The following is a 53,449-nucleotide window of genomic DNA, read 5'->3' as shown; positions in this document are numbered from 1 at the left end:
GAAACCAAAGATTTCTCTCTACTTAAGACCTGACCGATGATAGCCAGTTTAAATTCCAGACTATACTTAATTTTTCTGCTCATAAAATGCTCCTATTAAAGTGTCCAACTTTTTGGGGGCAGTCCAAAGTTGTGGGTTTTTTGCATTTAGAGCCGGGCGAGAAGTTCATCCTGAACCTGTCGAAGGAAACTTTGACCATAAAAACTGGCCTATTCGTGTAATTTTTTTTGCTTACTTTTCTTAAAATAGTAACTTAGCCGCTGCTAAAGGGTAATTTCTTAAAATCTAAATAAACAATTAAACATGTACAGTTATGCTCTCATCAATTTCTCAACTCGTCCGGGCTATTCCAGTTTACCCCTTGTCAGAACTTCTGAACAGCAATGTATTTAGCGGATCTTTTGGGCAACCTCATCCAAATCAAGCGGTAAAAGTACTAAGACTTCGTTCGCCTAAATAATGGCGGATCTGCCCCGCTTTTTTATCATTTTACCAATTGATCAGTCCACTCCTGCTTTTTCCAAAATAAAACTAACATGATGCTTAATGTGCATCTATAAAAGATTAAAAAAATATAAACAATTCAAATTAATCAAATGAAAAAAATTATTATCATTCTATTTTTCTTGTGTCCGTTTTTATTAAAGGCTCAATATGGTAAAGAAGTTATAGCTAATGCCTCGCAACAGCTTTATGTGTATTTAGGAAGTTTTGCTCCTAACGATGCCTCTAATTATCAAAAAATGAAGGTAGAAATCCTGGGCGGAGCCTGGGAATCCTATCAGACCGGTGAAACTGTTTTTTACATCTCAAATCGCAATGAGTTAAGAATAACCAAATTTACGAATGGAGGCCTGTCAGACCGGTATTCGCTTCATGCCTATAACAACCCGAACGGGAACCTCGATTTTTACCTGATTACCAATAGCTGGACAGCCATGGCAGTAAAATCATGTATGCTTGGCGGTAATGCAATTCAATTGATTACGAACACCGTTAGCGAAACACTCCCGTCTGGCCTGGTTGAAATTACCCCTTTAAATATTCGACCAATACAAACAAGTGACCATGATGGGAATATGGCCATTAACATGGCAAGTACCGATGCCAATTATAAATTATCGGTAAATGGGAAAATCCGTACCAAAGAGGTAAAGGTAGAAGCGGCCAACTGGCCGGATTATGTTTTTGAGGAAGGTTATGATCTTGGAACACTGAAAGGCTTGGAAAGTTACATTAAAGTCAATAAGCATTTGCCCGGGATTCCATCTGCAAAAGAAATAGAGGCAAATGGGATTGCAGTAAGTGAAATGTTGAAATTGCAGCAGCAGAAAATAGAAGAGCTGACTTTGCATTTGATTGAGAAAGATAAACTACTCTCAATAGAAAAGGAAACGAACAAAAAGCAACAGGCGCAGATTGATAGCGTGATAAAAGAGCTGACAAACATGAAGAAAAATAGAAGAAGTCGCAGTTAATCTTCCTTGGTGATCCAAAGTTAATTATCCCTGAACTTGAAACAAGATACTGAGCCTCCAGCACATGCTATCCAGCGCTTTGCTTAAGATAAATTATTGCAAGGCCCAGCCGTTTATTAGGCTTTGTTGCGATCATCAGAGTATGGAGACAATTTTAATAATATCAGAGAAAAAGCATGGTTCGTCACTTCAAAAGCATCGTTCGTCAAAAAGATTTGGTAATCTTTTGAATGTGAATTATTTTGCTAGCCAAATACAAACCGGTACCAACTATTTACTTTTTTATGCTAAAAATTACACAACAGCGTGCAATTTCGATTTTACTTGCGATAACTGTCTTCCTATCCTTATTATTGATTGGTAGCTATTTTATAAACAATAAAAAAATAGCTTATGTAGACTCGATGAAAATATATAACGGGTATGTAGGGATTAAACAGGCAAAGGCCGAATTTGAAAAAGAAGTAGAATTTTACAAAAGCAGAACCGATACTTTAACTGCCAGGGCTAAAATTGCAATCTTAAAAATGGAGAAGTCGGGGAATAATCATGCTGAATACAGCAAGTTGTCAGATTCTGTACAGTTTTATAAAAGGCAGCTCCACGATTATCAATCTGCAATGAACGAATCCTTAAAACAAAAAGAGTCGCAGCTTACCCAAAAAGCCATGCTGAAACTAAATTCTTTTTTAAAAGAATACGGCAATTCTAATGGGTATGATATGATACTGATTGCCAATCCCTCGGGTACAATTGCTTATGCAAAAGATTCATTTGATATTACTGACGATGTTTTAAAGGCTGCAAATGAAAAGTTTTAACCTGTTATTGGTAATTATTTCTTTGTTGCTCTTTTTTTCCTGTAAAAGGGAGATGAACCGCGAACAGCTTAGGGCATATATTTACGATGATAGTAATGGTTTGAAAAAAGTTTACCAGGACAAGAATGGGTTGCTTTTTGAAACTTACTTGATCCGTAAAGAGTTGATTGAATCGGGAAAATTCAAAGGTGGCGAAGCAGCGAATGATTCCCTGGTTTATTTTATGCTATCCTTTAGCAAGAATGGCCGCGAATTACTTGGACAGGGCAACGATTTTAATACTTATGCAACATTGATCAACAATTTGAGTTTTAACGCCGCTGCTTATTGCCAATTATTGGTGAATGAAAAAGACACCTTGAAATTAAACAACAGCAGTTTCGTAAATACTTTTGGAACTGCTTCTGCAAATAACCTTCTTTTGGTTTTTAAAACTAAAAAGCTGGTAGGTGATTATACCTTACTGTTCGAAGATATTGGTTTCGGAACAGGCAACCAAAAATTTTTATTCCGTAAAAAAGATATTCAACATTTAAATCGTATAGTTCTCAAAAATTAACATGCTCTTCTATGTTCAAAAAAACTCCAATTAGGAAGATTATAGCGCTTACGCTTACTTTCTGTGTATTGAACAACATTTTAACGCCAAGTTTGGTGTTTGCACTCACAGCAGGTCCCGAAAATCCTGACGTAACCAGTTTTGAACCTGTTGATACTACCGATATGGTGAATTTATTAACCGGAGATCTGGCCTATAATATTCCATTATTGGAAGTGCCTGGTCCTGAAGGGGGGTATCCATTATCGCTTTCTTACCATGCGGGCATTATGCCAGATGAAGAAGCAACCTGGACAGGTTTGGGATGGAGCTTAAGCCCTGGTTCAGTTAATCGGACAGTTAGCGGTTTTCCGGATGATTTTAACGGCCAACAGAATGTAGTGCGAGATTATTGGGCTGGTGGCAATACTTCTACTACATCAGTTGGTGTAAACATTGGTCTTACTGGAGCGCTCTCAGCCGAATTTGGATTAAGCATCTCGCACGATACTATGCAGGGCACCGGAATTGGTGGTTATATTGGTTTGAGCGCAGCGCCTGATTTTGCAAAATTCGGGGGAGGATTTGGAGCCTCCGCTTCCATTGGTTTATCTTTTGACCCTTTTGGCGGAACATCAATATATGGAGGAATAGGAATTGGTTATAGTGGAGCTATAGGTAAATCGGGAGCTTCCTTGGGGGGAGGACTAAATATTGGTTTTTCGGCAAACTCTAAGGGATTTAATATGGGAGCCGGCGTTGGCTTAAGCGCAGGACTAAGTAGACCAGGGCATGCAAATTCAGCATTTGGAAACATGTCACAATCCTTATTGGGCGCATCTATCAGTTCCAGGGGTGGGGGGATCAGTTTAACCACTGGTGGGGGTTATAGCAGTGTAGAAAATGTAAATGCAGGTAGGATACAGACCCAATCGCGAGGTTGGGGAATCAGCATTCCGGTATGGTTTGGGATATCCATTTCCCTAAAGCGTAATTTTACCCGTTACTGGTCTGATGAAACTTCTTATGTACGTACTTTTGGAACACTAAATTATCCCAAAATCGCTGAAGACATTGGTTACTACAATACTGAATATGACAGTTACTATTTAGCAGATATTAACGATCCTAATTACACCCTGTTAGGCAAGAATGACCCAGTTAAATCAACAGGTGGTACTTTTCCTGATTATGATACTTACTCGGTTTTGGGGCAGGGTATTTCTGGTTACATGAGGCCTTATGGCTATCAGATGCAACTGGTTGGAAAAGGTAAATACTATTCTGGTTATACCACCAACAGAACTCAGGTAGATACAAGGGAAGAATATATCTGCGATTTTGACTGGACAACAGGGAATGATTACAACTGTAGGACAGAAACCTATTACACCACGCATATTAATAATCCAGATAAGCTAAATTTTAGGTTTATTAACGATTTTTCTAATAACTACATTCAGCAAAGTCCTCTAGTTAACAGCCTTTCTAACATCAATTTCGATGCTAACCCTACGCATGGAAATAATGATGGCAATTATGGCTATGACCCCACTACTGAACGGTTGGCTTCATCTAAAAATATCGAATATTTTACCAATGATGAGATCAAGAATGGTTCTGCAAAACTTAAAGGTTTTATCAATACACAGGCATCAGGCTTTGATCGGACCAAAAATCCGGACGGCTCAAACATTACTGCGGAGGACCGTAGGATTGGTGGTTTCATGATTACCAATGAAAGTGGTGTTACTTATCACTATGCTTTACCGGTTTATGCTTATGATGAATTAACCCGTACAGAAAATACTTATGGCATTCAGAACTATAATCAACAAACCAGGCCAAACCCTTATGCCACTACCTGGCTTTTGACTGCTGTTACGGGTCCGGATTATGTAGATACCAATAACAATGGATTAACAGATCAGGGCGATTGGGGTTACTGGGTGTCTTTTGAGCATGGCAAATGGACTGGTAATTATAAATGGCGTAATCCAGGTATGGGTAAAAAGAAGGATATGGATGCCCGTTTCCAATATTTTTCTACAGGGAAAAAAGAGATTTATTATCTCGACGCTATAGTTACTCCATCTCATATCGCACTTTTTGAGAAAGAGATAAGGGCCGATGGAAAAGGTACTGCTAGTAACAATTCAAATGATCCATATAATGGAATGCCTCCTAGCTTGCTTAAATTAAATAATATTATTCTTATTAATAATAGTGCTTTACCAAATGGATTAAATGGCTTAAGAACATTGTCAGGTGCATATAACAATTATGGCATACACTTAGGCAATAATATTATTGATAAATTCGATATCGCTCAACTGGCCTTATCACAAGAAGATCTTTTACGAAAGATTCACCTCGGATATGATTATTCCTTATGCCCTCAAACACCAAATAGTTTTGATGAGGCTGGCTCACTTTATGATGTAGCAAATACCAATACTTCAATTATGCCACGTTTGGGCAAATTAACGCTTAATCAGGTTCAATTTTTAGGTAAAGGGGGCGAAGCCAATATACCTGCCATGACGTTTGAATACGAAATCCCTGACGATCGTGTTACCACATCCCAATCTGTAGAATATGTTTCAAAAAAGGCAAATTCCGATAATTATATCTTTACGATCCCTGCATTTAACGATATAGGGCAATATGATGGCTTTAAAGAAGGCGAAATGATTAAATTCAACTTCAATGGAACAACTTTTTATGCACTTATTAAACAGGTGGTTAATTCTTTTAATGCGGGAGGTCTAACCACACGTAATTTTGAGATTAAATTTTTGGCAAGTCCGCCTTATTTTCCTCCTGGTCACGACAAATACCAATGGACCACTACTAAGAATCCACCATACCTTGCAGATAATTATGATATGTGGGGCATGTTTAAAGGAGATTTTCAGGCCTTTAGTGGTAACGAAAATTTAACCCGGTTGCCTTCCAAAGCTTCAGCACAATCTGTAGATGCATGGTCGCTAAGAAGAATACATCATGCCCTGGGTATGACTACTGATATTGTTTACGAATCAGATACCTATAATAAAGTTGCCTTATACCGCAATGCCGCAATTCAGGTTAGTGGTGTAGTTAATCTTGGTAATTCCAGTATCCAGATCAATTCGACTGGCGATTTTGGTATTGATTTAAGAGACTTTATTAAACCTGGCGATAGAGTAAAAGTAAATTTGACCGGAACCTATGAAGTTGCAGGTTATGATGACCAGTATGGTAACCCTACCAATGTTCAGCAGCCTATCAATCCGAGTTCGGGCGATACACCTTCATTATTGGTTACCAGCGTTTCGGAGAATTATGTCGTTATAAATGATCCCGGCTTTTATAATCAGGTATTTGTAGATCAACCCAATGCCAGCTATAGCCATGGAAATATGACAGCTGGCGGAATAGGAAATAATTATGGCGGTGGCCTCAGGGTTAAACAGGTGATCAACCGAGAGCCGATAACCAATGTTAAAATGGCTGTAAACTATAATTACAATCGTCCCGAAAATCCGGGTTTAAGTTCTGGAACCACTTCTTATGAACCACTCGGACTTGATGCGGTTGAATTACGCGGGGGAGCTGATCAGGTAGATATGCTGAAGTCTTTTTCCAAATTGCTGGGTATTTCAAGAGAAGTGCCAGCACCTGGCATTATGTATGAGTATGTAACCGTAACAACTGAAAGGACTACAGGTAATATAACAGTGCAACAGCTTGGAAAAACAGAATATCAGTTTGAAGTATTTAAAGAAGGCATGGTGGGGGTATGGAATTTGAATCCGGTAAAAACACAGTACCAGGAAATGTCGACTATTCTTTTACAAAATTATGCAAGTAGAATAGGTAATCTCCGCCGGATGATCCAATATGATGTGGATGGGAATAAACTTAGCGAAGTGGTAAACCATTATCTGCATGATGAACAACAGGGGCAATCTGCCGATGCGAACAGGGTGGAATATGAACCGCTATTGGCCCGCTATAATAAGCAAGGGTTAATTATAGAGCAAACAGTTGAAGGCAGGTACAATGATGGTAAATCCAGAGCGGTATTATCAACGAGGGCCAACTATCCATCTGTAATGACGGGAACCACCAGTATAGATTATAAAACAGGTATTAAAACAAATAGTAAGACACTTGCATTTGATTTTTACTCCGGACAACCTGTTAAAACGTTAACAACCGACAGTTATGGAAACCGTTTTGTAAGCGAAAGTAAACCTGCTTATCGCTTTTATCCAGATATGGGTCTGAAATTCATCAATACCAAAAATGCCAACATGTTAAGCCAAACGGCCGAAGAGCTGGTATATAGGGTAGATCAGAACAATAACCCAATTGGGCTGTTATCAGCCAATGCGACTACCTGGACCAATCAATCTGTTTTACTGAATGATAGCGAGCAAGAAGTAAATTCTAAAAACGCACACAGCTCGGAACCGAACATCTGGCGTAAAAGCCAGACTTACCAATGGATGCCACAGGAAAGGACCGGGGGGATAACCAATTGGACAGAATTTGCTTCCTTTTTTAACAGTGGGCAGAGTTTACCGAGCTGGAGTTTGACGGGCCAGATTACCTTGTATAACAAATATTCTAGTGCATTGGAAGCGAAGGATATGAATAATAATTACGCTTCTAATAGAATGGGGTACCGCCAATCGAAAATTGTGGCGAGTGCAAGCCCAGCTAACTATTATGAAATGAACTACACCGGTTTAGAGGACGAAGCGATTGGCTCAGGTATATTGGCAAGAGGATTTTATTTAGGAAATGCCACGTTGGTACAGAATGTAAAACATACCGGTGAAAAATCGGCCATGATTAATCCTGGTCAGTCTGGGATTAGTTATGCCATAAATAGCAACAAATTAAAATCTGGCCGTAATTATAGTGCTTCAGTTTGGATGAAACAGCAGGGAGATGGTTCATCTGCAGGTTTATATTACAGAATAAATGGAGGTACTATGGTAACAGCAGTAGCCAATGTAAGTAAAAAAGCTGGCGACTGGTATTTAATAAATTTACAAGTACCTGGAAGCAATATACCATCAAATGCCAATGTTGAAATAGGATGTTTTAATAACGGGCCAGCCGAAGCTTATTTTGATGATTTAAGATTTAAACCGATCAATGCCAGTATGAATACTTATGTATATAACCTCAAATCTGGCGAATTGGAATATACATTGGATAACAGCAATATATTTACCCATTTTCAGTATGATAGCCAGAGCCGTTTGGTTAAAACCTACAGAGAAACCTTCGGTTATGGTGTTAAACCTGTGGGCGAATTTGTATATAACTATGCAAAATCACTCAAGGGTACCTGGCAAAATACGGGGATAGAAAGATGCCAAACCATTAATGGCGCTACTACAGGTTTACGGGAGATACAACAGGTAGATGTAAATATTTTGAGTACGACCTACCTGCAAAACAGGTGGGTTGTTGATGGCAGTTCGTCGGCCTGCGGTGCTAATCCCGAATCATGCGCTGGTCCAGACCGTAAATACATCAATGGAACCTGTATGACGGGTTATAAAGAATACACAAGGTCTGTAAAGCATACTTTCGATAACAATTACACCTGTTACTTCTGGTACACTTTCCCGGATGGAACACATAGCCCGGAATATTCAGAAGAAAATCCTTATGAATGTAATCTAAGCTGGTAAATCTAAAATTAACGTTATGAAAAAGATAAAACTCTCTATTCTTTTCACTTTTATGCTTGGGCACTTAATGGCTCAAGAAATTATTACCAGCCCTGGTACGGTAACCTTGCCAGCTCAGCCAGCAAGTACCAAAATTATCGCCAGTGGTCAGTCGCTTAGGGTAACCAGCACGCAAGCCATTATACTTAAAGATGGGTTTCATGCCCAGGCAGGCTCTGATGTTTTATTGAAGATTGCCTCTGGCACAATTTACCCTGTTCCGCCTTTGGTCAACAATGCTAACCCAGAATTGAACTGGGTAATAAGCAGAACTTTTAATGCAAACGGAGATACGATCTCAGAAAGCAAGAATTTCTTCGATCTGGGCGGACAGGCGCTGCAAAGCCAGGTTAAAAGTTTTGCGACCAAACATGTGCTGGCGTCGCAGCCGGTTTATGATCTATATGGCAGGCAGGCCATTCAATCTTTATCTGCACCGATAAACAGTAGTGGGTTTTACTACAAAGCTGATTTTTTAAGGAATAGTAACGGTGTTGGGTATCATGTGGGCAATTTTGATTTAGCTGGTAAGATTAACAATCCAGATCCATTGGACGCTTCGCAACCTGGTACATTAGGTTGGTATTACAGTAATAATAATAGTTTGGACAGCTATGTGCCTGCTACAGGTTATCCATATGGCCGTACCGAATTTATGACAGATGGTAGCGGTGCACCGGCACGTTCTGGGGGTATTGGGGAGGTTTTACGCTTGGGCAGTGGCCACGAAAGTTATGGGGGAAACTTTGCTGTTGAGTCTCAATTGAATCATTACCTTTCTTTGCGAAACACTTTTTTTAATGATGCTGCAATGGGCAATACCGGACAAACCAATCTTATTGGTGAAGCTACGCAAAGTGTGATTAGGGATGAACAAGGAAACTGGGGAATTGCAATTGCAGATAAACAGGGGAATACATTAATGTCTGCCAGGCCAGGTAATTGGCTCAGTGTAAGCAATACTGTTCAGTTGAGCGAATATAAGGAAGAATTTATATTGGACGGAAATCAGGGTGATTATATCAATAGCATTAGTGTAGCAGGAGCTGGTAAATTAAAAGTATTCGATAATGGGGCGCTAATTTATAATGGGGCAGCATCGGCATATACACCTCCTGTGAGCTTAAATTCTTCACATATTTATACCTTGAGGTCTAATAAACCATTAAAAGTATCTTATAGTGTCATTTATAGTAATGGTAAGGTAGACCGTTATTGTGAGGATTGTTTTTCCAAAATCGCGACTGGTAATGCAATAGGGCAGGATTTCCATTATTTCAGTTTGGCTCAGGGTAGTAATTTAAACGTTACAGGGGGGAGTATTAATTTAATAAACCTGATTACCAACAATACCGAAACCAATTACAGTAATTTACCGGCAGGCCTTTATAAAGCAACCGCACAAAGTGGCGAACCACAGCTTAGTTATACTGCTGGTTATGGCGATATCAGTTACAATTTTTATAATCAGAAATCGGAGTTGATTGCTGCTATAGCTCCCAATGGCGTACAACAGATTTTAACAAATGGTATAGGCGCATATAGTAATAAGACCCTGTTGCCCTTTACAGACTTTAATGAATTTGATAAGCAGGGCCGTTTAACTAAAAATATTTCAACTGATGCGGGAACAAGCGAGTTTATTTACCGCAAAGATGGAAACATCCGTTTTAGCCAAAATGCAGAACAAAGAAAAACAGGAAGGTTTTCTTATTCAAACTATGATGAGATAGGAAGAATAACAGAATCAGGTGAATATTTAGGCACTGATATCTCTTTTGAAACTGCAAAGACGAATTTAAACCTTATTCATAACATAAATATAGATGGGGGCTTAAATAACGCTTATAAAAGAGAATGGAGCCGAATCCATTACGATTTAACTGATAATAGCCATGGGTTAAGTAATTACCAACAAGATTTTATAGAAAATGAGGTTTCATGGACAGAAAATGAACATGCAAAAACCTGGTACAGTTATGATGAACAAGGAAGAGTGGTATGGACAATTAGACAATTAGATGGACTAGGTATTAAAACCATTGATTATGAGTATGATTTTTTGGGCAATGTATTAACTGTTGCTTATCAAAAAGGAAATACCGCTGAGAGTTTTTACCATCATTATCAATTCGATGCCGATCAAAGATTGCTAAATGTACAAACCAGTACTGATGGAGCAAATAAGCTACAGCAAGCCGCGTACCAGTATTACCTGCATGGAGGATTAAAGCGTGTTGAACTGGCTGATAACTTACAGGGTATCGATTATACCTATACCCCAGACGGTAAACTTAAAGCCATTAATCATCCCGATGGTAACACCGATCCTGGAAAAGATGGTTTACAAAATAGCTTTGCTGCTGATGCTTTTGGTATGACCTTAGAGTATTTTAATGGTGATTACACCAGAAATGGTACAGGTATAGCCAGTTTAAATACCAATACTAATAAAGCCTATTATAATGGCAATATTACCGCACAAAGTTGGAAAAGCATCAAGCCAAGTTCGTTAGGAACAGCTTACAATGCCCCGGTAATGTCTACATATGAATACGATGATAAATATCAGTTTAATAACAATAAATATGGAAGTCCAAATTTTTCCAATAATACATTCATCGAAAGTTTAAATATCAATAAAGAACATGGTTTAAGCTATGATGCCAATGGGAATATTCAGAGTTTAAGCCGTAACAACAATGTAGGTAGCCAATTAAGTCTCAATTACCATTACCAGGCCAATAGCAATAAATTAAACAGTGTAGATAATTATGCCAGTTATACTTACGATGACCTCGGGCAAATGGTTGGACAGCAACGGGCAAACGGCCAGAATTTTTATATTAACTATACGGCAAGCGGTAAAGTGGCAGCGATTTATGCTGATGCAGCTAAAACACAGCTCAGGGTAAGTTTTGTATATGATGAATCGGGTATGCGTATCCAGAAAACAGATCATTTGCAAAATATTAATACCTATTATGTTTATGATGCAATGGGTAACGTATTGGCTCTTTATGATAATAACGGAACCGGGCTACAACAAAAAGAGTTGCCTGTTTATGCTGCAGGTCGTATAGGTATCTTCAACCGTTTAACCAATAATTACCAGTATGAATTAAGTGATCATTTAGGCAATGTAAGGGCCGTAATCAACCGTAATAAAAATGGCAATGGCCAGGCTGATGTTGTCTATTACTCTGATTACTATTCTTTCGGCTCACCGTTAACTTTGGCCAATAACGATTACAGGTATGGCTATCAGGGTCAGTATGCAGAATTAGATAAAGAAACGGGCTGGAATAATTTTGATTTCAGGATGTACGATGCCCAGATAGGGCGATGGATGAGTACTGATCCTATGGGACAGTATGCTTCTCCATATTTGGGAATGGGGAATAATCCAATGATCAGTATAGATAAAGATGGTAAATGGGTACATATTTTAGCAGGAGCCATTATTGGGGGAGCGATAGAAGGGTGGAAATTATATAAGGCCGGTAAATTAGGTTGGAATACGGAAACCTTTGCCAAGGTAGGTTATGGAGCCCTTGAAGGAGGAGCGATAGCCGCGGCCCCAGGTTTAACAGGAGCGATTCTTTCTTCAGGAATTGGTAATATAGGATCTCAAATGATTGATAATCACTTTGCAGGGAAAAAAATAACAAATATCAATTATGGTGAAGTAGCTGCTTCGGCTACATTAGGTGCTGCAGGATATTATTTAGGAAAACCTATCGAAGATTTTGTTGTAGGCCGATTAGGAAAGATTGCTATGAAATCTCAAGCACGAAATTTTTCCACTGCAGCAAATTCGACATTTAATTTTATAGAAAGAGTTAATTTGCCGTGGTATAATAGGTACAAGGGCTCAATAGGTGCTGTGGTTGCCTCGCAACTATCGGACCAATTTAATTCAATGTTTTTAGAGGATCGGGTTAAAAATTTCTTTAATAATATTTCGAGATTTAGAGGGATGTTTATCTATCCGGGTCAACTTATTTATGTGGGATATGAATATGAAAAGTAATAAAAGTATTAAAGTTAATATATTTAAAGATAAGCAGGATATGAATACTGCAAAATTGATTAATTCTCTTCCGGGGCTCTGTTTCTTTATCTTAATATTTGCGAATAAACTTATTAATTCAGACATTTTATTATTCACCAGCTTATTTTTTACTATTGTTGGTTTAATTTTGATTGCATTTCCTTTCTATTTAAACTCATTAGTGGTTGTTGAAAAAGATAGAATTAGGTTAGAAGGTAAGTTGAATATAAATATTGAATTAAAAGATATTGACATAATCGAATTCGAATTAAGACAAGATGATTTTGAGTATAATTATATTAAATGTAAAATTATTTCTAAAGATGAAACTTTTAAAACTTTTCTATTAACAAGGCATTTATTTGCTGGTAAAAAAAAACAAATGGAAAAATTTTTAGGATATCTTTCATATGTTAAATTTGAATCTGATAAAATTAAATTTATTGATTAAGTGATCTTAATATTTTTCGACTTTTAATGTGTATTTACTTTTCTAAACTCAATGTTATTTTTGCTCATTAAAAGATTGATAAATTATTATTTGAGAGAAATATGATGAGCATAAATACTATTAGTAACATCTCAATTTTTTAAAAGATGAAGTTTAAATTATTAATTCTAGCTTTTTGCATTACCCAAACCATCAAGGCACAATCCGAATATATCGTAACCCTTCAAAACGACACTATTAAAGGCAAGGTTAAAAATTATCTGGAAGATGTGGTTAAATTTATACCTGAGGGCAGTACCGAGCGGGTAAGATATAAACCTACCGAAATAAAAGCTTTTCATGTAAAGCTGAAAAAAGAAGAAATAGATTTAGAAGCGATAAAATTACCTGGAAAAAGAAAGCCATTATTTGTTAACCGCCTTTTATCAGGTAAAATTATTTTATACGAATTAGTAGAAACTTTTGTAAGGTACAACGGGGGAATTTCGCATGGGGTAACCTGGTATGTTAAAAAATTGGACCAGGATATTGTAGAAATTAAAACTTCTGAACTATCTTTTAACCGAAAAGGGAGAGAAGATGCATTTCTTGTACTGTTAAAGGATAACCCTAAAGTAGCTGAACAATACCAAAATGGAGGTAAGTTTAGTTTCGATTTTATTAAATCAATCATCAATGCTTATAATCAATCTTAATATTTAATCAGAATTTAAATCTAAATTATCACAATGATCAAGACATTTTATCTATTTGGCATTATGGTGTTATTGTCGTTAAGCAGTCAAGCTCAAAATACCTCTTCAAAGCGCTTAGACACGCCCGAAAAAAAAGCAACTTTTTTAGTTCGCGATCTACAGAACAAAATTATGCTGAACGATCAGCAAAAAGATTCGCTGTTTGCCATTTTCCGGTTGCAGTTTAAACTCGCCGATTCATTAAAAAAAAGCCAGAATGATGGAACAGCTAAAAGACAATATCTGCAGTCGATACTTGCTTCTACAAAAGGTAGGATAGATAGTGTACTGACCAAAGATCAACGCGTGCTTTTTTACCAGTGGAAAAGTAACCGAAAATCATTAAAATCGAAATTATAATTTATCCAGTCTCTTTTTTAGAATTACGTGTAAAAAGCAAAGAATTACCGGTAACAATTATCATTCAGATAGGAAGCTACCTGCTACCAATCACTAATGAGGAGACATGTACGGCACATTTTAAGCAGTGAGTGCTGATTTATTAGATTATGTTTGTGGTTTAGCACTTACTTTTTAAAGTGTTTATGTTAATTTAATTTTTCAAGACAACTAAAATTTTAATTGTATTTACTTAAATAAGTATAATTAACGCATCATTTGTTTTTTTGTTTACTGTTTTTTTGCAATTTATATTTTTTTGAGGATATTAGAGGTGGTTAAATAGCAAAAAAATGTACTCGTCTATTGTTAATGCTTCTCTCAAAATATCCTGCTTTACAGGGTTATCCCATCCCAAGATTCATAAACAAACCAGTCGGTTTCTGCTGTAATCAATAAAATTTCAGTGCCTGGTAAGGCATAGCAATATCACATTTTAGACTTAATGCATTATGATCAGCTGTTACGTAATCGGTGAACTGCATACCGTAGAATCTTTATGTATGTACTTGAACGACTATCCGCTTACTCAATTAAAAGGATATGCCGTACAACGTCCTGAAAGCTTTGATGCCGTATATTCCATCAGACCGGATATTGTTTTTGTTGATGTTGCATTTTTAAACGGCAGCAATGGCTGGCTGGAGCGCATCAAACAGTTTTCCTCAATTGTTTTGGTATCAGAAAATACCGATATGGCTTTCGAAGCTTTTGAGCATTCGGCATTTGATTACCTGCTCAGGCCGGTTACATTTAACCGCTTTGTAAAATGCATCCATAAATTTGATCACCTCACACAACTGGCCCATTCGGCACATAGCACCAGAAAGCAGCATGTGGTAGATTCTTTTTTTATCAAAGCAGATTCAAAAGGGCTAAAAGAATTCCTGATCAAATGCGATCAACTGATCTACATACAGGCCATGCAGAACTATGTTGTCCTCCACATGGAAAATAACCAACGCTTTTCATGCCATAACTCGATGAAAGAAATGGAAGACAGCTTACCCACCAGTTGCTTTAGCCGGATCCATAAATCTTACATCATCAATGATGAGAAAATTACTGCTATAGAGGGGAATACGGTAATGCTTAGCGGCGATGAAAGCAATAAACTCCTGATCGGGAGTACATACCGGAAAGCTTTTTTTGAAAAAAAAGCACAAAAAATGATCAAAAAAAAGGTTGGCATCCAAATCCTTTCTTATTCCAGATTAGCTGTGGCTTTAATTACCTTTGGAGAAATTCTGATAAAAGTGCAGGCGATGGGCGAATTTAACATACCGTTTTACATATGAAAAAAAATATAAATCTTTTAATGGGAAGCATTTTGCTATTGCTGGCAGGCTGTAGTGAATTTATTGAACCTTCTATAGAAAACAGGAAGATAGACATACTTGCTCCTGCAAATAAATTGGAAACGAATAGCTATCAACAAACTTTTTGGTGGAACCCAATGGCAGATGCACTGTTTTACAGGTTGCAGATTGTTTCGCCAAAATTCGACAGTGTAAGTAAACTGGTTTTGGATACCCTGATCAGGACTGAAAAATTTGTGTACACCATGGATCCTGGCAAATACGAATGGCGTGTGCGGGGCGAAAACGGTAGCAGTGCAAGTAGTTACAGTACCCATTCGCTCCAAATATTTCCTTCCAGCCTTAAAGATCAGAGTATACAGCTTACTGGTCCGGCAAATGGGCTTTATTCGTCTAAACCTGACGTCAGGTATGAATGGCTTAAGCTCTTTGGTGCTACAGTATATAGGTTACAGGTAGATAACAATAATTTTCTCGATGAAAATAACATGACACTCAATGTTACTACCGATAACCTGGGCTTTTTACAAACACTTACCCGGGAAGGAACCTACCAATTCCGTGTAAGGGCAGAAAACAGCACAGAGAATTCGAAATGGAGTTCCGTAAGAAGCTTTACCTATGATGCTACAGGACCTGAACGGGTGGTGTTAAATACCCCGTTGAATAAGCAAACTGTATCGCGGCCAGTAAGACTAACCTGGAACAGACTTGCTGATGCAGAACGGTATGAGATTTCGGTATATCAAAGCGATGAACAAACGCCCTATAGTAAGAGCTATCCACAGGTGGTGACTTCAACCGAACACGTATTTGATGCAGGTAATACCGGGGAAACCATTGCCTGGAGGATAAGGGCTTTTGATAAAGCCGGAAACGCCGGTGCCTATAGTGAGATCAGAACTTTTACCATACAATAGGGATGAAAAGTAAAAGAACCACCTACATACTAATTTGCTGTGTTGCTGGGGTATGGGGCATTATTTTTTATAAGGTTTTTGCCGGATTAGCTGCAGAAGACAGTATACCTGTCAATTCAAGGACAATCAAGGAGCCATATTTTAATATGATTGACCATGCAAAAGACCAGGTCACGTTAGAAATGGGCTATGCAGATCCTTTTGCTTTGATCACCTCAGCACCTGAGCCTATTGTTAAATCTGCTGCCCCCGTAAGGCCTTCAATGCCTGTACCAGTAAAACCACAGGTAAACTGGGCAGGAATTATTTACAGCGGACAGATTTATAATCGTACCGAAAAAACACATGTAGCCATTATCAGTGTGAATGGAAAAGAGGTCATGCTTAGTGAAGGTGAACGTGCAAATGGCTTAAAATTTATAAAAAGGGTAGGCGACTCAATAAAAGTAGAATACCAGAATGCGACAAAATTTTTATCAATAAAACAATGAAATTAGTTTACATCACCATGCTCCTGCTGTGTCTGCAGTTTTTTAAGGCCGATGCACAAAGCATAAAATCTTATTTTAATGTAGATAATTACACCCATACGGTTAACTACGACCATTACAAAGCCGTTTTTTATGTGCAAAGGCCAGAAATAGGAGCAAGTAATCTCAAATCAGACCGGAAATATGCCTGGTTTAGCGGCAACCAGATCCGTTATACCCAGGGTGGATATAGTGGTAAACTGCTTGATGGGATTTACAATGAATTTTACGATACCAAGGGACTTAAAACCCAGGGATTGTACCAAATGGGGTTAAAAACAGGCAATTGGAAAAGCTGGGGAGAAGATGGAAAGCTTGACTCTATTATCCATTATTCTTCAGGTAAAGCCAATGGCAGGTTTGAAAAGTACGATCAGGAAGGCATTTTGCTGGAAAGAGGAAAGTACCGGAATGGACAATTAAACGGAAAACTCGAAAAACGTATTAGTACCGATAGCATTCAGGTAATTAATTACAAAAAGGGAAAGGTGGTGGTTAATAAGCCCGGCAAAGCCGTTAAAATTACCCGTTGGTTAAAATCCATTTTTAAAAAAGATAAAAAAGCAAAATAATGAAAAAAGTCATCTTAATTAGCCTCTCTTTGTTTACAGGTAAATTGCTGTTTGCCCAAAATACTTTCCCAACTTCCGGAAATGTTGGTATTGGAACATTAAACCCAACCTCCTGGTTCGGTGGAACGGTGCAACAGATCGAAGGCCGCAGGGCGGTGTTGAGGTTAGCACCGAGTTTGAGTGGCGATTTGGGTACGATCTTATTTAAAGGCGCTTTTTCGGAAGGTGTTACCAGCTCAGAAGATGAGTTTCACTTAAATTATGTAAGTAATCCTGCAGATCCATATCTGGCATTAGGTGCTTATAAAAATGGCCATAAAACGATTTTATCACTAAAAGGAGTTGGTCATGTAGGTATAGGTACAGAAACTCCAAATTCTACACTTACCGTCCGATCTGCAAGTACCGGCGTAAGTATTCATCCCGGTGCCAGTCCGTATTTCGGTACTTTGGCTTTTAACAGAGAATCAGGCACTGGAGCCATATTCGATCCTTCGGGTAAGGCCTTCCAGATCAATAATGGCGGTGGCGATCAAAATTTGCATATCCAGGTGTATAATGGAGATGGTACTTTGGTGACTAATAACTCACTGGTTATTTCTGGTGCGAACGGAAATGTGGGTATCGGTACAGCCAATTTAACTGATGCCCTTACTGTTGCTGGTAAAATTGGTGCCCGTGAAATTAAAGTTAGTACCAATGCAGGAGCCGATTTTGTATTTGATCCTGACTACAATCTTCCTGATTTAACTGAATTAGAGCAATTTGTAAAAACCAACAAACACCTACCCGAAATCCCTACGGCCCAACAAATGGTTGAGAACGGCGTAAACCTTGGGGAGCTGAATATTAAACTGTTGCAAAAGGTTGAAGAGCTCACCTTACACCTCATCGAAAAAGAAAAACAGCTTCGAAATCAAGAAAATAAAGTGATTCAGCTGGAAAGCAAACTCACTCAGCAGGAAAAAACCATTCAGGAAATTTTAAAGAAAATAAAATAATGAAAAATATCATCAAATTATCAGCCCTCGTTTTATTCAGCATGAGCTCATTAATCGCGAATGCACAAACCGCTACAAGAGATAATGCCGGTTTACAAGGTGATGCCGGGGCTGTATCTGGCTTTTTTGAAACCGTTAATCCTGTTAACTATCCAGCCGGAGCAAATAGCTGGTGGCATTTGTTAGATGTTCGGCACGGTAACAATAATAATAATTATGCCATGCAATTTGCAGGGAGTTTTTTTGACCAAAACCTCTATTTCAGAAAAACTGATAATTGGGCGGAAAGACCCTGGCAAAAAATTGTAATGGAGAAAGATGGGGAAGTTGTTCTTGATCGTTTAACCACAGTTAGTAATGGCACTATGCTTAACCAAGGCAATGCGAATAACTTTATTAGTAATTTCATAGTTAGAGCAAATACAGGAGGTCGATTTGAGGATAAAGGGGCGCAAATTGAATTTGTAATCCCTGCCGGCACTGCAGGTGATAACCCTTGGGGACAGGGAAGGATTATCACAGTTGCTGGGAACGGTAGTAATACTAATGCTACCGGTAAAATGATTCTTGGAACACGCAGAATGTTTGATAAGTACGGGAACGGCCAACAATGGTTTTACGGCGACGATATCGTGATTGATGGGGTTGGGAATGTTGGAATGGGGACACTAATCCCTAGAGAAAAACTATCCGTTAACGGCAATATCCGCGCCCGCGAAATCAAAGTAGAAGCCACCAACTGGCCTGATTATGTTTTTGAGGAAAGTTATAATGTCGGAACGTTAAAAGGGTTAGAAAGTTACATCAAGGCCAATAAACACTTACCTGATATGCCATCGGCCAAAGATGTAGAAGTAAACGGGATTGCGGTGAGTGAAATGTTGAAACTCCAGCAGCAGAAAATAGAAGAGCTTACCCTTCATTTAATTGAAAAGGATAAAGCTATAGAGAAAGGAGCATCTTTAGCCAAAGATCAACAAGTTCAGATTGAGTTCCTACAAAAAAACTTTCTTGAATTAAAGCAGCAACTGCAACTCTTAATGAAAGAGAAAAAATAAAGGTTGGAAAACTTATTGTTCCTGAAAGAAAATTAGGCAAAATGAAAAAAATATACTTTTTATTGATTGTTTTTAGTGTAGCCTTTGGTGTGCAGGCACAACAGATCAATCTTGGCAATACCGGTAATAATTTTGGTTGGTTCCGTTTAGGAACATTAACATTACCTCAGCAGGGAGCAGATGCATTTATTCAAATTACTTCCGGAGGTGGCTACAATGCCTCATTAAATCAAAATGGTGAATGCCATATCCATTTTAGAACCAGTAATGCTGTTTCGGAAGCAAATGGTTTTTTTGCTGCTGGTAGTTTTTATAATACAGGCAGAACCAAAATTCTTGCTGCAATCCGTGTGATTCAGATAGATGAATCTACCTGGGAATTTTACGCAATAATGCCAAGCTTTACAGGGCAGGCAGCGGTATTATCGCTGAGTACAATTGTCGGTACCTGGCAGCCATCGCTGGCTAAATTAGATCCACCATCTAATGTGACAGTCTTGGATCTAACAGAAGAACTTTTAGTTTCGAGTGATTCTTTTTATATGGGCAATGTAGGTATTGGAACCATCACTCCCCGAGAAAAACTATCGGTAAACGGCAATATCCGCGCCCGCGAAATCAAAGTAGAAGCCACCAACTGGCCCGATTATGTTTTTGAGGAGGGTTATAAGGTTGGAACGTTGCAAGAGTTGGAAAGTTATATCAAAACCAATAAACATCTGCCTGATATGCCATTGGCTAAAGAGATTGATACCCAGGGTTTACAGTTGGGCGAAATGGTGAAAATGCAGCAGAAAAAGATAGAAGAGCTCACCTTACACCTCATCGAAAAAGAAAAACAACTACGAAATCAGGAAAATAAAGTGATTCAGTTGGAAAGCAAACTCACCCAACAGGAAAAAACCATTCAGGAAATTTTAAAGAAAATAAAATAATGAAAAATACCATCAAATTAACTGCCCTCGTTTTATTCAGTATTAGCTCATTAATCGTAAATGCACAAACCGCTACAAGAGATAATGCCGGTTTGCAAGGTGATGCCGGAGCCGTATCCGGCTTTTTTGAAACTGTTAATCCTGTTAACTATCCGGCTGGATCAAATGGCTGGTGGCATTTATTAGATGTTCGGCACGGTAACAATAATAATAATTACGCCATGCAATTTGCGGGGAGTTTCTTTAATCAGGAATTATATTTCCGGAAAACGAATAATAATGCAGGGCAGCCCTGGTCGAAAGTTCTTTTAGAAACAAATGGTAATGTTGGGATAGGGACATCATCACCATCCACAAGGTTGGAAGTAATGCCACCAGCAATTAATGAAAGTTCTGCAGGCGTTTTTCATCTACGTGGCGATCAAGCCTGGGGGAATGTATTAACATTAGCAACAGATGCCGCAAATGGCAATGATGATGCAAAGTTATTGTTCAGCTATAGGAATAAATCAAAGCAGTGGTCTATTGGAGGCAACAATGGAACAACAAGCTTTGGAATATGGGAAGATGGAGGCGATGGTGTTTACGGTAGCGGTTTTGGTAACCAGAGATTTATCGTAGCGGCAGGAGGAAATGTTGGTATAGGAATTTCGACTCCACAGGAAAAACTTTCTGTAAACGGCAACATCCGCGCCCGCGAAATCAAAGTAGAAGCCACCAACTGGCCCGATTATGTTTTTGAGGAGGGTTATAAGGTTGGAACGTTACAAGAGTTGGAAAGTTATATTAAGGCTAATAAACACCTGCCTGATATGCCTGCCGCAAAAGAGGTGGAAACAAATGGGATTGAAGTGAGTGAGATGTTGAAACTACAACAAAAAAAGATTGAAGAACTTACCTTATACCTGATCGAAAAGGATAAAAAAATCGATGCCCTTATGAAGAGGGTTGATGTTCTTGAAAGTAATATCCAGAAACCTACAAATAAAAACCATAAGTGATGAAATTTAAATTTTTAATGATCTTTTCCATGCTATCAGGAGGTAGTTTGGTTTATGCACAGAATACTTTTCCAACTAATGGAGCAACGGGTATTGGCACGCTGAGTCCGGATGCTCCATTGCAGATATTTGTTGGTCCAGACAGCAAGCCAGAAGGAATTATTTCTGCGGGGCAGTCGGTATTGAAATTTTCGCGGTTTGGTACTCCAAATCATAGTTATAACGAATCAGCAGAATTTAGAATTACGCATGGTGGGCCTTATTATTGGGGCTCGAGATTGGATCTCTTCTTGAATGGAGCAAGTAATCAGAACAATGTTCCGGATCAGCATGTAATGACCTGGCAATATAATGGAAATGTGGGAATAGGTACGGTTGAGCCTAGCGCAACATTAGAAGTGCTGGGTACAGCTAAATTTGGCGGAGGCATTGCAAATCTTGATGCGACAGGTAATCCTGCTGCATATCAAAATTTAACAGGTACTGGCAAAATGCTTATCGGTTGGAACAGGACTGCCGGACAGGGAGAAGCCGATTTTATAGCTAATGAAGGCGCTGGATCCCAGGGTGGATTCGCTTTTTATAGTTTCAATAATGCCAGTCAGGAAAAACAACTTTTAAGAATTTTAGGCAACGGAAATATTGGTATAGGAATGGACCAGCCTACAGACAGACTTGCTGTAAACGGCAATATCCGCGCCCGCGAAATCAAAGTAGAAGCCACCAACTGGCCCGATTATGTTTTTGAAGATGGTTATAAGGTTGGAAAGTTAGAAGAGTTGGAAAGTTATATTAAAACGAATAAACATCTACCCGAAATGCCTACTGCAAAAGAGGTGGAAACAAATGGGATTGCAGTGAGTGAAATGCTGAAGCTCCAACAGAAAAAAATAGAAGAACTCACTTTGCATCTCATCGAGAAAGAAAAGCAATTAGAAATGCAGGCTATAACATTATCAAAAGTAGAGGAAAGATTAAAAAAACTCGAATCTAAGAATAAGCAGAAATGAAAAAGACAATATTGATATTAGTATTTGCTTTCGCTGGAAAGTTGGTTTTTGGCCAAAATACATTTCCTGCTCAGGGGAATGTGGGGATTGGTACCAATCAGGCGACGTCTGCTTTGCATGTTCGTAATGATGTTAGCAGTTCGGCAGAAAATTGGGTTATTCGTCTTCAAAATGATAATTCAGAGGCTGATGGATTACCAACAACAGGATTATTGTTTGCAGGAGGAGATTTTCAGAGTCAAAAAGCGGGTATTATATTTAGAAGAACAGGTCCTTATGGAACCGGGAATTTATACTTTTTGAATAATAATCTTTTTGATGCCAGTTTGCCAACAATAGCAAACCATTCCATAATGACACTGCAATCTGACGGCAATGTTGGCATTGGTACAACTAATCCTACTGAAAGATTGTCTGTAAATGGCAAAATACGTGCTAAAGAAATCAAAGTAGACGCCACCAACTGGCCCGATTATGTTTTTGAGGAAGGCTATGAAGTTGGAACGTTAAAAGGATTAGAAAGTTATATCAAAACCAACAAACATCTGCCAGAAATGCCTACAGCAAAAGAGGTGGAAACAAATGGAGTTGCAGTGAGCGAAATGCTCAAGCTCCAACAGAAAAAAATAGAAGAATTAACATTACATCTCATTGAGTTAAGTAAAAAAGTAGAAACTCAGGATGCTTATATCAAACAGCTAAAAAACAAAAAATAATAATACTGCTCTTTTAAATTTTAATCCAAACTAAACAAATGAAAATTTTCTTACTCTCTCTATTGCTATGTTCAGCAAGCATCGTCATGGCTCAGCCACAGGTTGTAACCACAGGAAACAATGTGGTAGATGCCTCCAATCCCTATGCGGCCGATGTGGTGATCGGCAGTGATGCTGCTGGAGGAATAAGGCACGACAGTAGCATCATGTGGTGGTCTAATGCCAGTGCCTCACGCATTAGTAATACAGGACATTCCTTTAATTTTTCAGTATGGAGTAGCCCTCAAACGCCAAATGCTTCAATTTCATCAGAAATAGGAGGAACAAGTTATGTGATGGGTAACCTTGGAATTGGAACAAACACTGTAAATGACCGGCTCGTGGTTAATGGAAATATCAGGGCTATTTTGGATCAGGCTAATTTTCCAGGTAAAAATGTGGCTGGTATAGTGGCAATCGGTTATTCAGGCATCACAGGTGCACAGAACTGGGCGCTTCGTGGCGTTTATCAGCATGGATTCGGGGTTGGCAATAATGCTGACGGAGGCGATCTGGATGTGATCAAATCGATGAACGGCAGTACGATATTGGCTACCAAAACCGATGGAACAGCTTTAGGCAATGTTGGTATTGGTACAACCAACCCAACTGATATGCTTACTGTAGCGGGCAAAATTGGCGCCCGTGAGATTAAAGTTTCTACCAATGCAGGAGCAGATTTTGTATTCGAAGCTGATTACAAACTCACCGATTTAACTGAACTGGAAAAATTCGTAAAAACAAATAAACACCTGCCCGGAATTCCAACTGCTAAACAAATGGTCGAAAACGGTGTAAATCTCGGAGAACTGAATATCAAACTGCTGCAAAAGGTTGAAGAACTCACTTTACATCTTATTGAGAAAGAGAAACAGTTAGAAATGCAGGCTGTAACACTATCAAAAGTAGAGGAAAGATTAAAAAAACTCGAATCTAAGAATAATCACAAATGAAAAAGACAATATTGATATTAGTATTTGCTTTCACTGCAAAGTTGGGTTTTGCCCAAAATACATTTCCTGCTCAGGGGAATGTGGGTATTGGAACATCAACTCCACAAGAAAAACTGGATGTTAAAGGGAACATCCTGATTTCAAATGCTGAAATACCGTTAGGATTAAATACTGAAGTCGGCGGTACTGTACCACTGTTCAATATGAGTGTAAACTTTAGAGAAGCAAATAAAAACAATGCTTTTTTAGGTGCAGCTTTCAGAATTGATACCAGGATTTATGAATTTCCATTGTTCCAATGGCTTAAAAGAGATGCGGGAAATGCCACTGAAAATGTGTTAATGAATCTTAGTGCAAATGGGAATTTAGGCCTTGGCATCCTTAATCCAGCAGAGAAACTATCCGTTAATGGCAACATCCGCGCCCGCGAAATCAAAGTTGAAGCAACCAACTGGCCCGATTATGTTTTTGAGGAAGGTTATAAGGTTGGAAAGTTAGAAGAGTTGGAAAGTTACATTAAAACGAACAGGCACTTGCCCGAAATACCCACAGCAAAAGAAGCTGAATCAAACGGAGTAGAATTAGGGGCAATGAATAAACTGCTGTTAAAGAAGATAGAAGAGCTCACCATACACTTGATCGAAAAAGATAAACAGATCAACTCACTAATCAATAGAGTAGATATTTTGGAGAACAAAAAGAAAAATAATTAATAAATGAAACAATTACTTCTAACCTTAACATTTGCCTTGGTTTTTGGCAGCTGTTTTTCGCAGGGTAGCGTATCAACCCTTTTTTACGATGAAAGTAACGGACTTAATGTTATTGAAGGCACAACGATGGTTAATGATGGGAGTGCAAACGGGGGGACCTGTATGTTCAGGCCCGCCAGTGCTTCGGGTGGGACCATTTGGGCAGGCCCTTATGTAGGGGTTACTGCAGGTAATTATCTTCTCCAGGTAAGGATAAAAGTAACCTCAAATAGTTCAACAGCTGACCTTTTCATGCTCGATATCGTAAGTCAGTATGGTTATGTAACACATGGAGCCTTATGGATCAAGCCAAATATGTTCAGAGCGAACAACGAATGGCAGCTGATTACCATCCCTGTATCCATCCCACATGGAATTACTAACCTAGAGATTCGGGGAATGAATTTTCAACCCGGAATAACCGATGTGTATGTTGATTATGTTCAGCTTATACCATCAAGCCTTCCAGGCCTTTATTCAAATGAATTAACCATTTCGGGTAATGGCAATGTGGGCATAGGTACTATAACTCCCCGCGAAAAACTTTCTGTTAATGGCAACATCCGTGCCCGCGAAATTAAAGTAGAAGCCACTAACTGGCCCGATTATGTTTTTGAGGAAGGTTATGGTGTTGGAACGTTGGAAGAGTTGGAAAGTTATATCAAAGCGAATAAACATTTACCTGGTATGCCGGGTGCCAAAGCAGTTGAAACTAATGGGATTGCAGTAAGTGAAATGCTCAAACTGCAACAGCAAAAAATAGAAGAGCTTACTTTATACCTGATTGAGCAGAATAAGTCTATTGGTACCCAAAACGAAAAACTTTTACAACAGGGTAAACAGATCAAGTTGCTTAAGAATCAAATTAATGCAATTAAAAAGAAAAAATAAATGAAAAGGCTGGTATTAATCGCAATACTTTCTGTTGGCACTTTTGCTAAAGCACAAACTTTTGATGCCGGTGGCAATGGCCCGGCAGTAGCAATGGTTGCAGCTGATAAATTTAACTATTTAGGAAAACCGGTTGCCAACTATGGGTTGGGATGGTATAGCGAAGCAGTAGATATCCCGCCTTATATGTATATGTCTGGTTTTGCTGGTATTAAATTTTTTACCTGGACAGAAGCACGGATGATTATTGATGGAAGCGGCAAAGTCGGAATAGGCACTTTAAATCCTGAATCGAAGTTGCATCTTCAGGATGGCAGTGTATTCATTAAAACTTTACGTGCAGGGAGTAATAGCGAGTACCCATTAATTTCGGGTACACAGGCAGTAAATGGTACCTCGGGCCATGCCGGTATTTATTTATATGAAGATGGTAGCGGAGGTTTTGGGCAAGCCTCCGGACTGGCATTTAAAGTATCTGTAAATGATGCCAGCCCCGCAACTGCATTGTTAATCAAAGCCAACGGCAATATTGGTATTGGTACCGATACCCCACGCGAAAAATTTTCTGTTAATGGCAACATCCGCGCCCGCGAAATCAAAGTGGAAGCCACCAACTGGCCCGATTATGTTTTTGACGAGGGTTACAAGGTTGGAAAGTTAGCAGAGTTGGAAAGTTACATCAAAGCGAATAAACATTTGCCTGGTATGCCGGCTGCCAAAGAAGTTGAGGCAAATGGCATCGCGGTGAGTGAAATGCTTAAAATGCAACAGCAAAAGATAGAGGAACTGACTTTGCATCTGATCGAAAAGAATAAACAACTTGAGCAGGAAAAAGAAAAAAATCAATCACAGGAGGAAAGAATTGCAAAGCTGGAAGCATTATTTAAAACCAAAAAATAACAAGATGAAGAATATAGTATTGATATTAACTTTTTTAGGCAGCTTTATTAATTGTGCGAAGGCCCAACTGGGTACTGCTAAGGGCGATGCATTCGAAATTTCTACAATCGGAGGCAGTACCGAAGCCAACATGATGCATCATAAACAATGGTTGTACCGAAATCAAGCAGGTAATAACTGGTTTTCAGCCTCATTGCATGATGGTATTGCGGTTGATCTTTCTTTTTTGCAGCCGCAATTAAACACCCGTACCTGGTGGGAAAGAAACCCATATACGGGAGAGCAGATGTGGGGTGACATGGGCCAAACTTTTATGGTGTTATCGGGAGGGAATTTAGGTTTGGGGACTCTTACCCCGACGTCGAAGTTCGAGGTACAAACGACAAGTACTGGTTGGCCATTAAGTTTACGGACCAATGCTTTTAATCCTGGCGATATTAACGGGATAAAGTTTTATTCAGGATACTTAGGAGAAGATAAATGGGCAGGTATAGCCAGTGTAGCAGAGGATTTGCACAGCAATAAAACCGCTTTATCTTTTTATTCTGGCCAAACAGAAAAAATAAGATTGGCCTGGAATGGAAACGTAGGTATTGGTACAACTACGCCTAACGAAAAACTTTCTGTTAATGGCAACATCCGTGCCCGCGAAATAAAAGTAGAAGCCACCAACTGGCCTGATTATGTTTTTGAGGACGGTTACAAGGTTGGAAAGTTGGAAGAGTTGGAAAGGTATATCAAAGCGAACAAGCATTTGCCTGATATGCCGGCTGCTAAAGAAGTAAAGGAAAATGGAGTAGCACTGGGCGAAATGAACAAACTTTTGCTTCAAAAAATAGAAGAATTAACGCTTTATGTAATTGAGTTAAAAAAAGAAAATTTAGACCAGCAAAAACAGCTCGATCAATTGAAAAAAAATAATCGGTAATAAAAATTATGAAAAAAATCTATTTAGCACTCGTTTTAGCCTGTTCATCTGTAGTGGTTCGGGCACAAAGTCAGACCATCAACGGTGATTTATCTATTGGCATCGAGGGAACAGCATTAACAGGGCCAGGAAATAGGGTATATTTTAATGGAGCAAGCTTTAACGGAGATGAGTTATCTATTTATCGTTTTAACAGAGGGGCAGATATTAGCGATTTGAGAGTAAATATTGGCGACAATTATGGTAACGGCGATGATCGTTTTATTGTTGGATCTCATAACTGGCAGGACGGTCAATATTACGTGCATATGGTTGTGGGAGCAGACGGAAAGGTTGGCATCGGTACAGAAACTTTCGGTGCCGAACGCCTGGCCGTTAATGGTAATATCCGTGCCAAAGAAATTAAAGTGGAGGCAACAGGCTGGCCTGATTTCGTATTCCGAAAGGATTATAAAATTTCCTCTCTATCAGATTTAGATCGTTACATTAAAGCAAACAAACATCTTCCGGGTATCCCAAGTGCACAAGAAGTGGCGAAAAACGGGATTGAACTTGGGGAAATGAATAAACTGTTGCTCCAGAAAATAGAAGAACTGACCTTACATCTGATTGAGAAGGATAAAACGATTGAAGGCATATTGAAGAGGATGGACGAAATGGAGCAAAAATTAAAAAAATAAGCACATTGATGATGAAATTGCAAATATTATTCGCTGTTGGTATATTATGCCTAAGTACCGTATGTATTGCCCAGAATACTTCCCCCCAACAGGAAATGTTGGCATTGGAACAAATTCTCCTGTTATTCGGTTGCAGGTTCAAAAAGAATCTTCTGCCCCTGCTATCATGATTGGAGGAGGGTATACCGGAACACCAAGATTACAGATATATGGCTTGAGTGAAGACCCAAGTGCTTGGATGGGCCTTGGAACAGACATGGGCGGACATCCATATGAACATAGTATTTATTTCCCGAAAGCGCCATCTGGGTATCAAGGACGACTGAGTATTGGTAATTATAATGGAAACCTATATCAATCCAGATTGACGATTTTGGACAATGGAAACATCGGTTTAGGTACCGAAAATCCTCAAAGCCTTTTACATGTTGCCGGTGGCTCGCTAATGGAGGATAATATAAAAATTTTAGCTAAAGATGCCGCATGGGCTGAGGGAGTTTTGGTAGTAAAACCTTCAGGTTGGGGTGGACTTAGGATCTCAAGAGCAGATCCATTAACTAATAATTATGATGGCAACTGGGCAATTGGTTATAATGCTAATACTGGGAATGATTTTTCTATTTCTAACCATGTTGGAAATACACAGTCTGATTATCTTTTTCATATTAATGCTGTAACCAAAAATGTAGGTATTGGTACCTCAACGCCGTCTGAGAAACTTGCGGTCAATGGAACAATTAAAGCAAAGGAAATTAAGGTAAACATGCAGGGCTGGCCCGACTATGTTTTCGCTACAGACTATCGTCCGCTTAGTCCAGGTGAACTTGAAAAATACATTTCAGTTAATAAACACCTGCCCGGTATTCCATCAGCAAAGGAAGCCGAAGAGAATGGCATTGAACTCGGGAAAATGAATAAAAAATTGCTCGAAAAAATAGAGGAGCTTACGTTGTACATGATCAGCCAGCAAAAAGAAATCGATGAACTGAAGAAGAAAGTTAAACAGTAAACAGTTTTCAGCTAGCAGTTTTTAGTTGGCAGTATTCAGGTTTTTTTAATGGCCAATGACCAATTATCAACAACAATTGGTGTAGGCAATTTGACTATCATTCATGACTAATGAACCAATAACTAAACCATAACAATTAGCAATTTGAAAGCACCAATAACTAATGACCAATGACCAGTTAACCAATGAACAAATGACCAATAAACAAATGAACCAATGACTAATGAACCAATAAACTAATATGCTCAAAGCCGGCGCATTATATTTCTCGATAATTGTAGCTTTCATCATTGCCTTGATCTGTGCATCGCTGATCATGCTGGCTGCGCATTATCGTGGAAGTTACCTGAAAGAAATGCGGATGGCAAGGCTAAACAGGAACATGGATTCGGGTATTGCCTATGTGCTGGCAGAAAATACCAAGAAGGGGCAAAATAACATCGCTTTAGATCTTTTCGGCGACCAGACCGATAGTGTGTTGATTGAGAAAAAACATTGGGGCATTTTTGCCCTGGCTACCGTAAAAAGTTTTGTACTGGCCGATACCCTTAAACGGAGTTTTTTGATGGGCCAGGAAACTGGAAATGATACCATAGCCGTTTACCTGAGCGATGAAGACCGGCCTTTATCGGTAAGTGGCGATACCCGCATTACCGGTAATGTAGAAGTGCCCAAGGCGGGTATGCGCAAGTCGTATGTAGATAGCAGGCCATATTCGGGCGATCAGCTGGTTTATGGTAAAATTGGCGACAGTAAACGAACATTAAAAGGATTGGAAAACACATGGATTAAGGAAATAGAAAGCGAACTCGATTTTGACCCTGTGCAGCTCCCCACTTTAAACTCGACTGATGAACAGGTTTCTTTTTTCTCCAGGGTTAGAAAGTTTAACGTGTCGGGCCTGAGCCAGGTTAACAACCAGCTTTCAGGTCAGGTTATCCTGTATTCTGATACTACCGTGAAGATTTCGGCAGCGGCAAAACTTGATAATACGATCATTTATGCCAAAAGCATTGTAGTGGCCGATGGTTTTAAGGGCAATTGTCAGCTTTTTGCCAGAGACTCGATTGTGATCGGAAATGACGTAAGCCTGAACTATCCATCGGTATTAGGGCTGGTGAGTAAAGAAAAAATGGTCGATCAGGCAAAGATCACGCTGGGGAAAAACAACCGCTTTGAGGGCATTATTTTCAGTTACGAACCCAAAAGATCGGCTTTACAAACCCTGGTGGGCTTGGGTGAGCAAACCACGGTACAGGGCGAAGTTTATGCAACAGGACTGATAAAACTCGATAAGGGGGTAAAGGTGGCAGGAAAGGTTTCCTGTAACCGCTTTATCATGAAAACCCCTGCAACACTCTATGAGAATTTCCTGATTGATGTAATACTGAACCGAAAGGCAAGGAGCAGGGTATACCTGAGCTCAGCCATATTTACTGGTGGGGCAGAAAAACAAAATATATTGAGATGGCAAAATTAAAAGGAAAGCAGCTTGAAGCCTCCACATTAATCGAGGTACTTATTGCCATGGTAATTATTATGGTTGTTTTTTCTATTGCCATGGGGCTTTTTTCCAATGTGCTTAGCGGCGGTGTATCCATGCGAAAAGTGCAGATTGGTCAACAGATGGAAAGCCTCCGGAGGCAGGTTATGGAAAGCGGAAGTATTGAACAGGAACATCTCCGGGTAGACAGTGTCGATTACCAGATCAGCATAGTTAAACCGGTTGCTCCAGCCATGCAGCTTTTGGAGATCAGGGCCAATGACCATGGAACTCCGGCAGGCAATATCAGGTTTCTTTTAAAAATGAACGATGAAAGCAAAGAAAATTGAGGCCTATACCCTGATGGAAATAGCTATAGCCATGCTGCTCGCTGCAATATGCATGAGTATCTGTTATACAGCATACAGTATGATCGGAGATTATTTCCGGGCTTTTCAGAAAAGAAATGCTGCGGCAGAAGAAGTACTTACCTTACGCAGAACCATGGAAAGGGATATTGCTAAGGGTCGCTATCTGGTCAGAACGGCCGAAGGGGTTCAGATCCTTGCAGATAGCTTGAATATTACTTACCAGTTTGCAGATACCGCAATACTGCGAAAGGTAGAAAATCTGCACACCGATAGCTTTCATGTACGTCCGGTTGAAACCAGTTTTCTTTTCGAAAAAAAGGAGGCGCTTGAAACGGACACCGTTGATCGCATCAGTTTTATGCTTAAAATGGAAAAACAACAAATGATCCCAATCACACTGGGGAAATTTTATAGTGCCCACGATTTACTTAAATAACATGCCGTCAATAGATATTTCAAAAATCCAGAAAAAGAAAAATCCGCTCAAAGAGAAGGAGAAAGCAGGCCTTGTTGATTTTTTGAGCAAAGACATTTCTTTCGGGAAGGGTAAATTATCAGATAAGAAAAAAGAAGGTTTTTACAATGAGCTCGGTACATTGATCCGCTCGGGTATCGATATCCGCTCTGCGCTCGAACTTACCTCAGGTTCTTATACCCAAAAAAAGGATGTAGAACTATTTTCTGCCGTACAGGAACAGGTAATAGCCGGTAAATCGCTGTCTGAAACCATGCAGGCCGAATCGAAATTCAGTCCCTACGAATATTACAGTGTAAAAATAGGAGAAGAAACCGGTAAACTGGGTGAGGTGTTGGGCGAACTGGCCAAATATTATAAATCGAAGATCAGCCAGCAGCGTAAAATTATCGGTGCCGTCACCTATCCCTTACTCGTATTGTTTACCTCTTTTGCTGCGGTGTTTTTTATGATCAAGTTTGTGGTACCCATGTTTGCCGATGTGTTTAAGCGTTTTGGAGGTAAACTGCCCTACATCACTTCGCTTATTGTGAGTTTTTCTGACTGGTTCGATCGGTATATCTACCTCATGTTGATTATCCTGGTTGCAATCGTGATCCTTTATTTTATTAACCGCAATAAATTCTGGTTCAAAAAAGGAGCTGCATTGCTCTTGCTGCGCATCCCGGTAGTGGGCGAAATTACCCGCAAAGTTTACCTGGCCCGTTTTGCCAATACCATGCGCCTGCTTACCGAAACCAATACCCCATTGCTGCAGGCATTGGAACTGGTAAGGCAGATGATTACTTTTTACCCGGTAGAAAATTCGCTCCGCCTTGCCGAAAAAGATATCCTTTTAGGGAGCAACCTCTCTGTAGCGCTTTCCAAATATGATTTTTACCCGGCAAAATTTATCCAGATGATTAAAATCGCCGAAGAGGTAAACCGCCTCGAATACTTTTTTGAACAACTGGCCGAACAATATACCGAAGAAGTAGAATACAAAACCAATGCCATCAGCGGCTTATTGGAACCCTTAATCATTATCTTTTTGGGGCTGGTTGTAGGCGTGATTTTGATTGCCATGTACCTGCCGATGTTCCAGATGAGCAGTAGTTTTTAAACCTTTAAATAATCTAATATTAATGCATTATAATAATTTGAATCAAATGAACAGTTGGAATTGCAGATCACGAGAATGGGTGTTTAAATCCCCGGTCTCTGTGAAGAAATTTGATTATCCTAGCTTTCTGATCTCCAAATAGTCTAAATCATATAATTTCTCTTAATAATACCTAATAAATGAAACGTCAATTCTCTATCCTAAGGATATTTATCCTTTTTATGTCCGTCCTTTATTGTCAAATAATCAGCGGACAAACTATTGTAAAACCATCAATGCTTACCCCTCCTCCTCCAGATGTATCTGCATTGGGTAAATTTGGACTCATCCCGGTCAGTAACTTTTCGGGAATACCGAGTATAACTTATCCCGTTTATACGATTAAGGAAGGTGATCTTAACTTACCGATCACCTTAATGTATCATGCAGGAGGTTTAAAAGTTAAAGAAGAGGCTAGTGAAGTTGGACTTGGATGGGCGCTTAGTGCAGGAGGCTCAATTGTCAGCACTGTTCGTGGCGCTCCCGATTTCGAAGGCGGCTTTGCCAATAATTATCATGACATGCCAGATGATCCTGAAATAATCCTGCAGTCAAAAAATCCTTTTATCAGCTATCAAAATAACTATTATTTGTGGGTAAATAACTTTAACCAATTTACAGCCAATGGTGTATCTGGTGTTGTTTACAGTGGTTTGTCTTTTCCACACAATGGTGTTGGAAAAGAATATTTCTATAATTTTCAAGTGGGCTATGATGGGAAAGCTCCCGACTTTGCGTCTGATCTTTATATGATCAATATTGGCGAGCGTAGTTATAAGTTTGTTTTTGATAATAATTTTAAGCCGGTTTTATTGGGTGATGGTTCTTTAAAGATTGAAATCATTCCGAATGGATCTTACCCAGACTGGAAAATCACAGACGAAAAGGGGATTGTCTATTTTTTTACCCAAAAACAGTTAAACTCTACCAATTCAACCGATCCCTACTACGTGGAAAACCGCGTTTCACATAATTTAAATACTTGGTTCCTTACTAAAATTGTATCACCTGTAAATGGAGAAATTAATTTTGATTACCTTTATTCAACGCAAAATTATACGCATCCATTACCGGTTATAGGTGAAACTCAGTTAGTAGGTAATGTTTCACCACATACATCGCAGTCCCGTGGTGTTATTACAACAGCTAGCTATTCAATCTACCAACAACTCAATATCAATAAGATAAACTTTTCTGATGGATTTGTTAAGTTTATTTATGATGAACAAAGGAAAGATCTTCAGAACGCCCGCCGTTTGAAAGCTATTGAGATTAGAAACAGTAAGGGAGCATTGATCAAAAAAGTTCTTTTGAACAATGATGACTATTTCACGTCTAGCGGATTTAGTGGTGTATCGGGATCTAATGTACAACTTAGCCAATATACCAATGATAACCATACAAAAAGACTTAAGTTGAATAGTGTGACCGAATTAGACTCCTTGGAAACAAACATAAATAAGAAAACTGTTTACTCTTACAATGAAAATATCAACCTTCCTGCAAAATTGTCGTATGCTGTTGATCATTGGGGATATTTTAATGGAGCATTTAACGGTCAGTTTATACCGGGTGGTAGTGTTTTTTCAAATGGAGCCTGGCAATCTCTTCCGGGTGCAGATAGGGAAGCAAGTCCAATCAATGCACAGGCTAATATATTAACATCTGTTCAATACCCTACGGGGGGTAAATCAACCTTTGAATATGAAACCAATCAGTTTATCAGAAATGAACTTGTAACGACTTATAGGGATACGGTAAGTAATGGCTACAAAGCTTCAGGAGCGAGTGCATTGTCAGTCTCAGGTTTTATGGATGTAAACGGTAATCTGGTTGCAGCAAATACCTGGAACAATAAGCGGCTCAAGATTTTTTGCATGGTTGATAGGCATGGTAGTTATCCTTCAGATTATTTTTTTAATGTTGTTTTGTATGAAAATGGAATGTTTCTAAAAAGAATCCCAATTCCTTCTTCGAGTTACGCATCTGCTCAAGATTCTTCTGTTGTGATAAAGGGAGGCAGTAATTACAGGGTATATCTAGAACCCTATTCACAGGCTTTTTTTAATAACTGTGAAGTCCGGCTCCAGGTATATGTTGAGAAAACAAGTAGTACTAGCACTTATGTAGATAAAACTATATATTCAGGTGGTCTGCGGGTCAGTAAGATTACTAATTATGACCCGCTTGCAGAAACGACTAATGTTAAAAAATTCACTTATATTGATGGAAGAGAGGATGATCGGCCAATATATGTTTCCCAACAGGGGTCGGACTATTTTAAGCAATCTCCACAACAGGATGCTTTAAATATTTTTAGCTATCGCTATGGTCAGTCAATTTATCCATTCAGCGATGGTCGGGATGCGCCCTGTTTTGGGTATGCTACAGTGAAAATTTCAGAAAGCACTAGTGGTAATCTGAACGGGCTGTCAGAGTTCAATTATAATGCAGGGAGTAGTTTTAACGTTAATACTATCCTTTCTTTCAGCAACCAGTTAAGCAACACTTGGATTATAAATCCAGTAATGGCCATTGTTCCATCCATTCCTGGAGGACGGGGAGATTTAATTGAAGAAAAACACTATAAACTTTCTGCGGGTAATCTTGTGCCTGTAGTAAAAGATTATTATTATTATGACAGGGCAAACCCTCGAAGAATATGGCAAATGCTCTTCAATCAAGGACTTAGTCAATACACTTCACCGGGATATGATAATGGTCAGGAATTCAAAATTTATGCACACCAGTTTGCTATTCCTGTTTATCGTAATGTTGTTATGAGAAAAGAGCATACCGAGTATGATATATCAGGTACTGAGGCGCAAATTACTTATGAAAACTATAATTATGATAAAACAAAGGGACACTTTCAGTTAATTAAAAAATCAGTTGGAAATTCTCGGGGTGATACGTTAAGTACCTATTATAAGTATCCCCAGGATTATCCTGACCTAAATAATGCATCTGGACTTGATTCTATTTCAAGTGGTATAAAACTATTGCAACAAAAACATATGATTCTCCCTTTAGAATCATTTACAGAGCTCGTTACGCCAGGTACAAATTCAATAAAGAAATACTTTGGAGGTACAATCAATATATTTAATCCTGATCAGCCAACTTTAAAGCAAATTTTAGTTTCTGAAACGGCCACACCACTTAACTCTTTTGATTTCTCAACAGTTTCAAATGGCCTTTTCTTAAAAAACTCAAGCTATACTAGCCGATACCGTATGACTTATGATTACAAAAACCGACTTACGCAACAAGCAGCAGATAAAGGTTCCGTTACAAGTTTTTTATGGGGTAATAGCTTATCTGTTCCTCTTGCACAAGGTAATAATGTTAAGGCGACTGATATTTTTTACGAAAACTTTGAAGAATATAACGGCTCTGGATTAAGTACTGTTGGAGATAGCAAATCTGGGAGGTATAGTAAAATCGGAGGATATTCGAAAAGCATATCTGGTTTGTCAAATGGTACATACGTTCTAAGTTACTGGAAAAAAGAAAATACAGGGCTTTGGTCTTTTGTGGTTATAGATAATATTTTGGTCGATACATCTGCCTATAGTATTGATATTAATGAGAGCTATCAACTAGACAATATTCGTTTCCAACCAAAAAATACTCAAATGACTACTTTCGAATTTGATCCTTTGGTCGGCATGACCAGCAGTACCGATGCCAAAGGCATGACTACTACCTACGAGTACGATGCTTTTCAGCGCCTGAAAGCAGTAAAAGACCAGAACGGCAACATTTTAAAACAGACCGATTATCACTATAAAAACTAAGACGCTCCATGAAAAAACAACATCTAAAATATTTTTACGCTGCGGTAGCACTATTGCTGCTTGCGGGCCGCTCTTCTGCGCAGAAAGTGGTATCTGTTTATAATGGCGAAAGCGAAATCAGTGCACCTTTGAGCGTAACGCTTACCGACGGTTTCCATACCATGGGGCCTGTGCGCATTTTCACCACGGGGCTGAGCTATGTTAACTGCGTGCCCTTTGTATCTGCGGCGAGCAGTAACCAGAACTATATCAGTACGAAAGTATTCAAACAGCCAGGTATAGATCCAAATAATCTTTCGAGCCGTAGTGGTTGTGAGGTAAATGAAACCATCCAGTATTTCGATGGGCTGGGCAGGCCATTACAGACCGTGCAGGTACAGGGCAGCCCGGGTTTTAAGGATATTGTACAACCTGTGGCTTATGATGCCTTTGGCCGCGAGCAATTTAAGTACCAGCCTTATGCTGCACAAAGCGGCACTATAGGCAGTTACCGTACAGGTGCTTTGGCCGATCAGCTGGCTTTTTACAACAGCCCTACGGCAGGTGTAAAAGCAACCGCATATCCCTTTGCTGAAACGGTTTTCGAAGCCTCGCCACTCAACCGCGTACTGCAGCAGGGTGCCCCTGGTGCAGACTGGCAGATCAGTGCTGGCCATACCCTTAAAACCGATTATGGCACCAATACCCAGGATGAGGTAAAGTTGTGGGGCGTGAACAATGCCGGTAACGGTGCTGACGCCAGTGTTTACCAGGCTGGAAAACTTTATAAAACCACTATTAAGGATGAGAACTGGGTACCTACTGATTTAAAAGCTGGTACCACCGAAGAGTTCAAAGATTTTGAAGGGCATGTGGTACTGAAACGGGTATGGGAAACCAATAGCAAAAGCCTGAGTACCTATTACATTTACGACGACCTTGGAAACCTGCGTTATGTACTGCCACCGGCGGTAAACGAAAACGGCCAGGCTACATTAAACAGTTTTGATGAAAACCAAACGGTTTTCGATCAGTTTATCTACGGTTATCGTTATGATGGCCGCAAAAGGCTGGTGGAGAAGAAAATCCCTGGCAAGGGCTGGGAGTTTATGGTGTACAACAAACTCGACCAGGTGGTGATGAGCCAGGATGCCAACCAGCGCAACAAAAGTCCGCAGGAATGGATTTTCACTAAATATGATGCCTTTGGTAGGATAGTAATCAGCGGGCGCTATATTGATGATCTTCATAACGGACAGTCGGGAACCAATTATAGAGGGGCTTTTCAGGATATCGCAAACGGAACTGCTGCTTATGAAAAACCTGATGCATCAAATACACAGATTGGTTACAGTAACGATGCCATTCCACAGGGCAGCATCGGGGATTATTATGTACTGAACTACTACGATGATTATGATTTTGTAGGTAATACCTTTGGCCAGCCCGGTGTAGGCCAGGCGCCTGCAGCACGTACCAAAAGCTTGCTAACCGGAACAAAGGTAAAGAACCTGGGTACAGGTGCGATGCTGCTTACGGTAAACTATTACGACCTGGAAGGGCGCGTGCTGCAGAGCAAAAGCAGTAACCACCTGAACGGTACTGATGTGGTAGACAATACCTGGAACTTTGATGGCAGCCTGAGGGCCAGTACGCGTACGCACACGGCAAACGGAGCAGTAACAACGATAGCCAACCGCTATGAGTACGACCATATGAGCCGTAAGCTTGCTACTTTTGAGAACATCAACAACCAGGGCGAGGTAGCATTAAACCATTTGGAATACAACGAGATCGGGCAGTTGAACAAAAGGAACCTGCACAACGATAGCCAGGCCACTACCTTTGCCTACAACGAGCGTGGCTGGATGAAGAACAGTACATCCGATCAGTTTAGTCTGGAACTGAAATATAACGATGGTACTTCACCACAGTTCAATGGTAATATCTCGGGCCAGAATTATACCAACGGTACAGCCAATACCTTCAGTTATACTTACGACAGGCTGAACCGTTTGACTAATGCCGCAGCAGGCAACAACCTGGGCGAGGCCATTAGTTACGATGTAATGGGCAATATTACCAGTTTAACCCGCGATAATTTTGGTACGAACAATTATACGGGTTACAATGGCAACAGATTAACAGCTATCAGTGGTTTTACCAACAGTAATTATGGTTACGATGCCAATGGAAACCTCACCAGCGATAGCCAGAAAAACATCACCCTGGGATACAACTTCCTTAACCTGCCACAAACGGTAATTGGGAGCCAGAACTTAACCTATACTTACAATGCTGCTGGCAAAAAACTACAAAAACAGGCAGGTGGTACCACCACTAATTATATTGATGGTATCCAGTACACCAATAACAGTATCGATTTCATCCAAACAGAGGAGGGTTTAGCCCGAAGGAACGGCAGCAGTTACAGCTATGAATATAACCTATCTGATCATTTAGGCAATGTTCGGGTCACCTTTTACCAGAACCCGACGACCAACCAACTGGAAGTACTACAGCGCGATGATTACTACGCCTTTGGTTTAAGGAAAATGGGCGTTCCAAATTCGAATACGAATAAGTATCTTTACAATGGCAAGGAGTTGCAGGAAGAGCTGGGGCAATACGATTACGGGGCAAGGTTCTATGATCCGGTGATTGGCAGGTGGCATGTGGTGGATCCGTTAGTAGAATTAATGCAAGAAAACACAAGCCCTTACGGATATGTACTTGGTAATCCTATTAAGCTAACTGATCCTGATGGCAGGAACCCAATAATGGGAGCTGTTTTATCTGCTTTTACCGAATATGCCGGGATTGTAGGATCTAGGATGATTTTTGAGGATATGTCGTTTACTGAAGCAAACAAAGCTATGACATGGAGCGATGGCTTAGATATAACTGTGGCTGCAGGTTTTGGCGCAGCATCGGGAGCTATAGATGGCGGGATAACAAAGTTTGCTTCATGGGCATCCAAACCCTCAAATAGAAAAATTCTAACAAAATTATTGGAAGTCGGAGTGTCTGCTTTAGAAGGGTCCATAAAGCAACTTTATAAAGATGAGGACTTTGATTTAAAGAGCGTAATGGCAGGAGCTCTTGCCGAAGTGGGACTATCTAGCTTGTTGAAGACGGATGTATTTAAAGATGCTGCAGAAACTGCTGGAAATAATGCAAGAGTAGTAAGTAGGAGAGCTGAAGATTTGGCATCAAGAAGGTCGCCTAATTCACGCTTAGTTGGGAAGGCTAAAGCGGCAGCAAGGGCTGCAGAAAAAAAAGCGAAGGGTTTAAGGTCTCTAGATAATACAGGCAAAGCGATTAAAGGTACAATTGCTAAAACAACAGCAAATAAAGCGCAAAATGAAGCAAAAAAAGATGAATAAAAATAAATTATTCTTGATATTTCTTTCCTTAATTTTTAGTGGTATTTTTCTTTATAGTTTAAACAAATATTTAATTTTAAAAAAAGAAGTTGACTCTCCTATATCCTATCGTTTTGTTTCAACTAAAGTAAATTCTTCAGCTCGTGGAAAATCCTATTATCTTTTGGTATTTTATAAGGGAAAAGAACATGAGATAGCTATAACAAGCAGAGATTATGCTGATGTGAATAGAAAAAGATATATTAAACTATATTATTCCTCTAATCTAAAATTGGTCTTTTCGGTATGGGAAGTAAAGAAATATTTAAGAATAAGCATTATCTTTTCTATTATGTTAGCTATAACTTGTACTTCATTAGTTTTTGTAAAATCTAAATATAGTTAGTATCTGGATTTGCTTTGTCTAGTGAAACCCTATCTGGTCTTAGCGTCTCGCTAAGACCTTTTTGTTTTTATTGAACCTTTTAGCAAACGCTTAGTGGTAGCTAGAATTCAAGCTGTATCTACGATGCTACTGGGGTAAAGTTGAAGAAACATAGCTCTGGTTAGACACAAATATTACCAATCTTTCGTTTAAAAAGTAAAAATCAGCGAGCCAGATGTAGGCTTGTCAATCCAAAATACAAGAATATCACTTAATTTCTATTGTTCGTCAAAAATATTGGGAAAATTATTTATTTCTTTGCAATTTACATGCTCGTCTCATTAAGATGGATCGGGCCAAAGAAATTAACGCAAAATGAAAATAAACACGTCTAAAAAGTTTAATGCTTATACCCTAACCGAAATTCTGATTGTATTGGCTATTATTGGCATATTGATCTTATTGGCATTGCCCAACCTGATGCCGCTCATTACCAAAGCCAAAACAACAGAGGCCAAAATGCAGTTGGAACATGTAGCCAAGCTGGAACAGAGCTACTTTTACGAACACTCTAAATATTCTACAGATTTATCGGAAATTGGCTTTATTCAGGAAAAGCTGACATCTGACGCGAAAGATGGCAAAGCCAACTATAAAATCGAAATTACAGCGGCAACCAATAATACCTTTACCGCCAAAGCTACCGCAGTTGCCGATTTTGATGGCGATGGAACCTATAATGTTTGGCAGATAGACCAGGATAAAAACTTAAAAGAGATAGTTGCTGATTGATGTTTTTGTTGCAGGGGGGGATTTTTATGGTGTTAGCAGGGATGGTTTACCAGGATTTTAAATACCGGGGGATTTATTGGTGGATGTTTCCGGTACTTTTCCTGCTCATGGCAGCAGCTACCGTCCGGGTGCTGGGTTTTACCGCCACAATTTCGCAGGCGGTTAAGAACGGACTGTTTTTAGCATTGCAATTTTTGGTATTAACGGGCTATATTTCTATCAAACAAAAAAAACTGACCAATATATTCGATGGATTTTTCGGTTTGGGAGATTTGTTATTCCTGGTGGTACTGTGTTTTGGTTTTTCCTTTTTAAACTATGTGCTTTTCCATCTGTTAAGCCTCACGCTGATCATTTTATTTACGGCGATTTTTGGTCAGCAAAGTAAAACGCATGGAAAAAAAATACCTTTGGCAGGTTACCAGGCCCTGATGTTTATGGTACTGACGGCTATCAGTTGGTATACGCCTGCGATCAACCTGCTAGCCGATGATCACCTTCTAAATTTGCTTGGTTATGGAAGTTAAAGCTGAAATACTGGGGTTGATATCCAAAGAGTTTGCGATGGAGTACCGTGTATTTCCGAAAGAACGCGGCGCAAACGGCAATTTGGTATTGTGTTGGGATGGCCTTGGCGATCAGGATCAGCTTACCGATGAATTGCAGGTCATGCTGGGCTGTAACATCTCTCTATTACCGCTCGATCAGCAGGAAATCAGCCGCTTGCTTTCCAAATATTACCTGGGCGATGTATCGGCAGAAAATGATGACAAAGAAGTTTCAGTGATCTCGGCCAACGATGATTTTTTAAATGTATTGATTGAAGAAGCCAGGCGTTTAAAAAGTAGTGATATCCATATCGAAACCTTCGAAAAACGTGCCCGGGTGAGGGTAAGGATAGATGGGATGATGATTGAACGTTACCAGATCGAAAAGAAAGATTATCCTGCCCTGATCAATAAAATCAAGATTATGGCCAACCTGGATATCGCCGAAAAACGTTTGCCTCAGGATGGAAGGATCCAGTTCAGCTCTGCACGTTTTACTTCTTTTGATATCAGGGTATCTGTATTGCCGACGCTTTACGGCGAAAAAATTGTACTCAGGTTATTAAACAACAGCAGCACCGACATTGATCTGAATACCCTGGGCTTATCCGAACAGGATATGCAACATTATATGGAAGGTGTACAGCGGCCAAATGGTATTATTTTAATCAGCGGCCCAACGGGATCGGGTAAAACCACCACCTTGTATGCCACCTTAAAACTTTTAAATAAAAGTACCCGTAATATCCTCACCATCGAAGACCCTATTGAGTATACCCTGGAAGGCGTAAACCAGGTTCAGTTAAGAGAAAATATCGGATTGGGCTTTGCCGCAACCTTGCGTACCTTTTTAAGGCAGGATCCAGATGTAATTATGGTAGGGGAGATTCGCGATCCCGAAACGGCCAATATGGCCATCAGGGCAGCACTAACCGGTCACCTGGTACTATCTACCATCCACACCAATTCTGCCTGGGGAACCGTATCGCGTTTGATGGATATGGGAATCCCCGGCTTTTTAGTGGCCAATACGTTGAACACTACCGTAGCCCAGCGCCTGGTGAGGCTGCTTTGCCCGAGATGCAAAAAAGAGGAAGCGTTTGAGGCAGGACGATACCCGCGGCAGTTTAACCCACCCAAAACCGTAAGCACCCATTTTGTGGCTACCGGCTGTGCACATTGTTATTATACCGGTTATAGTGGGCGTAAAGCCGTTTATGAGGTGATCCCGATCGATGCAGCACTCTCACAGGAAATCAGGAAAGGGAATATGGCTATCGAACCTGTTCTCGAAGAGAAAAAAATAAATACACTATCTAAAAACGCTTTTGCTTTATTTGCCGATGGACTAACCTCTATCGAAGAAATTTACCCCTTGTTACTCACTATCTAAATGAAGAATAAAACGATACTAAAAATGCTGATGGGTTTGGCCTTTATTGCCTTAAATCTATCCGTTTTAACCGCCTCAGCCCAGGTTAACAGCCAGGAACGATTAAAAGCCATCGAAGAGCGCCTAAGGAACCTTTCGGTAACCGTACCAGGCCTAACCCAACCCGTTCAACTGTCGATGTCGGGAGCTTCTGCACAGGAATTTTTAAGGGCCCTGGCGCAAGCCAATAACCTGAATATCAATATCGATCCCCAACTGAACTTTAAGGTTTATACCAATTTCCGTAACGAAACGGCCATGAACGTGATCCTGTTTATGGCCAAAGAATACGACCTGGATATTAACCTTATCGGCTCCATCATGTCGGTAACCAAGGTGCAAACCCCAAAACCCGCGGTAGTGCCCAAAGATTTCCGTGTGAATTATAATGCATCAAACGAATACCTGGGGTTTGAGCTCAATAACGATACCTTAAGCCAGGTAGCCAAGAAGATCAGCCAGCTTTCACAAAAAAACGTAGTGGTTCCCGTTGCCCTGATGGGAAAAAAAGTAAGTGGTTTTATTGCTGCGGCCCCTTTTGAAGTAGCGCTTGAAAAACTGGCTTATGCCAACGAGCTTAAAATGAACAAAACCAACGATGGGGTATTTATTTTCCAGGCTTTAGGTGAAGGAGAAGAACTTTATGTAAACGGCGATCAGGCCACGGCAGTAAAAAGAAGCAATAAGCCTGCCGGAGGTCAGGGGACATCAAACTTTAACCTGAGTGGCCGGAAAGATAACCAGGGCAACCGCACCGTAAGCGTAGATGCGCTAAATACACCCATATTAGACCTGATCAAATCGGCCTCGAATGAGGTAGGCGCCAATTATTTTATCTATTCAGATATTAAAGGAACGGTAAGTACGAAATTAAATGGTATTGGCTACGATACCTTTCTTACCGCTTTATTGCAGGGAACCGAATATACCTTTAAAAAAGATGGCGGTGTTTATCTAATTGGCGACCGGAAGCTGGAAGGATTACGTGCCAACAGGATTGTACAATTGCAACACCGTTCGCTTGATACCATCCAGATGATGATCCCCGCCGAATGGAAAAAGGGGGTGGAGATTAAAGAATTCAGGGAACAGAATACCTTATTGCTTTCGGGAGCTTCGCCGCAGGTAAATGAAATTGAAAATTATATCAAACAGATAGACCGGGTAGTGCCAATGGTACTGATAGAAGTAACATTGGTAGATGTACGTAAAGGTAAAAGTGTTAAAACCGGTATCTCTGCGGGGGTATCGGATAGTGTAAAAACAGGTGGAACCATATTGCCTGGCATAGATTATACTTTTGGGGCAAATTCCATCAACAATTTCCTCTCCAAATTGGGCAGAAACGGCTCGGTAAACCTCGGTAGAGTAACTCCTAATTTTTATGTTAAACTCAGTGCTTTAGAAAGCAATAACAATGTAGATATCCGCTCGGTTCCGAAACTTTCTACCCTTAATGGGCACTCGGCTAATTTAAGTATCGGTAGCTCGCGTTTTTATAGTCAGAAAACCCAAAATGTAATTCCTTCATTAAACGCACAAACGGTAGTAACCGAACAGTTTACCGAGGTAAATGCAAATCTTGAAATCGATATCAAGCCTGTTGTTTCGGGCGACGACCAGGTGACGCTGAACATTAAAGTAAATATATCCGATTTTATTGGCAACCCGCCTTTAAATGCACCACCGCCAAAATCGACCAGTAAGTTCAGTTCTATTATCAGGGCCAAAAACGAAGATATGATCGTACTGGGTGGTTTAGAACGTACCGAAAGCAGCGAGAATGGATCAGGCGTACCTATTTTATCGCGGATCCCGATATTGAAATGGCTTTTCAGCAGCAGGGAAAAATCCAACAACAAGGTGGTAACACTGGTATTTATTAAACCTACAATTTTATATTAGGCATGTTCGAAACTTTTGAACATATTTTGGGTGTAGAGCTTACGCTATTGCAAAACGAAACGTACCGCTGTGGTTATGCGGTGGTTACGCGCAAAGGCGATAATATAGATGCGGCAGATTACCATACGGTAGAAGGCAATTTAGTTAAAATACTGGAGCGTATTCCACGAAAATACCCCGTGGCCTTATCAATTAACGGAAAAGGTATTATACACAAACAGCTTAAAGGTGTTGGCACAGATACAAAAGATTTATTTAGAGCGGCTTTTTCATCCATTGAACGAAAAGATTTTTATGTACAGGAGGCTTTTTCAGGTGATCTGGCCTGGGTAAGTATTGTGAGGCAAACATTTGTTGATGATATTGTTGCTAAACTGCAATCGTCCGGATTAAATGTTTATATGTTGAGCCTCGGTGCATTACCGGTTATTTCGATCTGGGAATTATTAAGCGCGGCTGGCGAAGGGTTTTCAGCCAATGGACATCAATTTGAGGTTTCGGTAGAAGGGAACCTGATCGCGTACCGGTATGGGGAAGGAGCAGAAGATAAAGGGAGCCTGAAATTGGGTAATACCAAACTTAAATCTACGCTTTTGGTACCGTATGCATTGGCTTTTCAGCTCTTTCTACATGATAAACTTGCTGTAGTTAAAGTTGAAAATGAGCAGGTTGATAACCGTTTTGAAGATTTTCTTGAATTTTCCAAACTCAAAAAAACAGCTGGTATTTTTATATTTGTTTTATTAGGATTGTTAGTAATCAGTTTTTTTGCACTTACACATTACAATGCAGAAAATGCGAAACTGAATCAGCAGGTAGGGGCAATTACAGCTACGGCAGATCAAAGTGATCTGTTGAAGAAAGAAATTGCTAATCAAAAAATATCATTAGAAAAACTGGGCTGGAATGGTGGTTATAGCTATGCCTTTTTGCTCAACGAAATCGGTAGCAGCAAACCACGGGCCCTTACGTTAAACGACATACAATTCGACCGCTTAAAAGAATCAGCAGAAAATAAAGATGCACTTGCTTCGATAAAAATCACTGGCGAAACTTCAAACTTATCGGCGGTGAACAACTGGATATTTTTACTCAAAGAAAAAAAGTGGGCAAAAGAAGTAAAGTTGCTCCGCTACCAGCAGGATAGCGAATCTGAAAATTTTGCCTTTACCTTATTGATCCAATATTAAGATGATGGAGAAACTTAGCCCAAAAAATAAAAAAGCCATTATGATTTTCTCCATGATCTTCGTGGTTTATCTCGCCTATGTTTTTTCATTCGAAAAGGCAATTGCTGCATTTGTGCTCAATAGGCAATTAAAACAAGCCGGACACCCGGGAGAAGAGCCCGATGTAGCTTTTCCCCAGCTGGAAAAAAAACATGCCTTTTACCAGGCTGTGTTAAAGGGGTATAACGTTCGGAGAGAAGACCGCGAAAACCGCCTATGGCAATCGGTATCGGCAATGGCCATTGCCAAAAATGTAGAGATTAATTTTAGCCCCAACATGTCCACTGCCGAAAAAGACACCAGCGAAATTGTGCGGGGTGTAGTGGCGCAGAAATTTACTTTCAGGGGCAGTTATTTCAATATCGTTAAACTGCTCGATACTTTAGCCAAAAGTCCAGGAATTGGCAAAATTGCTGATGCTAAGCTGATTAAGAAAACAGCAAATGGCAATGAAGAAAAAAACGATAAACTTAACCTGGAATTGCAGCTTGTAGGAAAGGAGAATTAAGGGTTTTTTTCCAGGTTTTTGGCGGCGTATTTAGCTTTTTTATGAGAGACCAAAATCAGTTTATCAAGAAATACGCATAGAATATCACTCGAAAAGCATCGTTGGTCAAAAAGATTTGGTAGAAAGAATGCTTTTTTAGAATTTCGTTGATAAACTGGAATTACAAAAATCTAAATAAACTTAACTTTTCATTATTATTAAGATGCTTAAAAAATTAATCGCTTTCACGAGTTGCGTGATTCTAGCTGCAAATGTTTACGCCCAAAGAGACTTAAAAAGTCTTACTCCAAATGCGGCTTCGTTATCGAAATACGCTGAAATCCCGGTGTCATATTACTCTGGTATTCCACAAATATCAGTGCCAATATATACGCTCAAAAATAATGTACTAGATATCCCGATTAGTATAAGCTACCATGCTTCTGGTATCAAATTATCTGAAGCACCAAGTTGGGCTGGCTTAGGGTGGTCTTTAAATGCGGGCGGAGTAATAACCCGAGTGGTTAAAGGATATCCGGATGATTACACAAACTCCAACTTTGGATTTGCAAATGCGGGTATTAAATCAAAAATCAGAGCAGCCGCTGTGGGCGATTATTATTCAATCTTTGACACTTATGAACGCAGTTATATGGAAGCTTCTGCACCCTCTGTCTTTACATTAAATGATGCGATTTCTGAACCTATCGATACTGAATCTGATTTGTATTTCTTTAATTTTTTAGGCAATACAGGAAAGTTTACTTTTAATAATGAAGGGCAGATCCAGATGCTTCAAGAGTCCGATCTGAAGATTGAATATATTGATCGTAAATTTAAAATTACAGATGGTCAAGGAATAATCTATAGCTTTAATGATACTGAAGAGAGTTATTGTCAGTTCGCAAATATGCCAACTGTATTGGCTTCATATTATTCGAGTTGGAATCTTTCTTCAGTATACAATCCTTCTACCATTTCAAGAATTGATTTTTTGTATCAGAAGGATCCTAATGGAATAGCCCCCAACAATATCGATAGTGAGCCATTCTATTACTTTGACCATATAAAATTTTTTGACGACTCTTATTTTAAAGGTTACGATCCTGCTTACGGCTTAATGATAAAAAATGGTGAGCCGGCTGACTGGCAGGAATATTTCCTATCCCAGCACTTTCAACATCAGCGTAATGATCCGCGAGCCAGCATAAAGTCTTTTAAAGTCTTGCGTCAAATAATAACTGGGGCTGATACAATAAATGTTTTTCCCAAATATACCCCTCAGCAAGATATTAATCTGGTTCATGTATATTGTATGCTGGATAGTATTACTATTAAAACATCTGGTAAAAAGATTTCTAAAACTGAATTTAAATTTGGAAGATTTGAAGGTGTTGATGTAAATATTGGTAACTATAAATTAGAGGAGTTAAATGTTGATGATAAAAAATACAGTTTTAAATATTATGAAACATTTAATGGAAAGTCTCCTTTTAAGAGTCTTGGTTTAGGTATCACAAAAGGTATGGATTTATATGGGTATTATAACGGGGAAGATGGCAAACCTTATCCGGATTCGAAGATTTTTGATATTAATAGAATTTCGGAAATAGGTGTAAAGGACAGGAGTCCTTTCTGGGGAGTTAATAGTTCATATCGGAATGCTGACTGGAAATATGCACAGATTGGAACACTTAAAGAAATTCAAGAGCCAACTGGCGGGAAAACTACCTTTGAATATGACGGTAATCAGTTTTCATATTTGGGCTACATGGGTGCCCAGAAGATCGATGAAGATTACCGAATTCAATATAAATTTGACTCTCTTAATACAGTGTTAGTATCAGCTGCTGCACAGATGGACCCATATGAACAGCCAGCCTTAAAATCGGAGGAATTTATATTGCATAATAATCAGACCATATCTATCACAACCAACATTGGCATGACTCCAGTGGCACTTGGTCCCAATATTTCCCTGGATGAATATCTAAGTTATATTAATGCTAACACAAACACTTTTGCAATTGCACAGATTAAAAAATACAATTCAACTACCGATCAGTTTGAAACGATATATGAAAAAACATATGATCCAGCTGGATATATCGGAATCCCTAATGATGATAACGAATTGAACTCCAAGCGCATGCTATTCAGATTTACAGAAAGTATATCTATGGCATTGCCAGAGGGGCGTTATAAAATAGAAAACTCATGCCACGGACCAGCTTATCAAAGTAATATTAGAGTGGAAACTAAATTCAATTATAAAACAGGGAATATTTACAATGGAAACGGTTTAAGAATAAGGAAAATAAATTACATAGCTGAAGGTTCGCCTGTGATAAGCAAAAATTTTTCTTATGAAATTGGAAATAATTCATCTGGCGTACTGGAAACACCTATTATTGGATTAGTACCCAAAATAAATTATTTTACTACACCTAAACCAAAAGTTATTTTTGGTTTTGATGGTTATTTTGTAGAAAGATCTTTGTTTTTTGATGTGTATAAAAACTTGCCTGTCAGCTCACTCAATTATTGTGGTGTGGTTTTGGGATATGCCAAGGTAACCGAAACGATGAATGATGGTAGAAAAACAGTTTATTACTATTCAACCGGATCAAATATTCCACTGCATGATTATGTGGTAGCTCCGGATGAATATGAAATTAAAGACTTTGCTGGCATAAGTATGTATACCCATTTGAAAGCAGATAATTCTTCCTTCCGTGGCTTGTTGCGTCAGATAGATCATTATGATTCATCGAATCAAATAAAAAAAAGAATTTTTTCTGACTATCTTAATGGTGAGATGCCAGGTTTAGGTAATTCAATTTCATTGGTGTTATCTCCTAAAAGCTTTCCTCAAAAAACACCTCAAAATGATTTGCTGAGCAATGGTCAATTTAGTTTTGTCAATTTAGAACCTTCTTATGTGTTTATCTATGGGGTAAATAATTCGAAGCTCAGAGATTCTGTCGTAACTTATTTTCCTTCAGGTCAAGTAATAGAGGTTACTAAATATGAATATGATTTTAATAAACAATTTTCGCCTACAAAAATCAGCTATGTAAATTCTAAAGGACAATCACATGCTACCATTTTTAAATATGCAAAGGATTTTTCTAATATACCAGTATACCAGCAAATGGCAGATAACCTTCACATGATCAGTCCTGTAATAGAAAAACGAGAGTCTTTGAATGGGAATCTGAGCCAATCTTTTAAAACAAATTATAGCTATTTTAATAATAGCTCTATAATCTTGCCCAGCCTTACACAATCTAGTTACGCGAATGAGCCTTACGAGGATAATATTAAGTTTTTGAAGTATGATGATAATGGTAACTTGTTAAGCTTTAAAGATAAAAATAGTGCTGATGTTTGTTATGTGTATAGCTATGGAAACAAAGCATTAATAGCTGAGATTAAAAATATTACCTACGATGTGATTGAAAGTATACTCGGAGGAACTGTTGCTGTTAGAAATTTTGCAAACGCATACCCGTCAGACAATGTGGTGAGGGATTATGTGGCTAATTTAAGAACGTCTCCATTATTAAAGGATGCCCAAATTACTACGTATACTTACAAACCAATGGTTGGGATTACCAGCATGACGGATGCCAAAGGCATGATCACCTATTACGAATATGATTCCTTTCAGCGCTTGAAAACCATCAAAGACCAAAACGGCAACATTTTAAAACAGACCGATTACCACTATAAAAACTAAGACGCTCCCATGAAACAACATCTAAAATATTTCTGTGCCACAGCGGCGCTATTGTTGCTTGCTGGCCGCTCTTCTGCCCAGAAAGTGGTATCGGTGTATAATGGCGAAAGCGAAATCAGTGCACCGTTGAGCGTGACACTGACCGATGGTTTCCATACCATGGGGTCTGTACGCATTTTTACCACGGGTTTGAGTTATCTGAACTGCCAGCAACTATCTTCAACCCCCAGTACCAACCAGAATTTTATCCTTACCCGGACCTTTAAACAGCCGGTTACCGATGCCACACTGGGCAATAGCCGCAGTGTGTGCGAGGAAAACCAGGCCATCCAGTATTTCGATGGGCTGGGCAGGCCATTACAGACCGTTCAGGTACAGGGCAGCCCGGGTTTTAAAGATATTGTACAACCTGTGGCCTATGATGCCTTTGGCCGCGAGCAATTTAAATACCAGCCCTATGCAGCCCAAAACGGCAATACAGGCAGTTACCGCACAGCTGCACTGGCTGATCAGCTGGCCTTTTACAACAGCCCAACAGCAGGGGTAAAAGCAACAGGTTATCCCTTTGCTGAAACGGTTTTCGAAGCCTCTCCGTTAAACCGGGTACTGCAGCAGGGTGCCCCAGGTGCAGACTGGCAGATCAGTGTAGGCCATACGCTTAAAACCGTTTATGGTACCAATGTGCAGGATGAGGTAAAACTATGGACGATCAATGGTACGGATAACGGTGCAACAGCTAGTGTTTACCAGCCGGGCAAACTCTACAAAACCATCATTAAGGATGAGAACTGGAAAGAAGCAGATCTAAAGGCCGGAACCACCGAAGAATTTAAGGATTTTGAAGGGCGTGTGGTATTGAAACGGGTATGGGAAACCAATGGCAAAAGCCTGAGTACCTATTATGTGTACGATGATTTAGGTAACCTGCGTTATGTACTGCCACCTGCGGCAAATGAGCATACAGACAGACTGTCTGCGCCGATCAGCAGTTTTGACGAAAGCCAAACGGTTTTCGACCAGTTTATCTACGGTTACCATTACGATGGCCGCAAAAGGCTGGTGGAGAAGAAAATCCCTGGCAAGGGCTGGGAATTTATGGTCTACAACAAACTCGATCAGGTGGTGATGAGCCAGGATGCCAACCAGCGTAACAAAAGCCCTCAGGAATGGAACTTTACCAAATATGATGCTTTCAGCAGGATAGTAATCAGCGGGCGTTATATTGATGATCTTCACAGTGGGCAGTCGGGAACCAATTATAGGGGGGCTTTTCAGGATATCGCAAACGGAACTGCTGCTTATGAAAAACCTGATGCATCAAATACACAGATTGGTTACAGTAATGATGCCATTCCACAGGGTAGTATCGGAGATTATTATGTACTGAATTACTACGACGATTATGATTTTGTAGGTAACACCTTTGGCCAGCCGGGTGCAGGACAGGCGCCTGTGGCACGGACCAAAAGCTTGCTAACCGGAACAAAGGTAAAGAACCTGGGTACAGGCACGATGCTGCTTACCGTAAACTATTACGACCTGGAAGGGCGTGTGGTGCAGAGCAAAAGCAGCAATCACCTGAACGGTACCGATGTAGTAGACAATACCTGGAACTTTGATGGCAGCCTGAAAGCGAGCACGCGTACGCATACGGTAGGTGGAGTAGTTACCACTATTGCCAACCGCTATGAGTATGACCATGCCGGCCGCAAGGTTGCCACTTTTGAGAACATCAACGATAAAGGCGAAATCGCATTGAGCCACCTGGAGTACAATGAGATCGGACAGCTGAGTAAAAAGAACCTGCACAACGATAGCCAGGCCACAACCTTTGCCTACAACGAACGCGGCTGGATGAAGAATAGTACCTCCGATCAGTTCAGCATGGAACTGAAATATAACGATGGTACCTTGCCACAGTTCAATGGTAATATCTCGGGCCAGGGTTATACCAACGGTACTGCCAATACCTTTAGTTATACTTACGACAGGTTGAACCGCTTAACTAATGCCGTCGCAGGCAACAACCTGGGCGAGGCCATCAGCTACGATGTAATGGGCAATATTACCAGTTTAACCCGCGATAATTTTGGTACGAACAACTACACTGGCTACAATGGCAACAGGTTGACCAGCATCAGTGGTTTTACCAACAGCAGTTATGGTTACGATGCCAATGGCAACCTCACCAGCGATAGCCAGAAGAACATCACCCTGGGATACAACTTCCTTAACCTGCCGCAAACGGTAAGCGGGAGCCAGAATTTAACCTATACTTACAATGCTGCTGGCGAAAAACTGCAAAAACAGGCAGGTGGTACCACCACTAATTATATTGATGGTATCCAGTATACCAATAACAGTATCGATTTCATCCAGACGGAAGAAGGTTTAGCCCGCAGGAACGGTAACAGTTACAATTACGAATATAACCTGTCTGATCATTTAGGGAACGTACGAGTTACCTTTTACCAGAACCCGACAACCAACCAGCTGGAAGTGCTGCAGCGTGATGACTATTATGCTTTTGGTTTAAGGAAAATGGGCGTTCCAAATTCGAATACAAATAAGTATCTTTACAATGGCAAGGAGTTGCAGGAAGAATTAGGACAATATGATTATGGCGCAAGGTTCTATGATCCGGTCATTGGGAGGTGGAATGCCATAGACCCGATGTCTGAAACGAGCAGAAGGTTTAGTCCTTACGTTTATGGCAATAATAATCCAATTCGTTTCATAGATCCCGATGGAATGCAAACTACAGATGCTAATGGAAACGTAAGCTCTGATAATGCAGAAGAAGCACAGGCTATGTTTCGACAAATACAAAGTCAATATTCTTCGTCTAATCAAGAACAGGATCCACCTAATAAAAAGAAGCAGGACCC

General features: G+C 39.7%; 40 protein-coding genes (1 of these 40 running past the window's edge). All 40 read left to right on the top strand.

Going from position 1 to position 53,449, the window contains the following annotated elements; genetic code table 11:
* Positions 1 to 596 precede the first annotated feature (596 nt).
* Entirely contained in the window at positions 597 to 1,478 is an 882-nt protein-coding gene (locus tag ACFSR6_RS03940; protein ID WP_379075225.1) for a hypothetical protein, read from the top strand.
* A 284-nt stretch (positions 1,479 to 1,762) separates the two neighbouring features.
* On the top strand, positions 1,763 to 2,299 hold the full coding sequence (locus ACFSR6_RS03935; RefSeq protein WP_379075223.1) for an OmpH family outer membrane protein: 537 nt from the start codon (positions 1,763 to 1,765) through the stop codon (positions 2,297 to 2,299).
* On the top strand, positions 2,286 to 2,858 hold the full coding sequence (locus ACFSR6_RS03930; RefSeq protein ID WP_379075220.1) for a hypothetical protein: 573 nt from the start codon (positions 2,286 to 2,288) through the stop codon (positions 2,856 to 2,858). The genes ACFSR6_RS03935 and ACFSR6_RS03930 overlap by 14 nt, the downstream gene beginning before the upstream one ends.
* An 11-nt stretch (positions 2,859 to 2,869) precedes the next feature.
* Positions 2,870 to 8,536, top strand: coding sequence for a hypothetical protein (locus tag ACFSR6_RS03925; protein WP_379075217.1), 5,667 nt, complete (start codon positions 2,870 to 2,872; stop codon positions 8,534 to 8,536).
* Between the two features lie 16 nt (positions 8,537 to 8,552).
* Complete coding sequence (locus tag ACFSR6_RS03920; RefSeq protein WP_379075215.1) at positions 8,553 to 12,608, top strand: RHS repeat domain-containing protein; 4,056 nt, start codon at positions 8,553 to 8,555, stop codon at positions 12,606 to 12,608.
* Positions 12,598 to 13,080: a hypothetical protein gene (locus ACFSR6_RS03915; RefSeq protein WP_379075214.1), complete on the top strand. Its 483-nt coding sequence runs from the start codon at positions 12,598 to 12,600 to the stop codon at positions 13,078 to 13,080. Before ACFSR6_RS03920 ends, ACFSR6_RS03915 begins: the two co-directional genes overlap by 11 nt.
* Positions 13,081 to 13,226: 146 nt before the next feature.
* Positions 13,227 to 13,775, top strand: a complete 549-nt coding sequence (locus tag ACFSR6_RS03910; RefSeq protein WP_379075211.1) for a hypothetical protein — start codon at positions 13,227 to 13,229, stop codon at positions 13,773 to 13,775.
* A gap of 33 nt (positions 13,776 to 13,808) precedes the next feature.
* Positions 13,809 to 14,174, top strand: coding sequence for a hypothetical protein (locus ACFSR6_RS03905; protein ID WP_379075208.1), 366 nt, complete (start codon positions 13,809 to 13,811; stop codon positions 14,172 to 14,174).
* Between the two features lie 491 nt (positions 14,175 to 14,665).
* The gene (locus ACFSR6_RS03900; RefSeq protein WP_379075205.1) at positions 14,666 to 15,511 is read left to right on the top strand and encodes a LytR/AlgR family response regulator transcription factor; all 846 of its coding nucleotides are present in this window, start codon (positions 14,666 to 14,668) and stop codon (positions 15,509 to 15,511) included.
* Positions 15,508 to 16,452: a hypothetical protein gene (locus tag ACFSR6_RS03895; protein WP_379075203.1), complete on the top strand. Its 945-nt coding sequence runs from the start codon at positions 15,508 to 15,510 to the stop codon at positions 16,450 to 16,452. Before ACFSR6_RS03900 ends, ACFSR6_RS03895 begins: the two co-directional genes overlap by 4 nt.
* Before the next feature lie 2 nt (positions 16,453 to 16,454).
* Positions 16,455 to 16,943, top strand: a complete 489-nt coding sequence (locus ACFSR6_RS03890; protein ID WP_379075200.1) for a hypothetical protein — start codon at positions 16,455 to 16,457, stop codon at positions 16,941 to 16,943.
* On the top strand, positions 16,940 to 17,554 hold the full coding sequence (locus ACFSR6_RS03885; protein WP_379075197.1) for a toxin-antitoxin system YwqK family antitoxin: 615 nt from the start codon (positions 16,940 to 16,942) through the stop codon (positions 17,552 to 17,554). Before ACFSR6_RS03890 ends, ACFSR6_RS03885 begins: the two co-directional genes overlap by 4 nt.
* Positions 17,554 to 18,555: a hypothetical protein gene (locus ACFSR6_RS03880; protein ID WP_379075195.1), complete on the top strand. Its 1,002-nt coding sequence runs from the start codon at positions 17,554 to 17,556 to the stop codon at positions 18,553 to 18,555. Before ACFSR6_RS03885 ends, ACFSR6_RS03880 begins: the two co-directional genes overlap by 1 nt.
* Positions 18,555 to 19,613 (top strand): hypothetical protein, encoded by a 1,059-nt coding sequence (locus ACFSR6_RS03875; protein ID WP_379075193.1) that lies wholly within the window; start codon positions 18,555 to 18,557, stop codon positions 19,611 to 19,613. The genes ACFSR6_RS03880 and ACFSR6_RS03875 overlap by 1 nt, the downstream gene beginning before the upstream one ends.
* 41 nt (positions 19,614 to 19,654) lie before the next feature.
* The gene (locus tag ACFSR6_RS03870) at positions 19,655 to 20,548 is read left to right on the top strand and encodes a hypothetical protein (protein WP_379075190.1); all 894 of its coding nucleotides are present in this window, start codon (positions 19,655 to 19,657) and stop codon (positions 20,546 to 20,548) included.
* On the top strand, positions 20,548 to 21,549 hold the full coding sequence (locus ACFSR6_RS03865) for a hypothetical protein (RefSeq protein WP_379075187.1): 1,002 nt from the start codon (positions 20,548 to 20,550) through the stop codon (positions 21,547 to 21,549). Before ACFSR6_RS03870 ends, ACFSR6_RS03865 begins: the two co-directional genes overlap by 1 nt.
* A complete protein-coding gene (locus tag ACFSR6_RS03860; protein ID WP_379075184.1) occupies positions 21,549 to 22,559 on the top strand; it encodes a hypothetical protein in 1,011 nt (336 codons plus the stop codon). The genes ACFSR6_RS03865 and ACFSR6_RS03860 overlap by 1 nt, the downstream gene beginning before the upstream one ends.
* Positions 22,556 to 23,275 carry a hypothetical protein gene (locus ACFSR6_RS03855; protein WP_379075181.1) on the top strand — a complete coding sequence of 240 codons (720 nt, stop codon included), beginning with the start codon at positions 22,556 to 22,558 and terminating at the stop codon, positions 23,273 to 23,275. Before ACFSR6_RS03860 ends, ACFSR6_RS03855 begins: the two co-directional genes overlap by 4 nt.
* A gap of 38 nt (positions 23,276 to 23,313) precedes the next feature.
* Positions 23,314 to 24,267 (top strand): hypothetical protein, encoded by a 954-nt coding sequence (locus tag ACFSR6_RS03850; RefSeq protein WP_379075178.1) that lies wholly within the window; start codon positions 23,314 to 23,316, stop codon positions 24,265 to 24,267.
* Entirely contained in the window at positions 24,264 to 24,980 is a 717-nt protein-coding gene (locus ACFSR6_RS03845; RefSeq protein WP_379075175.1) for a hypothetical protein, read from the top strand. Before ACFSR6_RS03850 ends, ACFSR6_RS03845 begins: the two co-directional genes overlap by 4 nt.
* Positions 24,981 to 24,983: 3 nt before the next feature.
* The gene (locus ACFSR6_RS03840; RefSeq protein WP_379075172.1) at positions 24,984 to 25,910 is read left to right on the top strand and encodes a hypothetical protein; all 927 of its coding nucleotides are present in this window, start codon (positions 24,984 to 24,986) and stop codon (positions 25,908 to 25,910) included.
* Positions 25,911 to 26,810, top strand: a complete 900-nt coding sequence (locus ACFSR6_RS03835; RefSeq protein WP_379075171.1) for a hypothetical protein — start codon at positions 25,911 to 25,913, stop codon at positions 26,808 to 26,810.
* A 4-nt stretch (positions 26,811 to 26,814) separates the two neighbouring features.
* Entirely contained in the window at positions 26,815 to 27,738 is a 924-nt protein-coding gene (locus ACFSR6_RS03830; protein WP_379075168.1) for a hypothetical protein, read from the top strand.
* A gap of 8 nt (positions 27,739 to 27,746) precedes the next feature.
* Positions 27,747 to 28,418: a hypothetical protein gene (locus ACFSR6_RS03825; RefSeq protein WP_379075166.1), complete on the top strand. Its 672-nt coding sequence runs from the start codon at positions 27,747 to 27,749 to the stop codon at positions 28,416 to 28,418.
* A 46-nt stretch (positions 28,419 to 28,464) separates the two neighbouring features.
* Positions 28,465 to 29,427, top strand: a complete 963-nt coding sequence (locus ACFSR6_RS03820) for a hypothetical protein (RefSeq protein ID WP_379075164.1) — start codon at positions 28,465 to 28,467, stop codon at positions 29,425 to 29,427.
* A gap of 241 nt (positions 29,428 to 29,668) precedes the next feature.
* Positions 29,669 to 30,907, top strand: coding sequence for a hypothetical protein (locus tag ACFSR6_RS03815; protein ID WP_379075163.1), 1,239 nt, complete (start codon positions 29,669 to 29,671; stop codon positions 30,905 to 30,907).
* Complete coding sequence (locus tag ACFSR6_RS03810; RefSeq protein ID WP_379075160.1) at positions 30,895 to 31,260, top strand: hypothetical protein; 366 nt, start codon at positions 30,895 to 30,897, stop codon at positions 31,258 to 31,260. The genes ACFSR6_RS03815 and ACFSR6_RS03810 overlap by 13 nt, the downstream gene beginning before the upstream one ends.
* Entirely contained in the window at positions 31,241 to 31,717 is a 477-nt protein-coding gene (locus ACFSR6_RS03805) for a PulJ/GspJ family protein (protein WP_379075158.1), read from the top strand. The genes ACFSR6_RS03810 and ACFSR6_RS03805 overlap by 20 nt, the downstream gene beginning before the upstream one ends.
* Before the next feature lies 1 nt (position 31,718).
* Entirely contained in the window at positions 31,719 to 32,858 is a 1,140-nt protein-coding gene (locus ACFSR6_RS03800) for a type II secretion system F family protein (RefSeq protein WP_379075155.1), read from the top strand.
* Between the two features lie 179 nt (positions 32,859 to 33,037).
* On the top strand, positions 33,038 to 36,697 hold the full coding sequence (locus tag ACFSR6_RS03795; protein ID WP_379075153.1) for an RHS repeat domain-containing protein: 3,660 nt from the start codon (positions 33,038 to 33,040) through the stop codon (positions 36,695 to 36,697).
* Between the two features lie 8 nt (positions 36,698 to 36,705).
* Positions 36,706 to 40,062 (top strand): DUF6443 domain-containing protein, encoded by a 3,357-nt coding sequence (locus ACFSR6_RS03790; RefSeq protein ID WP_379075151.1) that lies wholly within the window; start codon positions 36,706 to 36,708, stop codon positions 40,060 to 40,062.
* Positions 40,055 to 40,447, top strand: a complete 393-nt coding sequence (locus tag ACFSR6_RS03785; protein ID WP_379075148.1) for a hypothetical protein — start codon at positions 40,055 to 40,057, stop codon at positions 40,445 to 40,447. Before ACFSR6_RS03790 ends, ACFSR6_RS03785 begins: the two co-directional genes overlap by 8 nt.
* Before the next feature lie 354 nt (positions 40,448 to 40,801).
* On the top strand, positions 40,802 to 41,218 hold the full coding sequence (locus ACFSR6_RS03780) for a type IV pilin protein (RefSeq protein WP_379075146.1): 417 nt from the start codon (positions 40,802 to 40,804) through the stop codon (positions 41,216 to 41,218).
* Positions 41,215 to 41,745: a hypothetical protein gene (locus ACFSR6_RS03775; protein ID WP_379075143.1), complete on the top strand. Its 531-nt coding sequence runs from the start codon at positions 41,215 to 41,217 to the stop codon at positions 41,743 to 41,745. Before ACFSR6_RS03780 ends, ACFSR6_RS03775 begins: the two co-directional genes overlap by 4 nt.
* Entirely contained in the window at positions 41,735 to 43,159 is a 1,425-nt protein-coding gene (locus ACFSR6_RS03770) for a GspE/PulE family protein (protein WP_379075141.1), read from the top strand. Before ACFSR6_RS03775 ends, ACFSR6_RS03770 begins: the two co-directional genes overlap by 11 nt.
* Entirely contained in the window at positions 43,160 to 45,103 is a 1,944-nt protein-coding gene (locus ACFSR6_RS03765; protein ID WP_379075139.1) for a type II secretion system protein GspD, read from the top strand. It abuts the gene before it with no gap.
* A 2-nt stretch (positions 45,104 to 45,105) separates the two neighbouring features.
* On the top strand, positions 45,106 to 46,293 hold the full coding sequence (locus ACFSR6_RS03760) for a hypothetical protein (protein ID WP_379075137.1): 1,188 nt from the start codon (positions 45,106 to 45,108) through the stop codon (positions 46,291 to 46,293).
* A 1-nt stretch (position 46,294) separates the two neighbouring features.
* Positions 46,295 to 46,840 (top strand): hypothetical protein, encoded by a 546-nt coding sequence (locus tag ACFSR6_RS03755; protein WP_379075134.1) that lies wholly within the window; start codon positions 46,295 to 46,297, stop codon positions 46,838 to 46,840.
* A gap of 202 nt (positions 46,841 to 47,042) precedes the next feature.
* A complete protein-coding gene (locus ACFSR6_RS03750; RefSeq protein WP_379075131.1) occupies positions 47,043 to 50,561 on the top strand; it encodes a hypothetical protein in 3,519 nt (1,172 codons plus the stop codon).
* Between the two features lie 9 nt (positions 50,562 to 50,570).
* Positions 50,571 to 53,449, top strand: the 5' portion of a protein-coding gene (locus ACFSR6_RS03745; RefSeq protein WP_379075128.1) for a DUF6443 domain-containing protein. Its footprint extends 511 nt past the window's final position; only the first 2,879 of its 3,390 coding nucleotides appear in the window; its start codon is at positions 50,571 to 50,573; its stop codon lies off the right edge, out of view.

The sequence above is a fragment of the Pedobacter vanadiisoli genome (genome assembly GCF_042684385.1).
Lineage (GTDB): Bacteria > Bacteroidota > Bacteroidia > Sphingobacteriales > Sphingobacteriaceae > Pedobacter > Pedobacter vanadiisoli.
The sequence above is the reverse complement of the archived record's forward strand: the minus strand, read 5'-3'. Positions and strand labels throughout refer to the sequence as shown.

What these genes read in the sequence shown, in the direction of transcription:
- ACFSR6_RS03940 (WP_379075225.1), top strand. Translation starts at nt 597, where the DNA reads ATGAAAAAAATTATTATCATTCTATTTTTCTTGTGTCCGTTTTTATTA.
- ACFSR6_RS03935 (WP_379075223.1), top strand. Translation starts at nt 1,763, where the DNA reads ATGCTAAAAATTACACAACAGCGTGCAATTTCGATTTTACTTGCGATA.
- ACFSR6_RS03930 (WP_379075220.1), top strand. Translation starts at nt 2,286, where the DNA reads ATGAAAAGTTTTAACCTGTTATTGGTAATTATTTCTTTGTTGCTCTTT.
- ACFSR6_RS03925 (WP_379075217.1), top strand. Translation starts at nt 2,870, where the DNA reads ATGTTCAAAAAAACTCCAATTAGGAAGATTATAGCGCTTACGCTTACT.
- ACFSR6_RS03920 (WP_379075215.1), top strand. Translation starts at nt 8,553, where the DNA reads ATGAAAAAGATAAAACTCTCTATTCTTTTCACTTTTATGCTTGGGCAC.
- ACFSR6_RS03915 (WP_379075214.1), top strand. Translation starts at nt 12,598, where the DNA reads ATGAAAAGTAATAAAAGTATTAAAGTTAATATATTTAAAGATAAGCAG.
- ACFSR6_RS03910 (WP_379075211.1), top strand. Translation starts at nt 13,227, where the DNA reads ATGAAGTTTAAATTATTAATTCTAGCTTTTTGCATTACCCAAACCATC.
- ACFSR6_RS03905 (WP_379075208.1), top strand. Translation starts at nt 13,809, where the DNA reads ATGATCAAGACATTTTATCTATTTGGCATTATGGTGTTATTGTCGTTA.
- ACFSR6_RS03900 (WP_379075205.1), top strand. Translation starts at nt 14,666, where the DNA reads ATGATCAGCTGTTACGTAATCGGTGAACTGCATACCGTAGAATCTTTA.
- ACFSR6_RS03895 (WP_379075203.1), top strand. Translation starts at nt 15,508, where the DNA reads ATGAAAAAAAATATAAATCTTTTAATGGGAAGCATTTTGCTATTGCTG.
- ACFSR6_RS03890 (WP_379075200.1), top strand. Translation starts at nt 16,455, where the DNA reads ATGAAAAGTAAAAGAACCACCTACATACTAATTTGCTGTGTTGCTGGG.
- ACFSR6_RS03885 (WP_379075197.1), top strand. Translation starts at nt 16,940, where the DNA reads ATGAAATTAGTTTACATCACCATGCTCCTGCTGTGTCTGCAGTTTTTT.
- ACFSR6_RS03880 (WP_379075195.1), top strand. Translation starts at nt 17,554, where the DNA reads ATGAAAAAAGTCATCTTAATTAGCCTCTCTTTGTTTACAGGTAAATTG.
- ACFSR6_RS03875 (WP_379075193.1), top strand. Translation starts at nt 18,555, where the DNA reads ATGAAAAATATCATCAAATTATCAGCCCTCGTTTTATTCAGCATGAGC.
- ACFSR6_RS03870 (WP_379075190.1), top strand. Translation starts at nt 19,655, where the DNA reads ATGAAAAAAATATACTTTTTATTGATTGTTTTTAGTGTAGCCTTTGGT.
- ACFSR6_RS03865 (WP_379075187.1), top strand. Translation starts at nt 20,548, where the DNA reads ATGAAAAATACCATCAAATTAACTGCCCTCGTTTTATTCAGTATTAGC.
- ACFSR6_RS03860 (WP_379075184.1), top strand. Translation starts at nt 21,549, where the DNA reads ATGAAATTTAAATTTTTAATGATCTTTTCCATGCTATCAGGAGGTAGT.
- ACFSR6_RS03855 (WP_379075181.1), top strand. Translation starts at nt 22,556, where the DNA reads ATGAAAAAGACAATATTGATATTAGTATTTGCTTTCGCTGGAAAGTTG.
- ACFSR6_RS03850 (WP_379075178.1), top strand. Translation starts at nt 23,314, where the DNA reads ATGAAAATTTTCTTACTCTCTCTATTGCTATGTTCAGCAAGCATCGTC.
- ACFSR6_RS03845 (WP_379075175.1), top strand. Translation starts at nt 24,264, where the DNA reads ATGAAAAAGACAATATTGATATTAGTATTTGCTTTCACTGCAAAGTTG.
- ACFSR6_RS03840 (WP_379075172.1), top strand. Translation starts at nt 24,984, where the DNA reads ATGAAACAATTACTTCTAACCTTAACATTTGCCTTGGTTTTTGGCAGC.
- ACFSR6_RS03835 (WP_379075171.1), top strand. Translation starts at nt 25,911, where the DNA reads ATGAAAAGGCTGGTATTAATCGCAATACTTTCTGTTGGCACTTTTGCT.
- ACFSR6_RS03830 (WP_379075168.1), top strand. Translation starts at nt 26,815, where the DNA reads ATGAAGAATATAGTATTGATATTAACTTTTTTAGGCAGCTTTATTAAT.
- ACFSR6_RS03825 (WP_379075166.1), top strand. Translation starts at nt 27,747, where the DNA reads ATGAAAAAAATCTATTTAGCACTCGTTTTAGCCTGTTCATCTGTAGTG.
- ACFSR6_RS03820 (WP_379075164.1), top strand. Translation starts at nt 28,465, where the DNA reads ATGCCTAAGTACCGTATGTATTGCCCAGAATACTTCCCCCCAACAGGA.
- ACFSR6_RS03815 (WP_379075163.1), top strand. Translation starts at nt 29,669, where the DNA reads ATGCTCAAAGCCGGCGCATTATATTTCTCGATAATTGTAGCTTTCATC.
- ACFSR6_RS03810 (WP_379075160.1), top strand. Translation starts at nt 30,895, where the DNA reads ATGGCAAAATTAAAAGGAAAGCAGCTTGAAGCCTCCACATTAATCGAG.
- ACFSR6_RS03805 (WP_379075158.1), top strand. Translation starts at nt 31,241, where the DNA reads ATGAAAGCAAAGAAAATTGAGGCCTATACCCTGATGGAAATAGCTATA.
- ACFSR6_RS03800 (WP_379075155.1), top strand. Translation starts at nt 31,719, where the DNA reads ATGCCGTCAATAGATATTTCAAAAATCCAGAAAAAGAAAAATCCGCTC.
- ACFSR6_RS03795 (WP_379075153.1), top strand. Translation starts at nt 33,038, where the DNA reads ATGAAACGTCAATTCTCTATCCTAAGGATATTTATCCTTTTTATGTCC.
- ACFSR6_RS03790 (WP_379075151.1), top strand. Translation starts at nt 36,706, where the DNA reads ATGAAAAAACAACATCTAAAATATTTTTACGCTGCGGTAGCACTATTG.
- ACFSR6_RS03785 (WP_379075148.1), top strand. Translation starts at nt 40,055, where the DNA reads ATGAATAAAAATAAATTATTCTTGATATTTCTTTCCTTAATTTTTAGT.
- ACFSR6_RS03780 (WP_379075146.1), top strand. Translation starts at nt 40,802, where the DNA reads ATGAAAATAAACACGTCTAAAAAGTTTAATGCTTATACCCTAACCGAA.
- ACFSR6_RS03770 (WP_379075141.1), top strand. Translation starts at nt 41,735, where the DNA reads ATGGAAGTTAAAGCTGAAATACTGGGGTTGATATCCAAAGAGTTTGCG.
- ACFSR6_RS03765 (WP_379075139.1), top strand. Translation starts at nt 43,160, where the DNA reads ATGAAGAATAAAACGATACTAAAAATGCTGATGGGTTTGGCCTTTATT.
- ACFSR6_RS03760 (WP_379075137.1), top strand. Translation starts at nt 45,106, where the DNA reads ATGTTCGAAACTTTTGAACATATTTTGGGTGTAGAGCTTACGCTATTG.
- ACFSR6_RS03755 (WP_379075134.1), top strand. Translation starts at nt 46,295, where the DNA reads ATGATGGAGAAACTTAGCCCAAAAAATAAAAAAGCCATTATGATTTTC.
- ACFSR6_RS03750 (WP_379075131.1), top strand. Translation starts at nt 47,043, where the DNA reads ATGCTTAAAAAATTAATCGCTTTCACGAGTTGCGTGATTCTAGCTGCA.